The following is a 56,655-nucleotide window of genomic DNA, read 5'->3' on the forward strand; positions in this document are numbered from 1 at the left end:
GAATTAAATTCAGATTTTTAACGTGTCTATAGCTTTTTATTCTGATGAGTGGGGCCCGATGGCTATCGGGCCGATACCCTCAGGTTAGTGAGCGTACTGCAGAATGTCGCCCTGCCACCCTTTTTGCGCATAGTTGTTCAGATCGTCGATCCTTGTTACCGGCTGACCTGCGCTAAAATTAATCGCTTTCAGATTCACCTGGACCTGAGAGGCGGCGAAGGTGGATTTAAAGTGATATTCACCATGGCTCAGATCGGCAACCGTGGTCCAGTAAGTTCCGATCCCCTTATTGTACTGCGGCTGTTTACTGTATTTCTGATACATATCCGATACTTTCTGTTCGTCGGGCTCTGCCGGTATACCGACAGGATAAGCCACGCTGTTAACCACTGAGAGCGCAAACCCCTGGGCCTGATTTTTATTATCCGGTTGAGGCAGGTTTTTCAGGTTATAGCTGGCGCGAACCAGACGCTGATCGGCATCCAGACCACCGGGAATCTGACTGCGATCGGCATTTTTATATTTCGCCAGATTCGCCAGCTGTTTTTGATAAGAGGGGGGGTTAGTCATTACCCGATAAGATTTATCGTGATAAACATGGACCTGACCATTATCGATTTCAATAATGGCGGAATCACCGCTGAGATCCTCAATGGCGATATGTTTGGTATCGGTAGCGTAATCCACCGGCAATTTTTTGGCTACCAGCCGTACGTTGTGTTGAATCCCTTTCACGGCCTCATCCACCGTCGCGTAGTTATCCAGGATATAGCTCAGCCATGCGCGGCTTTCGAGTACCGACTTGTCCTGATTGTCCTGCTGTTGCTGGCTGCCGTTCATATAAAACAGGGTATGACCGGCCAGCCCTTTTTCATTCATCCCGTCCATAGGGAAAACGTTATCGGCATAGATGGCTACGCTGCCATAGCGGCTGGTCCAGTGGGCCACATTGTCGCCATCGCCACCGTCGCGTTTCACGCCTCGTGGGGTGATGACCAGCGAAGGATCCACGGGGCCAAAGAAATCCAGATTACGGGCGCTGACCATATAGCCCGGAAACATATTCACAAAGGCGCGGGTACAGGCATCGGCGCTGGCGCTGAGTGCAACGGTCAGTATGGCGCCAGCGGCCACGGCGGTGAGGGGATGTTTTGACATTTTGATCTTCTCCTTGATGAGTTTGAGAGATCATTATTAAAGCGGATTCCCCTCGGAAAGAGTCGGTTTATGTGGGAAAATCCCCCATATAAAAAGGAGGGACGATGACGCCACTCAACTTTACCCTGGCCCAGATCGAAGCCTTTGCCTGCGTCTGCGAAACCGGTACTCTGACCCATGCCGCCAGAAAACTGCGCAAGGATCGCACCACCGTTAGCGAGCTGGTGGCCTATCTGGAAGTCGATCTCGGCTACCCGCTGTTTGAGCGTGCCGGGCGTTCGCTGACGCTGACGGAGGCCGGTGAGCGACTGTGGCGCCAGAGCCGTCTGTTTTTGCATGAAGCGCAGTCATTTGCTCAACTGGCGCGCCAGATCCCGCAGCAGATCGGCACCCGCCTGACGCTCTGTTACGATGCCTTCACGCCTCGGGATTTCCTGCTGCGCCTGCGCTGTAGTCTGGATGCGAGCCAGATTCAGCTGGAGCCGATTCTTGGCGAGCGGATTGAGGCAGAGAGCTGGCTGGAGCAGGGCCGTGCTGATGTCGGTCTCTTTCAGGCGATGAACCGTTCGATTAACGATCGCCTGCACTGGCGGGCGATCGGCAATATTTCGCTGGCGGTCTATGCCCGGGAGGATTTTTTCCCCGCCGGACAGGTATCGCAGTTTCATCTGGCATCTCGCACCCAGCTAATGCCGTTTCTGGATCTTCCCGAATGGCTGATGCGGCGTTTGCAGATTGCTGACGATATTCTGCGGGTCAATCAGCAGGATATATTGCAGGCTCTGCTGTGTACGGGGGAAGGCTGGGCCTGGTTACCCGAGCATATGAATGCCGATAGCTGGCCCGGCGTGGTACGGGTGAATACCGATATGGGGGATGGCACCATTTCCCAACTGATGGTGGCACTGTGGAAACCGGGACAGCTGGCGCCGCCCGTGCTGGCTAAACTGCTGGCCGCCTTTAACGAGGCATGGCCAGCGGCGGATTAGCGGTGGTGGCGATAGTCGCGGTCGCCTCTGTCGCCCCGATCGTAGTCGCCGTGGTGAGGCGGTGGCGGACGATGGCCGTCGCGGCGGTGATGGTCGTGATCGTGATAAACGCAGCCGCTGAGCGCCCCAAGCGCAACCAGCACAACTAAGCTGTAAAGCTTCTTCATTGGTAACTCCATGATAGCGCCGGAAAAATAATCGGCCAGGGCGCTATCATCCGCGAAAAGTCACCTACGGGAACATAAGTTTATTCCGAGTTAGCCGGTGGCGGCCTGTGCGCCAGGGTATCGATACGGGCCGGTGACAGCGGCTCCTGGGGGGTGGGTAATGGCCATCCCCACAGCCAGCGCGCAGCGGCGCCACAGGTACGTCCCTGGCAGGCGCCCATACCGCAGCGCTGCGCCATTTTGGCGCAGCGCCAGTCCGGGGCTCCTGCCACCGCGCCGGTGGTGACATCCTCACAGCGGCACAGCAGGCTTTCCGGCGTACAGATTTCGCCCAATTGCGGCTGAAGGGCAAAGGCGCCTTCTGCGGCCCGGGCGAAGCCTTGCCAGCGCTCGCGCCGGGCAAAACCGGTTCGCGCCCGGGCGACGTCTCCGGCGGCGGCGTAACCGGCAATCGCACCTTCCGCCAGCGCCAGTTCGCTGCCGCCCACGCCGGTACACTCGCCGGCAGCGAAGATATCCGGGATGCCGGTCTGCTGGTAATCATCCACGGCGATGGCCGTACCCGCCAGCGGGCAGCCAAACAGCAGGCCAGGTTCGATATTGGGAATCAGTCCATAGCCTGTTGCCAGGCGATCGCAGGCCAGCTCCCGTTCCCGTCCTCCATGGCGGATGCGTACCGCCGTCAGGCGATCGTCGCCCAGCGCCGCACTGACCTGACTGGCGGGCCGCCAGTGGTGATCCGCCAGCTCCGGCAGTTGACGGGCCTTTTCCGGCCAGCGCCATAGCCCGGCGGCGAATCTCAGGGCGCTGCGCAGCGGCGTCTGTTCGATGATGGCAACAACCTGGCCGCCCGCCTGACGCACGCTGGCGGCCACCGCCAGCAGCAGTGGGCCGCTACCGGCAATAACGATTCGCTCATCCGTTACGGAAAGTCCCTGTTTTAACAGCGCCTGTAGCCCGCCCGCGCCGGTAACGCCAGGCAGCGTCCAGCCGGGGAAGGGGAGCTGAAGTTCCCGGGCGCCGCAGCACAGTATCAGCCGCTGCCAGTGAAGAAGGCCGCAGTCATGCGCACGCTCGAACAGCAGGGCGCGGGGCTGCGGGCGGCCGATAAGCCGGGCTCCGCTCAGCACGCGGATGTTCGGGTGTCCGGCCACTGCGGCGCGCAGTTGACGGGCCGCCTCCGGCAGTCTGGCGCCCGGTCCGTCACGCCAGATCTGGCCGCCGGGAACAGGATTATCGTCGAGAATGGTGACCTGCCTGCCGCTGTCAGCCGCGCCGAGCGCCGCCGCCAGACCGGCCGGACCGGCGCCGAGTATGGCGATATCGCAGTGTAAATCAGTCATGTTGGTCACTCCTGAATTTCGCATCCCGCTCCACCCGCATTCCGGCGCGGCACGGCGTCTGACAGGCCAGACGACGTTTACCGTCGATGGTGATGCGGCACTCCTGGCAGACGCCCATACCGCAGAACGGCGGGCGCAGCTGGCCGCTTACGGAGAGCCGCGCCGCCGGTAGCGGGCTGCGGGCCAGCGCGGCAGCGACGCTGGTACCCTCAACGACCGTTATCGCTACGCCGTCGATAGTCAGGTTAATGGTCTGCGTCATGCGTTTACCTCTTGTCGATTCAGCCGCGAGGCCAGCCAGGGCGCGGCATCAATGGCGGGTTTGTTGTCGGTTATCTGATCGGCCAGCAGCCAGGCGGTGCCCGGCGCGGTGGTGACCCCCAGCCCTTCATGGCCCAGCGCCAGCCAGACCCCGGGACGATGTGGATGGGGCCCCAGCAGCGGCTGACCGTCCGGTGAGGCGCTGCGAAAGCCGCTCCAGCAGCGAATCAGGTTGAGATCCGCGAGCCAGGGCAGAAAGTCGCAGGCGCGGTGCAGCATGGCGGCCAGCAGGACGGGATCGGGGCGCGAGTCGGGGTTGTCATATTCCCGGGAAGAGCCGATTAATAGCTGCCCGGTTGGGCGCGGTTGAAGGTTAAAGGCTACCGATTTACCGTCCGGCGCGTGGGCGCTGACGGCGTAGCCCAGCTCCACCAGTTGATGGCTAAGGCGCGCCGGGTAGCGATCGGTAATCGCGAGCTGCCCTTTCTTGATACGTAGCCACTGCTCTGCCAGCAGTTTGTTGGCGCCGCTGGCGCAGGCGAGCAGAATGGCCGGTGCCTGCAGGCGACGGCCGTCACGTAGCTGGAGCCAGGGCTCTTCCAGCGCGATGACTTCGCCGGTGATATGGGTCAGACGCTCCCCGGCCTGTTCGATAAACCAGCGCGCCACGTTTGGCGCATAGACGATGCCGTCTCCCGGCACCCACAGTCCGCCAGCCAGCCCGGCGCCCAGTGTCGGCTCCCGGGCGGTAAGGGCAGAAGCGCAGAGCGGTTCGCTGGCTACCTGAACATCCGCCAGTCGCTGGCGCTTGCGTTCAGCCTCTTCCAGCTCGTCAGGCTGCTGCGCCAGCCACAGGGTGCCGCAGTCGCGCCAGGCGCAGTTGTCAGGGAGCCGGGGGAGGATATCGCGCCACAACGCCAGCGACCAGGCCGTCAGCGCCAGCTCGGCGGGGTTATCGTCCATGCAGACCAGGTGCCCCATTCCGGCGGCGGTGGCGCCGGGGCGACCGTCGTCGACCAGCGTCACGCGCAGTCCCCGTTGAGTCAGACGCCAGGCGCAGGCTGCGCCAACAATACCCGCACCGACGACGATAACGTCCGGGGCATTCATAGCCGGATGCCCCAGCGGAAGGGGTCGCGCTCGTCAAACAGCAGCCGGGTGTCGGCGCAGACCCATGCCGTGCCGCGAACGGTTGGCACAATATGCTGCCCCTGGCGGCGGTAGCTGGCGCTGAATTGGCTGCCGATGACGCTGGCCTGGCGCCAGATCTGGCCCGGAGCCAGCAGGCCATCTTCGGCCAGGCAGGCCAGCTTGGCGCTGGTGCCGGTGCCACAGGGGGAGCGATCCCAGGCCAGGCCCGGGCAGAGCACAAAGCTGCGGCTGTCGGCTTCGGGGTCCGGCCCGAACAGTTCAATATGGTCGATGATGCCGCCGTCAGCGCCGCGGATTTGCGCCTGATCCAACCCCTGACGTACGGCGGTGGCGAAGTCGGTCAGCGCCGCCAGACTGGCGGTATCGATGCAGAGCGGATGATCATTAATCAGGAAAAACCAGTTGCCGCCCCAGGCAATATCGCCGCTGATATCGCCATAGCGGGTCGCGACCCGCACCCCCTGACGCCAGCGCCAGGCGGGCACATTTTCCACCGAAACGCTGCCATCGTCGTGAAGCGTGGCGCGAACGTCGCCAACTGGCGTTTCAATCAGATGCTGGCCGGGGGATATCCGCCCCAGCCAGGCCAGCGAAGCGACCAGCCCGATGGTGCCGTGGCCGCACATCCCCAGAAAACCGCTGTTATTAAAAAAGATCACCCCCGCTGTGGCGGCAGGATTGGCCGGGCGACACAGCAGGGCGCCCACCATCACATCGCTGCCGCGCGGCTCCAGGATCGTGGCCTGGCGCAGGTGATCGAACTGTTCAGCGAAGCGATCGCGCAACTGTGCCATGGTTCCCGGGCCCGGATCGGGGAAGCCTTCCACAATCAACCGGGTGGGTTCGCCGCCGGTATGGGAATCGATAATACGCAGGGAAGCAGGGGAGTTATTCATCAGGCGATTCCTGAATTGTTAATCACATGTTGATTTATGCTGAATGAGGAAGAGTCCCCCAGGCTTGATGGTTTTCATAACGCGCCATAGCGAAATCAGCACAGTCGGCATTGTTTATGTCTTGCACATTCATATTAATTTGTTATTTATCATTAAATTATGATTGTGATACATCATGGAAATTTGGAGTCGGGTAAACAGATTGCGTCACGGTAAAGTTTTGCCGCGATCCCATTTCTCTCCTCGGTTGCTTGTATTGTTAAACGTAAGTTAATAAATATGCGCAAAATCCATCTGGAGGTGCCGCCATGAATTCCGCGATCCCGAACCCGGTAGTGAGTGAAGAGTTTGCCCCGGCTGAATTAAGCCGGTTTTGCGAAGGACTGGCGCGTCAGCGCCCGGAGAATATCCAGGCGCTGCTCAATGCCCTGGCGCTGATTGCGCCCCTGCTGAATGCCATTCCTGGGGTGGTGTTTTTCGTCAAGGACTGCTCTGCGCGCTATCTGCTGGCTAATCTGACCCTGGCCCGGCGCTGCGGGTTGCAAAGCGTAGCGCCGCTGCTGGGCAAAACTTCGGCGGATGTTTTCCCACGCCGTCTGGGGCAGGGATACACCGAACAGGATCTGAAAGTGCTGAATGAGGGCATTACGCTGCGCGATCAACTGGAGCTGCACTTCTACAGCGGTCGCCGTACCGGCTGGTGTCTGACCCAGAAGCTGGCGCTGCGCAACGCCTGCGGGCAGGTGATCGGCATGGCGGGAATTTCCCATGATTTGCAGGAGGCCAGCGCCCGCCATCCGGCCTGGCAGCAACTGGCGGCCATCGATGACTATATCCGCACTCACTACGGGCGGTCGATCGCCATGGAGGAACTCACCGCGTTGAGCGGTCTGTCGGTGGCGCAGATCGAGCGCTACTGCAAGCGCATCTTCCACCTGACGCCGCGCCAGATGATTCACAAAGTGCGGCTGGAAAAAGCCACCGAACTGCTGGCCAGCGATATGCCGATTACCGATATCGCTCTGCAATGCGGATACACCGATCACAGCGCTTTCAGCCGCCAGTTTAAGGCCATGACTGGCTCAACGCCCCGGGATTTCCGGCTGACGTTGGGCAGCGAACTGAGCGCACATTTTTAGTTTACTGTGCCAATTTCGTCGCAGTGCAGGGGGAAAACCGTCAAGCAGTTCAGGTTCGGAGTCGTCAATCTGTTACGTGAAATCACTAAAAATTCACCAAACATTAACAAACAGACGACAAGGAGAACGACCATGAGCCAACAGGCGATTAGCTGGAGCGGAGTATTCCCGGCGGTCACAACCCAGTTCCGTAGCGACTACAGCCTGGATCTGGATGCCACCCACGCGGTGATGAAAAACCTGGTACAGGACGGCGTTTCCGGGCTGGTGGTGTGCGGCAGCGTCGGGGAGAACACCTCCCTGACCACCGAAGAAAAGGTGCAGATTATTGAAGTGGCTAAAGATGCCGCCGGGGGAAAGGTGCCGGTTATCGCCGGGGTGGCGGAATTTACCACCGCTTTCGCCAGCAAGATGGCGCGCGAAGCGCAGCGGGTGGGTGTCGATGGCGTGATGGTGATGCCTGCGCTGGTCTATTCATCGAAGCCGCACGAAACGGCGGCCCATTTCCGCAGCGTGGCGCAGTCCGTGGATCTGCCCATCATGGTTTACAACAACCCGCCAATCTATAAAAACGACGTCACCCCGGAAATTCTGGCGACCCTGGCCGACTGTGACAACATCGTCTGCTTTAAGGACTCTTCCGGCGATACCCGCCGCTTTACCGATCTGCGCAACGCGGTAGGCGACCGCTTCGTGCTGTTTGCCGGGCTGGATGATGTGGTGGTCGAAAGCGTCGCCATGGGGGCTCAGGGCTGGATCTCCGGCATGTCCAACGCCTTCCCGCGTGAGGGCGAAACCCTGTTCCGCCTGGCGAAGGAGCAGCGCTTCGAAGAGGCGATGGCGCTGTATCGCTGGTTTATGCCGCTGCTGCACCTTGATGCGCGTCCGGATCTGGTGCAGTGCATCAAGCTGTGCGAAGCGCTGCTGGGGCGTGGCAGTGAAATTACCCGTCCGCCGCGCCTGGCGCTGGAAGGGGACGATCGCCGCCACGTGGAGCAGATAGTTCAGCAGGCGCTGGACAACCGCCCGGCGCTGCCGGATGTCGGTCTGTAACGGGAGGTGACCATGGTTAATCTGACCGGACAGCAGTTTATCGGCGCGGAACGTACCGGCAGCGGTGAGGCGACGCTGCTCAGTCTGCGGGCGGCGGACGGTCAGCCCACCAGCTGGCGCTTCTATGCCGCAAGCCCGCGCGAGGCGGACGCCGCCGCCAGCGCCGCGCAGGCGGCATCCGCCGATTACGGGCAGACCTCGCCACAGGCGCGGGCCGGGTTTCTGGAGGCGATAGCCGATGAGCTGGACGCTTTCGGCGAGGATTTCTTCGATGTCGTGCATCAGGAAACGGCGCTGCCGCTGGCACGGCTAAAAGGAGAGCGGGCGCGTACCAGCGGTCAGATGCGCCTGTTCGCTCAGGTACTGCGGCGCGGCGATGCCTTCGCACCGCGCATCGATACGGCGCAGGCCGACAGAACGCCGCTGCCGCGCCCGGATCTGCGCCAGTATCGGGTGGCTCTGGGGTCGGTGGCGGTCTTTGGCGCCAGCAACTTTCCGCTGGCGTTCTCCACCGCCGGGGGCGATACCGCCGCGGCGCTGGCGGCCGGTTGTCCGGTGGTGTTTAAGGCTCATGAAGGGCATATGGCGACGGCGGAGCTGACCGCTGGCGCCATAGTGCGCGCGGCGGCAGGTAGCGGTATGCCGCCGGGCGTGTTTAACCTGATTTTTGGCGGCCATATCGGTGCGCGCCTGGTGCAGCATCCGGCCATTCAGGCGGTGGGGTTCACCGGCTCGCTGCGCGGTGGTAAGGCGCTGATTGAACTGGCACAACAGCGCGCACAGCCTATTCCGGTGTTCGCCGAAATGTCCGCCGTGAACCCGCTGGTGATTCTGCCGCAGGCCCTGGCAGCGCGCGGCGAAAAAATCGCCAGGGAGCTGGTGGCCTCCTTTACCCTGGGCTGTGGCCAGTTCTGCACCAAACCCGGGCTGATTGTGGTGATGCGCGGTAGCGAAACCCCGAACTTTGTGAGCCACCTGGCAGAGGCGGTCAGCCGGAGCGCGCCCCAGACCATGCTGAACCCCGCTGCGCTGGAGCACTACCGTCAGGGCGTGACCCGGCGTGAGAGCCATCCCGCTCTGACGCCGCTGGCTCAAGGCCCATCCGCAGATCGTCAGGCCAGCGCCCGGCTGTGGCGCGCCGATCCCAACGCCTGGCTGGCGGGGGATGCGTTGTTGCACGAAGAGCTGTTTGGCCCGTCGGCGCTGGTGCTGGAAGCCGATGACGAGCGCCATCTGAAGACGCTGCTTGCCGCGCTTCAGGGGCAGCTTACCGCCACGCTGCACGCCGACGAGGCCGATGCGCCTCTGGCTCAATGCCTGATGCCGCTCCTTGGCGACAGGTCTGGTCGGCTGCTGTTTAACGGCTATCCCACCGGGGTAGAGGTGTGCGATGCCATGGTGCACGGCGGCCCCTGGCCCGCGACCTCGGATGTCCGCACGACCTCGGTGGGCACTCTGGCTATCGATCGTTTCCTGCGACCGGTCTGTCTGCAGAACGTACCGGCGGCGCTGCTACCGCCTGCGTTGCAGGACGGCAATCCCCTCAACCTGCTGCGGTTGGTTAACGGCGCGCTAACGCGCGATCCCGTGCAGCCTTAATCACAGGGCGAAACCTTATGACCCTTCACACGACGGATGCCCGCGCCGCCGCCCCCGCGGCGGCGCAGGGGAAATTTAAAAAACAACTGACTCTGACCGATCTGACCTTTATTGGCCTGGGGGCGATTTTTGGCTCCGGCTGGCTGTTCGCCGCCAGCCATGTGGCTTCTATCGCCGGCCCGGCCGGGATCGCCTCCTGGCTGATTGGCGGTTTCGCGGTGCTGCTACTTGGCATTGTTTACTGTGAACTGGGGGCGGCGCTGCCCCGGGCCGGTGGGATTATTCGCTATCCGGTCTTTTCCCACGGTGAACTGTTGGGCTATCTGCTGGGCTTTATCACCCTGATCGCCTTCTCCAGCCTGATTTCGATCGAGATTGTCGCTGCCCGCCAGTATGCTGCGGCCTGGTTTCCTTCCCTGAGTCAGCCCGGCTCCGGTGACCCTACGCTGTTGGGGTGGGGCGTGCAGTTTATTTTGCTGTGCATCTTCTTCGCCCTGAACTACTACAGCGTGAAAACCTTTGCCCGTTCCAACAACATCATTAGCGTGCTGAAGTTTCTGGTGCCGCTGGCGGTAGTCGTGACGCTGTTCGCCTTTTTTCGGCCCGAAAACCTTACGGCTCAGGGCGTGGCGCCGTTCGGCGCGGCCGGGGTGGAAGCGGCAATCAGCGCCGGTGGCATTATCTTTGCCTACCTGGGGCTGACGCCGATTATCTCGGTGGCAAGCGAAGTTCAGCGGCCCCAGCGCACCATTCCGGTGGCGCTGATCCTGTCGGTGGTGCTCTCCACCATCATCTATGTACTGTTACAACTGGCGTTTATCGGCAGTATTCCGGGCGAGCTGCTGAGCGGTGGTTGGGGGGATATCAGTCGCCAGTTTTCGCTGCCGTATCGCGATATCGCCATGACGCTGGGTCTGGGCTGGCTGGCCTTTATGGTGGTATGCGATGCCGTGGTATCGCCGGGCGGCACCGGTAACATTTATATGAACGCCACGCCGCGGGTGATTTACGGCTGGGCGAAGGCAGGGACCTTCTACAAAGTTTTTACCCGTATCGACAGTCAGTCCGGTATTCCTCGCCCGGCGCTGTGGCTGACTTTCGGGCTCTCTGTGTTCTGGACCCTGCCGTTTCCCTCCTGGGAGCAGTTGATTAGCGTGGTATCGGCGGCGCTGGTGTTGAGCTATGCGATAGCGCCGGTGACCGCTGGCGGGCTGCGGCGTAATGCCCCGGATCTGGAACGGCCCTTTCGGGTGCGCGGTTTTGCCATTATCGGGCCGCTGTCATTTATGATTTCGGCGCTGATTGTTTACTGGTCGGGGTGGACCACGCTTTCCTGGCTGCTGGGATTGCAGATCCTGATGTTTGTTATCTATGTGCTGTGCCGCAAGCGGGTGCCGACCGGTATCGTTAGCCTGCGTCAGCAGGTGTGGTCATCGCTGTGGCTGATCGCCTTTTATGCCCTGATCATGCTGGCTTCCTGGCTGGGTAGCTTTGGCGGTATTGGGGTGTTGCCCCACCCGTGGGATACGATTGCCGTGGCGCTGATGTCGCTGGCTATTTACTATTGGGGCGTACATACCTGCCTGCCCCGTGCCAACTTTAGCGGGGACGAAGAAGAGTAATAAAGGAGCAAGATGAAACAGATAACCCTGACCCTTGATGAAGCCTATGACCTGGCGTACCGGGTACTGCGCCACAGCGGTTTTAGCGAACTGCACGCCGCGGCGGTGGCCCGCAATACCGTGAACGGTGAGCGTGACGGCTGCGCTTCTCACGGCCTGTACCGGATTCCGGGGTGCGTACGGACGCTGCGTGCGGGCAAGGTGTCGCCCGATGCGCTGCCGACGTTACAGGATTCGGCACCGGCGGTGGTGAAGGTCGATGCGGCGGGGGCTTTTTCGCTGCTGGCGTGGGAAAAGGCGCTGCCGCTGCTGGTAGAAAAGACTCAGCAGGGTGGGATTGCGGCACTGGCGATTAATCGCTGCGTGCACTTTTCCGCGCTGTGGGCCGATATTGAACCGCTGACAGAGCAGGGGCTGGTGGCGCTGGCCTGTACCCCAAGCCACGCTTGGGTGGCGCCCGCCGGCGGCACCACGCCGCTGTTTGGCACCAACCCGCTGGCTTTTGGCTGGCCGCGACCGGGTAAAGCGCCCTTTATCTTTGATATGGCGACCAGCGCGGCGGCCCGTGGCGAGATCGATCTGCATCGCCGTGCCGGAAAATCGGTTCCACCGGGATGGGGGCTGGATAGCGAAGGGCGGGAAACCACCGATCCGGCCCGGATTCTGGAAGGGGCCATGCTGCCGTTCGGCGGCCATAAAGGGTCAGCGCTGGCGGCGATGGTAGAGCTGATTGCCGGGCCGCTGATTGGCGATATGACCAGCCAGGAGTCGCTGGACTTTGACGCTGGCGCCGGGGGGCTGCCCTACGGCGGTGAACTGATTATCGCCATGGATCCGCGACGTTTTCTGGGAGATGAAGCGGACACCCATCTGGCCCGAAGTGAAACGCTGTTCAGCGCCATGACTGCCCAGGGGGCGCGCATTCCCGGCGAACGCCGCCACCGGGAGCGGGCCCGCAGCGAAGTGGAAGGGGTGACGATACCCGCTGCGCTTTATCAGGAGATTGTGGCGCTGGGGTAACGAGGTCGCCGGATATCATTACCGGTATTGACGCTGGGAGTGTGCGCCCTTATCTTTGTATGAATAGTTAACACAGGGGGCATTATGGCCAGGACAACCAGCGTCACTATTGGCGATCAGCTAGACGCTTTTATCAGCCGGTTAATCGACAGTGGTCGCTACGGCTCTGTGAGCGAAGTTATGCGCTCGGCTTTGCGTTTGCTGCAACAGCAGGAAGATCGTGATGAAGCCGTCCGCCAGGCTGTGGTTTCCGGCCTGGAAAGCGGAGAAAGTCCGTTATCGCTAAAGGAGATCGCAGCGCAAAGAAAGCGGAAGCATCGTGTATAGGCTTACTGAGATCGCGGCTCAAGATTTTGGCGCGATCTATGATTACACGCTGAAGGAGTTCGGTGAAGAGCAGGCCGATCGCTACACTGACGCGCTGGAGGCATTCTTTGATACGCTGTCCGGGATGCCTGAAATTGGGCGGAATTACGCGGCTGTTCCTGATGTCATGCGCGTTGAGTTTCAGCAGCATACTATTTTTTATCGCGTGCGTGATGCAGATATTCTGATAGCGCGCATCCTGCATCAGCAGATGAATCATTTACAGCATTTACGGTAAGAAGAAGGGAGAGCAAACGCTCTCCCTTATGCTATCAGAACTGAGTATTAATACTCATATACCAGGTTCGGCCGGACTCGTTAAAAGTCGCGGCGCCTGCGCCTGACATATAGCCTTTATCGCCGCCGGTGGTCTGGGCATTGCCTTCGCGCCAGTGGCGTTTGTCGAACAGGTTATCAACCCCCGCCGTCAGGCTGACGTTTTTGGTGGCGTCCCAGGTGGCGCTCAGGCCCATAATGCTGTACGGACTGACCTTGTCGGACTCGCTGCCGCTAACGTGCTCACCCTTATAGTTGTATTTCTTCGGCGTCTGGCTGCCGTACCAGGTGAAGGTGCTCTGCAGTGAGAGATCCTCGCGCACCTGCCAGCTCAGAGTCGAGTTCAGAGTGTATTCCGGAATGATCGACAGACGATCGCCGGTCTCTTTGTTCTTACTTTGCAGCATCCAGGTCAGGTTGTTGCTCCAGGTGACGGTATCGCTTACCGGAATATTGAGGGTACCTTCCAGCCCTTCCACCACCGCTTTGGGAACGTTCTCCCACTTGTAGATATTGGTACCAGCAGAGTTGGTGTACTCAGGGGAGTAACCCGCCTCGATTTTGTTGCGATAGTCGTTACGGAACCAGGTCACCCCGGCCTGCCAGCCGTCGCGTTTGAATTCCAGACCAATCTCTTTATTGATGCTGGTCTCAGCCTTCAGGTCGCTGTTGCCCTGCAGATAGCAGGGGGTGCCGCTGGCAAAGCAGCCCTGGCCTTTACTGTAGAGCAGGTAGTTGGGGTTGGTCTGGTACAGGCTCGGCGCTTTGTAAGCCCGGCCAATGCCCATCTTCAGGGTCAGGGAGTCGGTCAGCCCCTGGGTCAGGTTAAGCGACGGGCTCCAGTTATTGCCGACGATACTGTGATGATCGAAGCGCAGCGCCGGGGTGAGCATCGTGGAGTCGGTCAGCTCAATGTTATCTTCGGCGAACAGCGAGAAGATCTGGGCCTGGGTGTAGGGACTGCGGTTATCGCTGATGCCATCAACCCCTCCACCCGCCAGGTTCTGGGTATTAGAGGCGTTATCCTTCATCTTCTGCTGGTTCCATTCGCTACCCAGCGTCAGAGTCTGATTAAACAGATAGTCGAACGGAATATTCACTTCGCTGTGCAGCATAATATCGCTGAGGTCGATATTCACGAAGTCGTCGCTGGCGAAGATCCCTTCAGTGCCCCCGGCCAGCCCTTCATCCATGCGCGAGTTACGGGTGCGCTCATACTGGGCCCAGGTGTTGGTGCTGACGCCGTTATCCCAGGCGCCGGTCCAGGTGACCGAGTAAGTCTGACGATAGAGGCGGTTGGTTTCCGAACCGTACTTCTCTTTCACCAGATCGTTGGTGTTGGTGTTCTGGGTATCTCCGGCATAGAGGTTGCCCTGGCGGCTGTAGCCGGCTTCGAATTCCAGCGACTGCATGGGAGCGAACTCCCAGCGTAGCTGGCCGTTAATGGCTTTATTTTCCACCCCTTCACGCCCGGCGGGTACGGTATCGGCATAGATACCGGTACGCTCTGACTGGTGCCCTTCGTTGATCAGGCGGGCATCGGCCTGGGTTTTATCAAGGTTACCCCACAGCCGGAAGCTGACATCGTCGCCCATTGGGCCGGTCAGACTGAAGTTAGTACGTTTTGTTGAACCTTCGTCTTTGTGTTCGGGGGCGTTGAAGTAGGTGTTCCAGCTGCCGTGCCACTCTTTATCGCTGCGTTTGGTGATGATGTTCACCACGCCGCCTGCCGCGCCGTTGCCGTAGCGTACCGCGGCCGGACCGCGAATCACTTCAATGCGATCGATCATCTCTGGCGGAACCCAGTTGCTGTCGCCGCGGGTGTCGCGCTCGCCGCGCCAGCCCAGGCGTACCGAGTTGCGGCTGGTGACCGGCTTGCCGTCCACCAGAATCAGGGTGTTTTCCGGACCCATACCGCGAATATCTATCTGACGGTTGTTGCCGCGCTGGCCGCTGGTGGAGTTACCGGTCAGGTTCACCCCCGGCATGGTGCGAATGATTTCAGAGACGTCGCGCGCCGGTGGGCGCTTTTTGATTTCGTCGGCGGTGATGGTGGAAACCCCCGGCGCCTGCAGATTCTGTTCGGCGGCGGTGACCACCATGGTGTCTTCATCATTAACAGAGGCGCTGTCCTGATTGACGTCGTCAGGCGCGTCGGTGCTGCTTTCTTCAGCCGCGGCGGGCTCTGCCGCCTGTGCGGATACCGTGCCGCTGTAGATTCCTAAGTTAATCAGCATGGCCAGTGAATACTGAATCTTTTTGTTCATTGATCTGGAGTCCTGCTTTTCTCCGCCTCCCTTCCATGCTGCCGGGTCCCGGGCGGGAAGGGGGCTAATGCCCTGATACAGCCAAAATCCACCCCCCTGAAAACAGGAAGGCGGTAAGGCGCTTATTTATTGTTTTTCCTGCATGCGGGCTCTTCCGGCCGCTGCGCCGAAATACGCTATTGCAAATGAAAATAATTATCAATAATATTATCTATTATTTTCGATCTCGGTCTCTTTTTACCTTGATTAACATAAGGTTAAGCTTTTGTGGACGCACTGGTAACCGGAAGTGAAGCCTGGTGGCAGGCAAGACAGGCGCAGGGAATCCCCACGGTGGAACCGTTGGGAGACACCCAATGCGTGGTCAGTTTTTTCTGGCGTGACCCGGCAGGAGATGAACAGCGTTCCAGGGTGCGCCACGTCTGGCTTTATATTACCGGCGTTACCGATCACCATCAGCGCTCTCAGCCCGTGAGTCTGAGCCGGATACCCGGTACGGACGTCTGGCGCTGGAGCACCCGGCTCCCCGCCACCTGGCGTGGCAGCTACTGTATGATTCCCTCCACCCGGGAACAGGATTTTTCGCCAGAGGCGCTCTCTGCGGTGCCCGACCGCCAGGCGCTGCGCGAAGGGTGGCGCAAACTGCTGTCACAGGCGATTGCCGATCCCTTTAACCCCCATAGCTGGCGCGGCGGGCGCGGTCATCCGGTATCAGCGCTGCATCTGCCCCTGGCGCCCGCTCAACCGGGGTGGGAGGAAGCGCACCCCGCCGCCGCGTCAGCTCGCTGTATTCAGTGGCGCAGCCGTCGTCTGGGCAATCAGCGTCGGGTCTGGATTTTCGCCACCGGGGAACAGCAGCCGCAACAGCGCCCCCTGGCGATTCTGCTCGACGGTCAGTTCTGGGCGCAGAGCATGCCGGTCTGGCCAGCGCTGCAGGCGCAGACCCGGGCGGGCGAGCTGCCGCCAGCGCTCTATGTGCTGATAGATGCTATCGATAATGTGCATCGCGGGCGTGAACTGCCCTGTAATCCCGATTTCTGGCTGGCGGTGCAGGAAGAGCTGTTACCGCTGGTGCGGCGTTTTGAGACGTGGCATGAAGCGCCGGAGACCACCGTGGTGGCGGGGCAGAGCTTTGGCGGGTTATCGGCGCTGTATGCCGCGCTGCACTGGCCGGAGCGTTTCGGCTGCGCCCTGAGTCAGTCTGGCTCGTTCTGGTGGCCGCATCGTGGCGGTGGCGATACCCCCGGCTGGCTGGTTGAAAGCCTGCGTAAAGGGGCGATTGGTCAGTCACCCATCAAAATTTTTCTGGAAGCTGGCCTGCGTGAACCCGTGATTCACCAGGCGCACCAACAACTGGTGCCATTACTACAAAAAACACAGCGGCAGCTTTTCTGGCGCGAGGTTGACGGCGGACATGATGCGCTCTGCTGGCGCGGCGGTCTGATTGATGGACTACGCACCCTGTGGCGTGACGCGCCATCTCCATAGCGCCGGGACGGTCTGGCCGTCTGGCGCGCCAGCGCTTTTTTTGACAGGAGTAAGGCATGGAACATAGTAATCCCTTCGACGACCGCTCAGGTCAATTTCTTATCCTCGCAAACGATCTGATGCAGTACAGCCTGTGGCCGTCGCACTGTGCGCTGCCGATGGGCTGGCACGCAGTGACCGGTCCCCAGAGCCAGCAGCAGTGCTATCAGTGGCTCGACAGCCACTGGCAGGATTTGCAGCCCACCCATTTTGTCTCACGTCGGCTTCAGTAGAGGTAACGCATGACAGACTCAGAGGTCATTACGCCCGTGATTACCCAAAATGAAATGCCGTTGGTGGCAGCCCAGCCTGGAATCTGGATGGCGGATCAGCTTTCGCCCCAGGCCAATGCCTGGAGTGTGGCTCACTATGTAGAACTGAACGGTGACGTGAACAGCGCGCTGCTGTCCCGGGCGATTCTGGAAGGTATGGCGGAGGCGGATACCCTGCGCATGCGCTTTGGCGAGCGCGACGGCGAGGCGATTCAGTGGATTGATGACGATTTCCGTTTCGATGCGCCGGAAGTTGTGGATCTCCGCGGCTGTGACGATCCCATCGCCGCGGCCAGAGAGCGGATGCATCAGGATCTCTCTGCGGATTTACGGCTCGCCAGCGGCAAGCCGCTCTATCATCACCAACTGCTGCGTATTGGCGACCAGCGCTGGTACTGGTATCAGCGCTATCACCATATGGTGGTGGACGGCTTTAGCTTTACCGCCATCACCCGGCGCATCGCCAATATCTATAGCGCGCTGTGCCGTCAGGAGGCGCCGGAACCCTCACCGTTTATACCGTTCCGTGAAGTGGTGGAGGAGTATCAGCGTTACCGTCAGGCTCCCGCCTGGCAGCGCGATGCGGCATTCTGGGCGGAACAGACAAGCCAGTTGCCGCCACCGGCCTCGCTGTCTGAATTGCCCCTGAGCGGTCAGGGCTCTACCACCCAACTGATTCGCCACAAGATAGCCTTCGATCATGAGGATTTCCGCCATCTGACGACCCAGGGCCAGGACCAGCAGCTTTCCGGCGCCGATATAGCGCTGGCGCTGGTTTCCCTGTGGCTGGGGCGTCTTAGCAACCGGGCCGAATTCGCCGCCGGTTTTATCTTTATGCGCCGCATTGGTTCAGCGGCGCTGTGCGCCACCGGACCGGTGCTGAACGTGCTGCCTTATGCGGTGCGTATCGCCCCCGATGCCACGCTGACCTCCCTTGCCGCCGACCTGGCGCAGCAGATGAAGAAACTGCGTCGCCACCAGCGCTACGACGCCGAACAGGTACAGCGCGATACAGGAAGGGTGGCGGATGGCGAACCGCTCTACGGTCCGGTGATTAACCTGAAAATGTTCGACTACCGTCTGGATTTCGACGGTATTGAAGGGATTACCCATCAGCTTGCGTCCGGCCCGGTACGGGATCTGGAGATCGCGCTGTATCTGGGGGAGCAGGGTGAACTGTCGATGGAAGTCCTGGCCAATAACCAGCGCTATGACGCCGACGTTCTGGCGCGCCATATTGCGCGTCTGCCGCTGTTGATAAAGCAACTGGCCCGGGACCCGCAGCTACCCTGTCGTCAGGCTGGGGTGATGCACGACGATGAAAAAGCGCTGATTGAGCGGGTGAACGCCACCGAACAGACGCTGGAACCCGGCACCCTGAGTCAGTTTATCGCCCGTCAGGCGCAGTTAACGCCGGATGCACCGGCGCTGGCGGATGATGACTGGCAGTTTAGCTATCGTGAAATGCGTCAGCAGGTGTTGCTGCTGGCCCACCAGTTGATTGAGCAGGGGGTTCAGCCTGGCGATATCGTGGCGGTGGCACAGCCGCGCTCGGTCTTTCTGTCGCTGGCTTTGCAGGCCATTGTTGAAGTGGGGGCCGCGTGGCTGCCGCTGGATACTGGCTATCCGGATGAGCGGCTGCGCATGATGCTGGAAGATGCCGCGCCGCGTTTGATCATTACCGATGATTTGCAGGCTGAGCGCTTCGCCGATCTGCCTGGGCTGACGGCGCTGCGCCTGACCCAGCCGCTCGGAGGCGAAGTCAGTCAGGACCGGCTTGAACTGTCACGTCCGGAACACACGGCCTATGTGATCTTCACCTCCGGCTCTACTGGTCGCCCGAAAGGGGTGATGGTGGGGCAGCAGGCTATCGTGAATCGCCTGCTGTGGATGCAGAATCACTACCCGATGGGTTCCGATGACGTGGTGCTGCAGAAAACGCCGTGCAGCTTTGATGTCTCGGTCTGGGAATTTTTCTGGCCGCTGATGGTGGGGGCCCGGCTGGTGATGGCGCCGCCGGAAGCGCACCGCGATCCCCAGGCGTTGCAGCAGCTGTTCGCCCGCTGGCAGGTCACCACGACCCACTTCGTACCGTCGATGCTGTCGGCCTTTGTGGCGGCGCTGGGTGATGAGCAGGCCATTGCCTGCTGTGCCAGCCTGCGGCGGGTCTTCTGTAGCGGCGAAGCGCTGCCTGCCGACCTTTGCCGCGAATGGGAGCGACTGACCGGGGCGCCGCTGCATAACCTCTACGGTCCGACCGAAGCGGCGGTGGATGTGAGCTGGTATCCCGCTTACGGCGAACATCTTGCCGCGGTAAGCGGCAGCAGCGTGCCGATTGGCTGGCCGGTCTGGAATACCGGGCTGCGCATCCTGGATGGCGATATGCAGCCCGTGGCGCCGGGTATTGCCGGGGATCTCTACCTGACCGGCATTCAACTGGCGCAGGGCTATCTGTCGCGCCCGGACCTGACGGCCAGCCGTTTTATCGCCGATCCCTTTGCTCCTGGCGAGCGGATGTACCGAACCGGCGATGTGGCGCGCTGGTTGCCGAATGGCGCCGTGGAGTATCTGGGGCGTAGCGACGATCAGCTTAAGCTGCGCGGTCAGCGTATTGAGCTGGGCGAGATCGATCGGGTGATGCAGGGACTGCCGGACGTCGCCCGGGCCGTGACCCACGCCTGCGTGCTGAACCCGGGGGCGGCCAGCGGCGGCGATGCCCGACAGCTGGTGGGATACCTGGTGTCGGCTTCTGGCGCGACGCTCGATGTCGGGCCGCTGCGCGAACAGCTACAGCAGCAACTGCCGCCCCATATGGTGCCGGTGGCGCTGGTGCAGTTAGATGCCTTCCCGCTCAGCGCTAACGGTAAGCTGGACAGGAAAGCGCTGCCGCTGCCTCAACTGGCCCAAAGCAGTGGCGGTCGGGCGCCAGCGCCCGGTCTGGAGCGCACGGTGGCGGATGCCTTCGCCCGTCTGCTGGAATGCGAGGTCAATTCGGCCCGGGACGATTTCTTTGCCCTGGGGGGGCATTCACTGCTGGCGATGCGGCTGGCGGCGCAGCTTAAGCGCGAGCTGGGTCGTCCGGTGACCGTGGGGCAGGTGATGGTGGCGTCGACGGTGGAAGGGCTGGCCGCGTTGCTTACAGAACAGGATGAAGAGCAGGCCAGTCGCGCCGGTTTCGAGACTCTGTTACCGCTGCGCAAGGCAGATGGCCCGACTCTGTGGTGCTTCCATCCGGCTTCCGGCTTTGCCTGGCAGTTCAGCGTGCTGACGCGCTGGCTGGATCCGTGCTGGTCGATTATGGGTATTCAGTCGCCGCGCCCGGAAGGGCCGATGCAGCAGGCGGCGAATCTGGATCGGGTCTGCGAGCAGCATTTACAGACCCTGCGCGCCAGTCAGCCCCAGGGGCCTTATTACCTGATGGGCTACTCGCTGGGGGGAACCCTGGCGCAGGGCATTGCCGCACGCCTGCGCCAGGCGGGGGAAGAGGTGGCCTTCCTGGGGCTGCTTGATACCTGGCCGCCGGAGACTCAGAACTGGGAAGAGAAAGGGGCAAACGAACTGGATCCCGCCGTACTGGCGGAGATTGAGCGCGAGCGTGAAGCCTTTATCGCCGCCCAGCAGGGGCAGGGATCTGATGCGCTGTTTGCGGCCATAGAAGGCAACTACGGCGATGCGGTGCGTCTGCTGACCAGCGCCCACAGCGCGCACTTCGACGGTAAAGCGACGCTGTTTGTCGCCGAACGAACCCTGACGCCGGGCCTTGAGCCCCAGGCAGCCTGGGCGCCGTGGGTGAGTGAGCTGGACGTCTTCCCGGTGGACTGCGCCCATGTGGATATTATCGCCCCGGACGCCTTTAGCCATATCGGCCCGGTACTGCAAAAGGTACTGGCGCTGGATTAACCCGGCAGCACTGGCAAAAGTAAAACGGGCGGCTCAGGCCGCCCGTTTTTTATCGGTTACTTTTTCTTGTGCCATTTATCATCATCGCCCTTTTGATAATCGTTTTTGACCGCAGCCCAGGCGACGCGATGCGCCGTCTCTTCCCGGCTGGCATCGTCGCGACGATCCTCCGGGTCTTTGTACTGATCCCAGGCGCTGTTAAAAGCCTCTTTGTAGATCTCCTGCGCGTGTGCGGGCAGCACGTTCTGAACGCTGTCCGGTAAGTCGCTTTTGGTCTGGTATGGCATGGCTGACCCCTCTTTATTTAGACATGGGCTAAGTGTGGTTGAAGCGAGGGCTTGTTTCCATCTCTTCCTGAATCTTGCTTATTCGTGATTTTTGTCACTTAAATTACTTTAAATTACAAATATCATTCGTTAATGTAATAAATATTACACACGCTGCCAGCGCAGGTGTGAGCTCAACGGGTGGTGTGCTATGGCCAGGATCCTTTGTCTGGGAAATGCCGTCTGGGATCGCTACTTCGAAGTGGAGAGTATCCCCAGTCAGGCCACGAAATATTTTGCACGCGGTTATTTTGAAGAAGGGGGGGGTGTAGCGGCGACGGCGGCCGTGGCGGCCCGACGCCTGGAGGCCGACGTCAGTCTGGTCAGTCGCCTGGGGAAGGATAACAACGGCGCCTGTATTGCGCGCGAGCTGGAATCATGGGGGGTCGATACCGGCTATCTCCGGCGCTTCCCGGGTGCAGCTTCCTCACATGCCGTCGTTCATGTCGACGGGGCGGGAGAGCGACAAATTACTGTCTTTCGGGATGCCTGCTTGCCGACCGGTAGCGACTGGCTGCGGCCGGAAATGCTGGACGGCGTTGACTGCCTGCTGTGCGACACGTCCTGGCCGGAAGGCGCCCTGTTTCTGCTGCAACAGGCCAGAGCGCGCGGTATTCCCGGTGTTCTCGATCTCGACCTTGGGGCATCGCGGATGAATGAGCTGGTTGCACTGGGCGACTATCTGGCCTTTTCGTGGCCGGGGTTGCAGCAGTTCACGGGGGAAGAGACGCCGGAAAAGGCGCTGCGCGTGGCCCAAAAGTCGACGGCGGCTGTGGTCTGCGTGACCCGCGGCGAAGAGGGCTGTTACTGGCTGGATAACGGCGAACTGCGCCATATTCCGGCATTTTCCGTTGCCTGCGTTAGCACCAGCGGCGCCGGTGACGTTTTTCATGGGGCGCTGGCGGTGGCCATCGGAGAAGGGCAAGGCGTGGCCCGGGCATTAAGGTTCGCCAGCGCGGCGGCGGCCCTGAAGTGCACTTCCCGGGGCGGGCGAGAAGGTATTCCAGGTAGAGAGCAGCTCGAGCGCTTTCTGCAATAAACTCTCCATATCTGAAAAGGTGGAACTATGTTAGTGACGTTGCGCGAAGTTCTGGATGATGCATCTGCGAAGGGATATGCGGTCGGGGCGTTTAATGTTGTCGATATCAATATGGCCAGGGGGGTGATTCTGGCGGCTGAGCAGCAGCGCTCGCCGGTGATCCTTAGCCAGGGACAGGGGCAGTTTCGGTTTACGCCGCCGGAGATTATGGGAGTAGCGCTACGGTATCTGGCGCAGGAGGCGACGGTGCCGGTGGTCATTCACCTCGATCACGGAAAATCGCTGGAGGTTTGCCAGCGCGCCATCGCGGCGGGCTACAGTTCCATTATGTTCGACGGCTCGGTGCTGTCCCTTGATGATAATATTCACCAGACTCGCGAAGCCGTTGCGCTGGCCCGCCAGCACGGCGTATCGATAGAGGGGGAGGTAGGCCATGTCGCTAATGCTGAGACCGGCGATGAGCCGGAACAGGCCGTGGCGGCACCGGTGCTTGAAGAGTGCCATCTGACTACGCCGGAGGCCGCGCGCCACTTCTGGCGTGAAACCGGGGTGGATGCCCTGGCGGTGGCGTTTGGCACCGGCCACGGCATCTATCGCGAAGCGCCGCGACTGGAGTTTGACCGGCTACGGGCGATTCGCGACGCCGTGGATGCGCCGCTGGTGATGCACGGCGGTTCGGGATTGTGCGATGAGGCGTATCAGGAAGCCATCGCCTGCGGTATCCGCAAACTGAACTACTTTACCCTGTTGTCGCAGTCGCTGGCGGAGCTGATAAAGCAGCAGGTCAATGCCAGCGATGAGCCCTGGTATCACGAGGTTCCGCTGCTGGTGGTGGAAGAGACGCGCCAGCACGTTGCGCGGCTGATGACCCTGTTTGGCTCCGCCCGGCGCGTGTAACGCTCTGTTACTCATTGTCGGCTGTGGCGATCACGGCCGATGCCTGCTGCTGTAACAGCAGTGCCTCAATGGCTTCCGGAGGAGGCTGGTCGGTAAAGAGCGTCATGCGGGTATTGATTGTGCCAAGCTTAACCGCTGCGGCGCTGCGAAATTTCGAGGCGTCCGCGGCAAGGAAAATATGCCGGGCATTGGCCATCATCGCCCGGGTAATGGTGGCTTCGTTAACGTCGAACTCCATCAGACTGCCATCCTGTTCAATAGCCCCTACGCTGGTTATCAGATAATCCGCCCGGAAGTTTTCAATAAAGGCGAGCGTGGCGGGACCAACGATACCGCCATTGGCCGGACGTAGCGTGCCGCCTGGCACCATGACCTCAAAACTGCTGTTCTGATACAGCACATTCGCCACCCGCAGGCTGTTGGTAATAATCCGCAGATGGCTGCGTACTTCCAGCGCTTTCGCGACATACTCCACGCTGGTGCCGGTGGTGATAAACAGAGTGCAGCCGTCCGGAATCTGGCTGGCGATGCTCCTGGCTATCATCACTTTCTCTTTCATCGCGCTAAATTCGCGATCTTTAAAGGCGATATTGCTGACGCTGGAAGGGCGACCTGCGCCGCCGTGGTGGCGTGAGATAAGCCCCAGTTCGCTCAGTTTGCGGATGTCCCGGCGCACGGTCTGTACCGAGACCTCCAGAATCTTCGCCAGATCGTCATGATTCATATAGCCCCGCTCAAGAACCAGGGTAACCAGTCTGTCGTGCCGGGGGTTGCCCGTGAGCTCCTGCAACTGCATGCCTCTCTCCTCCTGTTCATCTGTGAACTATTTTATACAAAAAATGACGTCTCTTATTGCGATCCTGTCATCAGATTAGCTGCCTGCCTGGCACTTTGCTTTCCGAAAATTGGGTTAAATCTTCCTGTTACATGCCGGATTGTCTGGCTTTGCCGGTAGGATCACAGAATAAAAAAGCAGCGATTGTTAATTGTCTGCTATCGTGAGTGATGTCACTAAAATTCCATAATATTACAAATAATATCACTTCACATCGCCAGATTGTCCGCCAGTGGTGACGAACTGTGACAGTTTGCTGAATTCCGGGAGCCGGTGGCGGTTCCCTCAACCCTACACCGATGGAGTACATCGCTATGCATTCAGTAACCCGCGTTTTTCTGCCTGATGTCAACAGGGTGATGACGGAAGAAAAAGAGCAGCCGGATGAGCCGCTTCAGCCCGATGAGGTCAGGATCGTCACGCGCTTTCTGGGGATCTGCGGTTCCGATCTCCATGTGCTGAAGGGGCACCACCCGGTGGGAAAACCGCCTATCGTGCCGGGCCATGAGATTGCCGCCGTGGTCAGCGAAACCGGCGCCGACGTGACCCACCTGCGCCCCGGGGACAATGTGGTTGTCGACCCGATCATGCCTTGCCTCGACTGCCCGGCATGTCGGAGTGGACGTTTTAACCTCTGCTTTCCCCCAAGGGTCGCGGGTTTTCGGATTCCGGGGTTCGCCCGTTCCAGCATGGTGGTGCCCGCCCGAAACCTGCATAAAGCGCCGCCGGAGCTGCCCATGAAGGTGCTGGCCTTTGCCGAACCGGTGGCCTGTGCTCACCACTGCGTGACCCGGCTACCGGAAAGTCAGCGTGACAGGGTGCTGGTCATTGGTGCGGGCACTATCGGTCTGTCGATCATCCAGGCCCTGAGAATCGTTGGGGCCAGGGAGATCGCGGTGGTGGAGCCGGATGAACGAAAACGGGCGCTGGCATTGAAACTCGGAGCCCAACGGGTGGTGGCCCCCGGGAAACTGGCAGAAGACGAGAGTTTCAGCGGCGTTATCGACGTGGTGGCGGCGCCCGCCACCATTATGGAGGCCTGTTTGAAGGTTGAGCCGGGCGGCACCGTCGTCTGCATGGGGGTGCCACGCGGCAACTGCGAAATCCCGCTGGCCCATATGCAGCGCTTTGAACGCAGCCTGGTCAGTTCCGGTATGTACGTGCCGGAAGATTTCGAGGCCGCCATCAGCTGGCTCTCTCAGGGGCTGTTCGATACCCGGGATCTGATCACCGATATTTTTCCGGTATCCCAGGCTCCGCAGGCGTTTGAACGGGCGCAGACGCCAACGTCGATCAAAGTGCTTATCGAATTCGGACGCTAACGGAAACGCGGTGGTGAGTGGGGCGTTTGCCCCTTTGTTCATAAGGTTATGTGCGCTCTCATCATGCGATGTTTCACGGTGATGGCTGAAAAGGAACCCATTATGTCAGTTAAAGAGAAAGCCTTCGGCACAGGGGTGCCGGAGCATGTCGCACGCAGAAGGGTGGTGATTGCCAGTTTTATGGGAGCACTGCTGGAATGGTATGACTTCTTTATTTTTGGCACCGCCGCCGGTCTGGTGTTTAATTCGCTGTTTTTCCCGGCGGAAAACGCCATGGTCGGGACCATAGCCGCCTTTGCCGCCTTTGGCGTCGGCTTTGTTTCCCGCCCGCTGGGCGGATTAATATTCGGCCATTTTGGCGATCTGATTGGCCGAAAGGTGACCCTGATCTGGACGCTGTCTATCGTGGGGGTCTCGACCTTCCTGATTGGTCTGCTGCCCACCTGGCAGCAGGTGGGGATCTGGGCGCCGATCATGCTGATGGTTATTCGGCTGATTCAGGGGGTCGGTCTGGGCGGAGAGTACGGCGGTGCGGCGCTGATGACCTTTGAATCGGTACCGGAAAAGCGGCGCGGCTTCTTTTGCTCGATACCGCAGACGGCTTCCTGCGCCGGTATCATGCTGGCCACTGGCGTGTTCGCACTCTGTAATTATCTGCTGACGGCAGAGCAGTTTATGGCATGGGGCTGGCGTATTCCGTTCCTGCTCTCGGCCGTGATGCTGCTGGTGGGCATGTATATCCGGGTCAATATCGAAGAGACCGCCGATTTTAAACAGGTCAAAAAAGTGAAGCGCCACGACCGGCAGAAGATTCTGGAGACGCCGATGGCGCAGCGTGAACCGTCGGCGAGCAAGCCTAAAGAGAGCATTCCGCTGGTCCTGTTACTTCGCCAGCACCTTAAAGGGGTGATGCTGGCATTCGGCGCCCGGCTGGTGGAGGCGGTCTCCTCCAACATCATTAATGCCTTTGGGATCGCCTATCTGGCGAGCCAGCTGGCGATGGATCGCAGTATTCCCCTGAACAGCATGCTGTTGGCTTCCGCCATAGGGCTTATCGTCTGCCCGCTGTCGGGTTGGATCTCCGATCAGGTGGGGCTGCGCCGGGTCTATCTGTTTGGCGCTGCTTTCTGCGCGCTGTTTGCCTTCCCTTTCTTTATGTTGCTTAACACCGGCGATCCGCTGCTGATCGCGCTGGCGATGATTATTGGCTATAACCTGGGGCCGACGGCGATGTTCGCCGTGCAGCCCACCATGTACGCCAATATGTTCTCTACCCAGGTGCGTTATACCGGACTTTCCGTGGCCTATCAGTTCTCTGCGATCCCCGGCGGCATGACGCCGCTGATCGCCGCGCTGCTGCTGGCGGCGGGTGACGGGGCGCCCTGGTATGTGGCCAGCTATTTTGTAGCGGTGTCGCTGCTGTCGCTGCTGTGCGTCTGGATGATTAAAAACAAAGGAGAGGAGGCTGTGGCTGACGCCAGCTCGCTGCCCGGAAACCGGGCTATGACCGGGTAACCGATTATCCGGACAGGGCAACCCTTGCGGCTGCCCTGCTGGGGGAATTAGTGGGGAAGCTGGCGCTGCAGCTGTTCTATATCCGGCGTGATACCAATACCCGGCGCGTCGCCCAGTTGAGCGTGGCCCGCCTGGAGTCTGGCAAGGGGACCGCATAGCCATTCACGTAATGGATTGGGATTGGCGTCGATCTCCAGCATACCGTCGCCGCCGCTGGCGGCCAGCAGGTGAGCCGAGACCAGCAGGCCGATCCCGGCGCCCAGATAGTGAGGGCAGTAGCGCAGGCCGCGGCGCTGAATGTCGGGAATCAATTGCATAACGCCGCTGACGCCGCCCCATTTTGCTGTATCGGGCTGGACAATCTTCAGCCAGCAGTCCATGGCGTTGTTAAATGCCTCTGTACCAGTCAGGTTTTCACCGCCCGCCAGCGGAATTGGGCTGTGTTCAGCCAGCTGTCGCCAGCGGGCGAGGGGGGTATCGGCCCTCATCGGCTCTTCAAGCCATTCCGGGCGCCAGGTGGCCAGCTGTTCCGCCATCGTCAGGGCGTCGTCGAACGTCCAGGCCTGGTTGGCGTCCAGCATCAGCAGGCTCTGTTCTCCGATCAGGCTGCGGATATGGGAGACCGTCTGAAGATCCTGGTCGTGGCCGAAACCGACCTTCAGCTTAAAGGCCTGGTATCCTGCCTGGCGCTTCTCTTCCACCAGGGCGTCGCTGCCGGTGGGGTTCAGACCGCTGGCGTAAACCGGGATGCGATCCCGGTGGCCGTTCAGATAACGCCACAAGGGCTGGTGGCTGCGGCGGGCGCACATATCCCAGACCGCCATATCGATAGCGGCCAGCGCCTGGGACATCGGGCCCGGTTCGCCGGACTGAATGGCAAGGACCGTGGTCTGACGGCTGGCCTGTTCAAAGAGCATGGCCGGATGCTCAAAGGCACGATGGCGCAGCAGCGGGGCGTAAACATCATCGATGAGCCGCTGGCGATGTTCGGCGCCGCAGGCCGGAAAGTTACACCAGGCCTCGCCCCAGCCGGTGGCGCCATGGTGATCGGTCACCCGAACCAGCAGCGCCGGGCGGCTGTGCATTACCCCGAAAGAGGTGCGGACCGGCTCACGGAGTGGGTAGCGCAGAATAAAGGTTTCGATGCGATCCAGGGTAAAGGCGGCATCGCGTTGGGTGAACAGGGGGGCGTGTTCGGGCATAGAAAGTACCTCGTTAAGCAGGATGATGTGGTTACCCGTCAACCTATATCCTGGTGATTAATAGTTGTAAAGTATGGTTTATAGTACTTTATGGTTTTTAGCGCGTTTTCCGCGAACAATTCGCAGTGACAGGAGAGGCTATGAGCGACTATCGCTATGTTTTCCATAATTTTACCGCAGGTCAGCGCCAGTCAGCGGCGGGCCAGCTGTGGCACACCCATAATCCTGCGCATCCAGGCCGGGCGGTGGGGGAGTATCGTTTTACGGCGCCGGAACAGCTGGATGAAGTGGTGGCGCTGGCCCGCCAGGCGCAGCGTCAGTGGCGGGAAGTACCGCAGATTCAGCGTGTCGGGCAGGTTCAGCGCTTTATCGACGCCATTGCACTGCGCAGAGAGGAGATTGCCCGGGCCATTGTGCTGGAGCAGGGGAAGCCCTGGGACGAGGCGCTGGGAGAGGTGGATAAATCCTGTGCCGAAGCGCGCATGATGGCGGCGTTTGCCTGTTCGGAGCAGGGGCGCGTGATGCCGACGGCCCGTCCGGGATTCACCAATAGCATCCGCTGGCGCCCGCTGGGGGTGGTTGCTGCCATTACCCCCTGGAACTTCCCGATACTGACGCCCATGCGCAAGCTGGCGCCGGCCTTGCTGTTCGGCAATGCCATTATCCTGAAACCGTCGGAATATACCCCGGCCGCGGCCTGCCTGGTGGCGGAGTGCGCCCGGGATATCCTGCCGGACGGACTGCTTCAGTTGATTGCAGGTCAGGGGGAAGTGGGGGCGGCGCTGGTGGGTCATCCGGGGGTGGACGGCGTCACCTTTACCGGCTCCGTAGCGGTGGGACGCCAGATTTACCAGGGGGCGGCGCAGCATCTGGCCCGGGTTTCGCTGGAACTGGGGGGGAAAAACGCTGCCATTATTCATGATACCGATGATATGGACCAGACGCTGGATGCCATTAGCGGCGCTGCACTGGCCTGTAGCGGTCAGCGTTGTACCAGCATCAGTCGGGTTCTGGTGCCTGCGGAACGGGAAAACGAGGTTGTGGCCGGGCTAAAGGCGCGGCTACAGACTCTGGTGGCGGGGGATGGGTTACAGCAGGGGGTGACGCTGGGGCCGCTAATCCACGACGCCCATCTGCAAAAGGTGAGCGCGATGGTGCGGCAGGCGCTTGACGATGGCGCTACCCTGATCTGCGGCGCGGAGGCGCTGAGCCCGCCTCAGGCGCCGGAAGGCTTCTTCTATGCTCCGACCCTGCTGACCGGGGTGACGCCGCACATGGTTATTGCCAGAGAGGAGATCTTTGGCCCGGTTATCACCGTGCAGCGCTACAGCACTTTCGATGAGGCGCTGGCGATCGTCAATGATGTGGAGTATGGCCTGACCGCGGCGCTGTTTAGCCAGGATAACCAACTGATCGAACGTTTCGCCCGAGAATGTGAGACCGGCATGCTGCATATCAACCACGGCAGCGTTCCCGATAACCATATGCCGTTTGGTGGCGTGAAACACTCCGGCGTTGGCGAGCATTCGGTGGGGCCAGACGCGTTTCGCTTCTATATGACTGAACACGCGGTCTATAACCGCTTCCAGTCATCAGGGCGTTAGCGTCATTTCCAGCCGCAGCGCATCGCCGCGGTAGGTGACATCGGCAAAATAGACCACCACTCCCGCCGCGTCGGTAAAGATGCGGCGGATATAAGCCACCGGGGCGTGCAGCGGCATGTGCAGCAGGTGGCTGGTTTCACTGTCGCTTTCGCCCAGGGTCAGAATCTGGCGCGCGTGGTGAATACGATCGCGGTGCTGTTCCAGCAGTAGCGGAATGACGGTCTGCTGGCGAAAGCGTTGGGGAGCGGTATGAAATATCTGGGTATCCAGATAGAGGGAGATAATGCAGTAGGGGGCGTTATCCCGGACGTGGAGACGCTTCATATAGACATAGCTTTCCGCCAGGTTACCGTCCCCCTCCTGAAGTCCCGGTCTCTGAGTACCTTCTTCGATCTGCAGCAGTTCGGGCGTGGTGGCGCGGAAGCTGGCGCTCAGTTGGTCCAGCGAGGTGACGACGCTTACCGGCAGCGGCTGCGGTAGTTCACCGCTAACCCGGGTTCCCTTACCGCGCTGGGGATGCAGTAGTCCTTCGCCAGTAAGCATTTGCACTGCCTGACGTACCGTCACCCGTGAGGCCTGGAACTCCTGCGCCAGCTGTTCCAGCGAAGGAATGAGCGCGCCGCCAGACCAGATCCCCTGCGCGATGCGGCGACGCATGGCGTCGGCAATCTGAATATAGAGAGGAATCGGGCTGGTGCGGGAACCTGTCATTAGCGTCGTTCGTTCTGTTGTGTGGGAAGTCCCGGTAAAAATACACTATTTACCCCGGAGAGGTAAGCGGCCAGGGTGTTACCCCCGCCCCAGCGGCACCACCAAAGGGGTACCGGCCACCGGATCCTCAATAATCATGCAGCGTAGCCCATAGATGCGCTCGATAAGTTCTGCGGTGACGATCTCTTTCGGCGCTCCTTCGGCGATGATGGCCCCTTCGCGCAGGGCGATAAGGTGCGTGGCGTAGCGGCAGGCCTGGTTCAGGTCGTGCAGTACCGCCGCCAGGGTGTAGCCCTGATTGCGGTTAAGCTCGCTCAGAAGTTCCATCAGATCGATCTGGTGGCTGATATCGAGCCAGGTGGTGGGTTCGTCCAGCAGCATGATTTCGGTCTGCTGGGCCAGTACCATGGCTATCCAGGCACGCTGGCGCTGGCCGCCGGACAGGGTATCCACCGGCTGGTCGGCCAGTGACTCTATGGCAGTGGCCTGCATGGCCTGAACCACGGCCTCTTCATCCTTCTGGCTCCAGCGTGAAAACAGCGGCTGGTGGGGGTAGCGCCCGCGGGCGACCAGTTCGCGTACGCTGATATCGCCCGGCGCGCTGGCATTCTGGGCCAGCAGGCCGATACGCCGGGCCACCTCTTTGGTATTGAAGTTCTGGATCTGCTCGCCGTCGAGCCAGACATGGCCGTGCATCGGCTTCATCAGGCGGCTCAGGGTGCGCAGCAGCGTCGATTTACCGCAGCCGTTAGGACCGATAATGGCGGTAAACTTCCCTTCCGGAATGGTGACGCTAAGGTTATCCACCACAATCTGTTTACCGTAGCCCAGCCGAAGCTGTTCGCCGCGCAGTCGGGTTGCTGTGGTCATCTTTTGCGGGACTCCTGAATCAACAAGGCAATAAGGTAGAGGCCGCCGATACTGACGGTGACCACACCTACAGGAAGCTGGTAGGGCATAAACAGGCGCTGGGCGCACAGATCCGCCGCCAGTAGCAGCACGCCGCCACAGGCCCCGGCCTGCAGTAATCCCCAGCGCGCGGTGCCGCTCAGTCGATGGGCGATATGGGGGGCCACCAGCGCCACAAAGGAGACTGGCCCGGCCAGCGCTACGGAACTGGCGGTAAGCAGAACCGCCACCAGCATCAGCAGTACACGTGAACGTTCAACACAAATCCCCAGCGCGTTGGCGGTATCGTCGCCCATCTCCATAATTCGCATCCGGCGTACCAGCAGGGCGCCTGCTACCAGCATCAGAACAATCAGCGGCGCTGCGGGCAGGGTTTTGCCCCATGTCAGGCCGTTCAGGGAACCGGCGTTCCAGAGGCCGGCGGAAAGGGCGGTTTCCAGCGAAGCCTGAAGCAGCAGCCAGGTATTAAAGGCCACCAGCATGGCGCGCACGCCGATGCCGATAATAATCAGGCGGAAGGTTTCGATGCCGTTGCGCCAGGCGAACAGCCAGACCACCAGCGAGGTCAGAATACCGCCCGCCATGGCGGCAAAGGCAATGGCGGTGTAGTGATTGCCGAACAGCACCATCGCCACCAGTACGCCGCTCCAGGCGCCGGTATTAAAGCCCATGACGTCCGGGCTGCCGAGCGGGTTGCGCAGCAGCGACTGGAAGATAGCGCCGCTCACGCCAAGCGCCGCGCCGACCAGCAGTGCCATCAGCACGCGCGGCAGACGCCATTCCACCACTACCAGCGACACATTACGCGCCCCCTGGCCGAGCAGGGCGTCCAGCACCTGGCGGGCGCTAAGCGGAACCGCGCCGCTGGCGAGACTCCAGATCCCCATGCCCAGACTCAGGGCGGCCAGCAGGGCCAGTATGGCGATAAGACGAGGAGAAAGACGATTCACATGGCCGCTCCCGACCGCCTGCGGCGGACCAGCCAGATCAATACCGGCGCCCCGATAAAGGCGCTGACCACCGATACCCGAAGCTCACCGGGCACCAGCAGGCGCCCCAGAATATCGGCGCCCAACAACAGCGACGGGGTGGCAAGCAGGGTCACTGGCAGCGACCATCGGTGATCGGGGCCGATCAGCCAGCGCGCCATATGGGGCATCATCAGACCAATAAAGGCAATCGGGCCGACAAGGGCGGTGGCGCTGCCGCACAGCAGGGCGATGGTTAACAGTCCGAAGATTTGAGTACGCGCCACCCGGCTGCCAAGGGCGGTGGCGGTATCACTGCCCATACTCAGGCTGTTAAGCGCACGGGCCAGCAGCATCGCCATGACCAGCCCCAGGGCCACCATTGGGGCAATAATCCTGAGAGTGGAAAAGGTACGAATATCCAGTGAACCGGCCTGCCAGTAGCGTAACTGGTCGTAAACTACCGGATTGAGCAGCGCGATACCGCTGCTTAAGCCTTCCAGCACGGCGGCGAGGGCCACGCCCGCCAGGGTCAGACGTACCGGGCTTAGCTGACCGCCGCCCTGGCTGCCGGTCAGGGCTACCACAGCAGAGGCCAGCAGTGCACCGCCGAAAGCAAGGCCCAGTAACGACATGGGTGAGGACATCCCCCCAATGGCGGCGCCCAGCACGATGGCGAAGCTGGCGCCGGCGTTGACCCCCAGCAGGCCAGGGTCGGCCAGCGGGTTGCGGGTAAGCGTCTGCATTAAGGCGCCAGCGACGCCCAGCGCAGCGCCTGCCAGCAGACCGGCAAGGGTACGGGGAAGACGGGCGTCCAGCACCACAACGCAATCGGCGCTGCGGCACTGACCGCCCAGTGCCTGTAATACCACATCAGGGGAGAGGGGACGGGCGCCAATCAGCAGACTCAGGGCCGCCATCAACACCAGTACTATTACCAGGCTCAACAGCACAACGCCGCGTGCTGACAAGCGAGAAGCCGACATAAACGCAAATCCTGAAAATTCGATAATGATAGTTATTATCGTTATCACTCTTGTTCGTTTATGTTAGCATGAGCAGCCCTGGAGCGGGTAAGGAAAATTATATAAGGCCATGTAATGAAGCAAAATTCTAAACATTCTCTATGGCTGAATCTCAGCCTGTTGAAAAGCCATCCCGCCTTCCGCGCGGTATTCCTGGCGCGTTTTATCTCTATTCTCTCTCTCGGACTGCTCGGCGTGGCCGTGCCGGTGCAGATCCAACAGCTTACGGGCTCCACTTTGCAGGTGGGGCTGGCTGTCACCCTTACCGGCAGCGCGATGTTTGTGGGGCTGATGACGGGCGGCGTTCTGGCGGATCGCTATGAGCGTAAGCGGTTAATTCTGCTGGCCCGCAGCACCTGCGGCATCGGTTTTATTGGATTGTGCCTGAATGCCATGTTGCCGGAGCCCTCGCTGGTCGCCATCTACCTGCTGGGGATCTGGGACGGGCTGTTCGCCTCGATTGGCGTGACGGCGCTGCTGGCGGCGACGCCTGGCCTGGTGGGGCGCGAAAACCTGATGCAGGCCGGGGCCATCACCATGCTGACGGTGCGCCTGGGTTCAGTGATCTCGCCGATGTTCGGCGGTCTGCTGCTCGCCTGGGGCGGCGTGGCCTGGAACTATGGTCTGGCGGCGGCGGGCACCTTTATCACGCTATTGCCGCTGCTGAGCCTGCCACGCCAGCCGCCGCCGGAACAGCCGCGTCAGCATCCGCTGCGGTCGCTGGTGGAAGGGCTACGTTTTCTGTTAAGCCACCCGCTGGTCGGGGGCGTAGCGCTGATTGGCGCGCTGCTGACCATGGCCAGCGCGGTGCGGGTGCTCTATCCGGCGCTGGCCGGACACTGGTCGATGAGCGAATCGCAGATTGGTCTGCTGTATGCGGCGGTGCCGCTCGGCGCGGCTATCGGGGCGCTGACCAGCGGGTCTATTGCCCACTGTGCGCGACCGGGGCTGGTGATGATGGGGGCGACCATCGCCTCCTTTGTGGCCGTCGGGCTGTTCAGCCTGATGCCGGTCTGGGCGGGCGGCGCTTTCTGTCTGGCGCTGTTCGGTTATCTGAGCGCCATCAGTTCGCTGTTGCAGTACACCCTGATTCAGACCCAGACGCCGGACCAGATGCTGGGCCGTATTAACGGTCTGTGGACGGCGCAAAACGTGACTGGCGATGCGATTGGCGCTGCGCTGTTAGGGGGCATGGGCGTGGCGCTGACGCCGGTCAGTTCCGCCAGCGTAAGCGGTTTTGCGTTAGCGCTGGCGGGGATACTGGTGCTGGTGCTGTTCAGCCAGTTGCGGCGTTTCTACCAGGCGCCTGCGCAGACGCCGGTAGAAGAAGCATCATGATTTGAACTGCTGCGCCAGTCGCTCAAGCAGGTGGCTGGCGCTGTAGTAGTCGAGGCGGAAGGTTTCGGTGCCAAGCGGCCATACCCGATGGTGCTGCACCGCTGGCAGATGCGCCAGTAGCGGATCCTTCATCAGCGCTGCGGCGTCCTGTTCGTCGTTGGCGAACAGCAGCAGGCTCTGGCCGTTCAGGCCATTTGCCAGGTTTTCACCACCCAGTTGCAGGATATCGCTGCGTTTGCCCTGGCTCTGGCTGGTATGCAGGCTGGCTGGCGGCGTGGCGAGGGTAAATCCCAACTGGCTGAGCAGTTGTCCCTGGGCCGAAGCGGGGGTCCACAGATTGGCGTTATGGGCTGCCGGGTTGAAGACCAGCGCGCTCACTGGCTGGGGTGGCAGTGTTATCTGCTGTTTAAGCTGCGCCACCCGCTGGTTGAAGCTGTCGATGCGCGCTTTGGCCTGCTGCTCGTGACCGGTTATCTGTCCCAGTTCGGTCAGCAGCGCCTGCCAGCTCTTATCGTCATAGTTAACGATAAGCGTGGGGGCGATGGTGGAAAGCTGATCGTAGAGCGCCAGGGCGGAGTCGCCGCCGGTGGCGCTAATCAGGATCAGGTCCGGCATCTGGGCCGCTACCGCTTCGGCGCTGGGCTCGCCGATATACAGACGCTGGATCTGGCGGGCTTTCGCAACGCTGCTCCACTGACGCAGGAAACCCTGGGCATCGGCGAAGCGGTTGCCGGGCGTGGTGGCGCCGCTGGCGACCACGGGAGCATCAATGGCCAGCAGCGAGCCGGTCAGGGTCACGCTGGTCGAGACGATGCGCTGCGGCGCCTGGGACAGGGTGTGAGTACCGCGGATATCGGTCACTTCACGCGGCCAGACAGCGGCGCTGGCGCTTGAGGTGACAGCGAAAAGGCCAATCGTTATCTGCAAGACCGCAAGCATAGCGGCAAGGGTGTATTTCACGGTAAGGGCATCCTGTGGCTGTTGTTAATAATGTTTCTCATTTTCATGCTAAGCGCGACGGCGTGCAAGGGATGGGAATGTTAAAAATTTTTTACCTTTGTTGACAGACGGAGTTTCAGAACGTAGCTTACGCATCAAAATACAAATGATAATAATTATCAAATTCCTTATCATTTCTACGGAGGATTGAATGGAAACTATCGTGGCTGAGGAGAGGCAGCAGGTGGTTGCAGTGCCAGCAACCGATGGATTTTTCTTTATGTCGCCCTGGAAAAGCCTGGCGACATCCGGCCATTTCGCCTCTCTCGAGCTTCCCGCCGCCGACGGTGCGGATCCGCGAGGCGCGTTCCAGCGTCGCCTGGCCCAGGCCTTTGCCTCGGCGCGGGCTGCCGGTATTGCCAGACCCATCGCGGTTGGCGCCATTCCCTTTGATACCCGTAAGCCGTCATCGCTGTTTATTCCGGAGCAGGTGACGACGTTCTCTCGCGCGAATTACCAGAAAAGGGATCCGGCGGCTTTTTGTGCACCGGCGGTGACGGGGCGCAAGGAGATCCCGGAACAACCGGTCTTTGAAGAGATGGTGGCGCGCGCCGCTTATGCCACCAGCCAGCCCGGTATCGATAAAGTGGTGCTGTCGCGGCTGATCGACATTACTACCGAAAGCGCCGTCGATCGGGAAGCGCTGATGCAGCGCCTGATTGCGCTGAACCCTGCCAGTTATAACTTCCACGTGCCGCTGGCCGACGGCGGGGCGCTGATGGGCGCCAGCCCGGAACTGCTGTTGCGGATGAACGGCAATGCTTTTAGCTCGCTGCCGCTGGCGGGATCGGCGAAGCGGGTCGCAGACCCGGAACAGGATAAAGCGGTGGGTCAGACTCTGATGAACTCCCGCAAGGATCGCCATGAGCATCAACTGGTGACCGATGCCATGCGTGACGTGCTGGCGCCGCGAGTCTCTTATCTGGCGCTGCCGGACCGGCCGGAACTGATAACCACGCCGCAGCTGTGGCATCTGTCGACCCCCATCGAGGGGCAGGTGCGCGATGGTCGCGAGAATGCGCTGTCGCTGGCCTGCCTGCTGCATCCAACCCCGGCCCTGAGCGGTTTCCCGAACGATGTGGCCCAGCGTCTGATAGGCGAACTGGAGCCCTTCGATCGCGAACTTTTTGGCGGCATTGTCGGCTGGTGCGACGACGCCGGTAACGGCGAGTGGGTGGTGACTATTCGCTGCGCGCGCCTGTATGAACAGCAGATTCGGCTGTTCGCGGGGGCAGGCATCGTGCCTGATTCATCCCCGACTTCGGAGTGGAATGAGACCGGCACCAAGCTATCGACAATGCTCAACGTATTTGGACTGAACTGAGGAAAGGGTATGACGATTCCTTTTAATCGCTGGCCGGAAGAGCTGGCCGCAGGTTACCGCGAAAAGGGCTACTGGATTGATGTTCCGCTGACCGACATCCTGAGCCGTCACGCTAAGAGCGATCGCTGCGCGGTGATTGAGGGCGAGCGCCATTTCAGCTATCGCGAACTGGAACAGGCGGCGACTCGTCTGGCGGGGGCGCTACAGCGTCAGGGACTGACCACCGGCGATACCGCGCTGGTGCAGTTGGGTAACGTGGCCGAGCTCTATATCGTCTTCTTCGCGCTGCTGAAGATTGGCGTTGCGCCGGTGAATGCGCTGTTCAGTCATCAGAAAACCGAGCTGGAAGCCTACGCCAGCCAGATTACGCCGAAGTTGCTGATTGCCGATCGCGAACATGCCCTGTTTCGCGACGACGACTATCTGATGACGCTGGTGGCGCGCTTTCCGTCGCTGAACACCGCCATCCTGCGTGGCGACAGCGGTGAACGTTCTCTGGAAGGGTTGATCGCAGCCCCGGAAGATAACTTTGTCGCGACCCCCTCGGCCGCCGATGAAGTGGCCTTTTTCCAGCTTTCCGGCGGCAGTACCGGCACCCCGAAACTGATACCCCGCACCCACAACGACTACTACTACAGTATTCGCCGCAGCGTGGAAATCTGCCGCTTCGATGAAAATACTCGCTTCCTGTGCGCCATTCCGGCCGCCCATAACTACGCCATGAGTTCGCCGGGCTCGCTGGGGGTCTTTTACGGCGAGGGCTGTGTGGTACTGGCGGCGGATCCGAGCGCCAATCTGTGCTTCCCGCTTATCGAGCGCCACCAGGTAGACGTCGCTGCGCTGGTGCCGCCAGCGGTCAGCCTGTGGTTACAGGCGATTCGTGAGTGGGGTAACAACGGGCAGCTCGCTTCGCTGCGCCTGTTACAGGTGGGCGGGGCCCGCCTGCCGGAAGCCCTGGCGCGCCGTATCCCGGCGGAGATTGGCTGCCAGCTACAGCAGGTGTTCGGTATGGCGGAAGGGTTGGTGAACTACACGGCGCTCGACGACGATGACGAGCACATCTTCACCACTCAGGGACGCCCGATGTGCCCGGACGATGAAGTCTGGGCTGCCGACGAAGAAGGCAACCCGGTGGCGGCCGGTGAAGTGGGGCGCCTGATGACCCGCGGCCCGTACACCTTCCGCGGTTACTACCTGAGCCCGGAAGCCAATGCGAAAGCCTTCGACGCCAACGGCTTTTACTGCTCCGGCGATCTGATCGTCATTGACGAGCAGGGCTACATCAAGGTGGTGGGGCGAGAAAAAGATCAGATCAACCGCGGAGGCGAGAAGATCGCCGCCGAAGAGATCGAAAACCTGCTGCATCGCCATGAAGCCGTGCTCCATGCCGCCCTGGTTTCAATGGAAGACGAGCTGATGGGCGAAAAGAGCTGCGCCTTTATCGTGGCCCGCAGCCCGGTACGCCCGGTGGCGCTACGCCGCTGGCTGCGTGAGCTGGGCGTGGCGGACTATAAGCTGCCTGACAAGGTGGAGATCGTCGACGAATTACCCCTGACCCACGTCGGAAAACCCGATAAAAAGCGGCTGCGCCAGTTGATTGCCGAACGTCGGCTGACCACAAAATAAAAGGAGAACGAAAATGGCCATTCCAAAACTGAACGCCTATGCGCTGCCGACTGCGGCGGATATCCCGGAAAATAAGGTGAGCTGGGCCTTTGAGCCGGAGCGCGCCGCGCTGCTGATCCACGATATGCAGGATTACTTCATCAATTTCTGGGGCGACAACTGCCCGATGATCGACCAGGTGATCGCCAATATTGCGGCGCTGCGCGACTACTGCAAGCAGAACAATATTCCGGTTTACTACACAGCCCAGCCGAAAGAGCAGAGCGACGAGGATCGCGCGCTGCTTAACGATATGTGGGGACCGGGGATCAATAATCATCCCGAACAACAGGGCGTGGTGGCGCAGCTGGCGCCGGATGATCAGGATACCGTGTTGGTGAAGTGGCGTTACAGCGCCTTTATCCGTTCGCCGCTGGAGCAGGCGCTGAAAGAGACCGGGCGCGATCAGCTGATCATCTGCGGCGTCTATGCCCATATTGGCTGTATGACCACCGCTACCGACGCTTTTATGCGTGATATCAAACCTTTTATGGTGGCGGATGCGCTGGCTGATTTCAGCCGTGAAGAACATCTGATGGCGCTGAAATACACCGCCGGGCGCAGTGGGCGCGTGGTGATGACCGAGGATCTGCTGCCGGTTCCCCAGAGCAAGGGGCAACTGCGCGCCCTGATCCTGCCGCTGCTGGATGAATCCGACGAGCCGGAAGATGACGAAAACCTGATCGACTACGGTCTGGATTCGGTGCGCATGATGGCGTTGGCGGCGCGCTGGCGTAAGGTGCACGGCGATATCGATTTTGTGATGCTCGCCAAAGAGCCGACTCTGGACGCCTGGTGGGCGCTGTTGAGCCGGGAGCCGAAGTCATGAAGGCAGATTTTCACGGCCAGACGGTGTGGGTGACCGGCGCGGGTCGGGGTATTGGCTACAGCACCGCGCTGGCGTTTCATGAAGCCGGTGCCCGGGTAGTGGGCTTCGATCGCGCCTTTGAGCAGGCGGATTACCCTTTTTCCACCGAGCAGGTGGATGTGGCTGACGCCGCACAGGTAGAGCAGGTCTGTCAGCGGCTGTTAAAAGATACCGATCGACTGGATGTTCTGGTGAACGCCGCAGGGATTCTGCGGATGGGCGCTACCGACGCGCTGCCGCTGAATGACTGGCAGGACACCTTTGCGGTAAACGTCGGCGGCGCCTTTAACTTCTTCCGCGCCACTATGGCGCAGTTCCGTGCCCAGCAGGGTGGAGCGCTGGTCACGGTAGCTTCTGACGCGGCCCATACTCCGCGTATCGGCATGTCGGCCTATGGCGCGTCGAAAGCGGCGCTGAAAAGCCTGGCGCTGACCGTGGCGCTGGAGCTGGCTGAATACGGCGTGCGCGGTAACCTGGTGTCGCCGGGTTCGACCGATACCGATATGCAGCGCGGGATGTGGACCACGCCGGACGCCGAACAGAAGCGTATTCAGGGCTATCCCCAGCAGTTTAAGCTGGGCGTACCGCTTGGCAAGATAGCCCGCCCGCAGGAGATAGCCGACACCATCCTGTTCCTTGCCTCTAAGCAGGCCAGCCATATCACGCTACAGGATATTGTGGTGGATGGCGGCTCAACCCTGGGGGCCTGAGATGATCTGGAAACGGGAGATAACGCTGGACGCGCTGAACCAGATGGCCGAACAGACCATGGTGGGGCATCTTGGGATTATTTTTACCCACATCGGTGACGACGAACTGGAGGCGGAGATGGAAGTCGATCACCGCACCGTTCAGCCGTTTGGGTTGTTACACGGCGGGGCGTCGGCAGCGCTGGCTGAAACCATGGGCTCGATGGCCGGGTTTCTAACCAGCAAAGAGGGACAGTGCGTGGTTGGCACAGAACTGAGCGCCACTCATCACCGCGCCGTCTCTTCCGGTAAGGTGCGGGGCGTTTGTCGCCCGCTGCATCTCAGCAACAGCAGTCAGAGCTGGGAGATAGCCATCTTCGATGCGCGCGGCAAGCGTAGCTGCACCTGCCGCCTTTCTACGGCGGTTATCGGTTAATTTCACCAGATACGTCTGCTCTCAGGGATGAGGGCGGGCGTTATTTCCCCACGACAACCCGTTGCATTTTTTCTCTGCCTGAATCGCAAAGCGGCATATTACGGCAACCAGACGGCGTTTTATTGGGTATTATTTGCGCGGCGCTTGAGGCTTTTTGCCTCATGGCGATCTGGTCGTTTGTCGTGTGGTAGAAAGAAGAAAGCCCCGAGTCATTTTTCAATTAACCCGAGGCTTACCCTATGCCAGACAACATCAGAGTAGCCTCTTACCCGCCGAAAGGCAAGGAGAAGAAGGCTATGAAGCTGCTACGCGGCACCCTTATCTGGTGCGTTGTTATCCTGTGTTTCACGCTGTTGGTATTTACGTACCTGACCCGGAAATCGCTATGCGAAATTCGTTACCGGGATGGATACCGTGAAGTGGCGGCTTTGATAGCCTGTCAATCCGGTAAGTAGCATCTGGAGGCAGGGGCAACCCTGCCTTTTCAGGATGTTGGCCGACATAGCCACAAGCGCCTTTATAAAGGTCCTTCTGTCTGGTTTACCGGGAGGCCCTTTTCCCCTAACGTTTCGTGCGCAAAATTTCCTCTCTCCTTCTTCAGCTTAGTGATCCCGCTAGCAATGTCATGTAAATGCCGGGTAGCCAGGCTGTTTTATCTGGTTTCAACATTGTTAAATCACGCTGCGTGTTATAGATACAAATTGACATACATCTTCCTCTTTTTTGACCAACACAACGGATAACACAATGAATAATCCAGGGAAATACCTTCTGTGGGGAGGGCTTTCACTGCTGGGGGCTTTTGCGCTCGGCTATATCGCCCTGAATCGCGGGGAGCAGATTAACGCGCTATGGATAGTGGTGGCGGCGGTCTGCGTCTATCTGATCGCTTATCGTTTTTATGGCATCTGGATAGCCAGGCGCGTGCTGTCGGTGGATGCCACCCGAATGACGCCTGCGGTGCGCCATAACGATGGCCTTGACTATGTACCGACCGATAAGAAGGTGCTGTTCGGCCACCATTTTGCCGCTATCGCCGGTGCCGGGCCGCTGGTGGGGCCGGTGCTGGCCGCTCAGATGGGCTACCTGCCGGGGATGATATGGATTCTGGCGGGGGTGGTACTGGCCGGTGCGGTGCAGGACTTTATGGTGCTGTTTGTCTCCACTCGCCGCGATGGTCGCTCCCTGGGAGAGCTGGTGAAAGAAGAGATGGGCAACGTCGCGGGGGTTATCGCGCTGGTCTCCTGCTTTATGATCATGGTAATCATTCTGGCGGTGCTGGCAATGATTGTGGTGAAGGCGCTGACCCACAGTCCCTGGGGGACATATACTGTGGCCTTTACCATTCCGCTGGCGATCTTTATGGGGATCTATACCCGCTATCTGCGCCCCGGTCGCATTGGCGAGGTGTCGATTATCGGTCTGGTGCTGCTGATTTTCGCCATTATCTCTGGCGGTTGGGTAGCCGAGAGCGAATATGCCTCCTGGTTTGACTTTACCGGCGTTCAGTTGACCTGGATTCTGGTGGGATACGGCTTTGTGGCGGCGGTACTGCCGGTGTGGCTGCTGCTGGCGCCGCGTGACTACCTTTCGACCTTTCTGAAGATTGGCACCATCGTTGGTCTGGCGATCGGCATTCTGATTATGCGCCCGACCCTGACCATGCCGTCGATCACCAAATTTGTTGACGGTACCGGACCGGTGTGGGCCGGGGATCTGTTCCCGTTCCTGTTTATTACCATTGCCTGCGGCGCGGTTTCCGGCTTCCATGCCCTGATCTCTTCCGGCACCACGCCGAAGATGCTGGCTAACGAAAATCAGGCCTGCCTGATTGGCTATGGCGGTATGCTGATGGAGTCCTTCGTAGCGATTATGGCGCTGGTGGCGGCCTGTATTATCGATCCCGGCGTTTACTTTGCCATGAATAGCCCGATGGCGATGCTGGCACCGGCGGGAACCGTCGATGTAGTGGCTTCTGCGGCTCAGGTGGTGAGTGGTTGGGGCTTTTCGGTGACGCCGGATATTCTGCATCGTATTGCCGAAGAAGTGGGGGAACAGAGCATTATTTCCCGCGCTGGCGGGGCGCCTACCCTGGCGGTAGGCATGGCCTATATTCTGCACGGGGCGCTGGGTGGCCTGATGGATGTCTCCTTCTGGTATCACTTCGCGATTCTGTTTGAGGCGCTGTTTATTCTGACCGCGGTGGATGCCGGTACCCGTGCCGCCCGCTTTATGCTGCAGGATCTGCTGGGAACAATCTCCCCGTCGTTGAAGCGTACCGAATCGCTGCCTGCCAACCTGCTGGCGACCGCGCTGTGCGTGCTGGCCTGGGGTTACTTCCTGCATCAGGGGGTGGTGGATCCGCTGGGCGGCATCAATACCCTGTGGCCGCTGTTTGGTATCGCCAACCAGATGCTGGCGGCGATGGCTCTGCTGCTGTGCGCGGTGGTGCTGTTTAAGATGAAGCGTCAGCGTTATGCCTGGGTGGCGCTGCTACCCACCGCCTGGCTGCTGGTCTGTACCCTGACCGCGGGCTGGCAGAAAGTGTTCAGTACCGATGCCCGGGTCGGTTTCCTGGCGGTGGCCAATAAGTTTCAGGCGATGATCGACAGCGGTAATATCCCGGCCCAGTACACCCAGTCGCAGCTGAGCCAACTGGTGTTTAATAACCGTCTGGACGCCGGTCTGACCCTGTACTTTATGGTGGTGGTCGTGGTGCTGGCGCTATTTTCGCTGAATTGCGCGCGTCAGGCGTTGAAGAGTGAAAGCCCGACGGCGCGTGAAACGCCGTACCAGCCAATGTCGGAAAATGTCGACCAGATCGTGGCCCAGGCGAAAAACGCGCACTAAATATTGTCAAAGCCTCTCCTTCGTGGGAGGCTGGTTCGTTAGGGTGAGAGCACTTCAGAGCGCTCTGGTGAATCTCCTCACCCCGTCCCTCTCCCCAAAGGGGAGAGGGGGCAGTTAGTCACTCGTTTTTCTCCTCTCCCAAAGGGATGAGGGCAAAGGTCCCCGGTTTTTCCCTTTCCCAAAGGGATGAGGGCAAAGGTCACCGGTTTTTTCCCCTCTCCCAAAGGGATGAGGGCAAAGGTCCCCAGTTTTTTCCCCTCTCCCTCTGGGAGAGGGTTAGGGTGAGGGTGGAATATGGAGGTAACAACAGATGTTTGATTCTCTGGCAAAAGCGGGTAAATACCTCGGTCAGGCGGCAAAGCTGATGGTAGGCGTACCCGACTACGATAATTACGTACAGCATATGCGTCTGAACCACCCGGAGCAGACGCCGATGACCTATGAAGAGTTTTTCCGCGATCGCCAGGACGCGCGATACGGCGGTAAAGGCGGCGCGCGCTGCTGCTGATGTGTCGTTTCTGAAGGACCCTGATATGAATGATGTGGTATCGGTCACCATACTGACCGGCTTTCTCGGCGCAGGTAAAACAACCCTGCTCAACTATTTTCTGACCCACCACGGCGACGCCCCCGTCGCGATACTGGAAAACGAATTCGGCGCCGTCAATATCGACGGCGCGCTACTGCGCGGCGGCGACAGCGTGAATGTGGTGGAACTCTCCAACGGCTGCGTTTGCTGTAGCGTGCGCGGTGAATTCAGCGCCGCCCTGAACGAATTGCTGGATAAACGCGCCTGGGGCGATATTCAGTTTGATCGGCTGATTGTCGAAACCACCGGGCTTGCCGATCCCGGGCCGGTGATTCAGACCTTCTTTGTCGATGAGCGACTGCGTGAAGCCATGCGGCTGGATGCGGTGATTGCGCTGACCGATTGCCAGCATGTCCAGCGCCAGCTGGATGAGCATCCGGTGGCGGCGGCCCAGATTGGTTTCGCCGACCGTATTCTGCTGACCAAAGCGGACCTGTGTGACGAGGCGCAGGTCGAGGCGGCGCTGGCGCGTATCCATCGCATTAACAGCAAGGCGGAGATTCTCCACATTACCAACGGCGAATGTCCGGCGGAGCTGTGGCTGGATATCGGCGCTTTTGAACTGAGCGATGCAAATCTGGTCAGCGAAGGGTTTCACATTATTCGCGCCGGTGCCGAACAGCCTCAGCGCTTTATGCCGTTCCGTCAGGCGCCTCAGGGGCAGCGCTCCTGGGATGACGCTATTCAGGCCCATGTGTTCGAAGCCGGAAGGCTGGATCTGAAAAAGATTGGCGCCTTTATGGAGCAGTGCATCGAAACGTACGGCAACGATATGCTGCGTTATAAAGGGGTGCTGGCTATCGCGGATAATTCGCAGCGCCTGGTGGTGCAGGGGGTTCACAAGGTGGTGGGCTTCGACTATGGCGCAGAGTGGGAATCGCCAGACGGCGCCTTTTCCCGGTTGGTGATTATCGGCCGCTATCTGCCGGTTGATGAACTGCGCGCCGGGTTTGCGGCGACAGCGGCGTAATAATAATGCGGTCCCGAAGTCAGTCGGGGCCGCGCTCGTCATTAACTGTACTGGCGGATTCGGGCAATCAGTTCGTCCACGTTGTCCAGCCTGTCGGCCAGCACAATCAGCGTCCGTCCCAGCGTTATCGCGTGGCTGATACAGGCCAGTCGCATCCGCTCATCCTGAATCTCTTCCAGATCCGCCACGTGAGAAAGCCCCACGCTGCGGCGAATAAGTTCGGTACCGCAAAAACCGATGCTGTCGAACCAGACCTTTTGCAGGAAGGCTTCGGCGTAGCCGGGGCTGGCCAGCGTTGCGTCCCGGCTCTTGTCATGGGCCAGAGCCAGAAAGCGCTGGTGGAAGCCGAGCCATAGCGCGCGCAGGTCCAGGAGTCGCTGCTCGCGAACGTCCGCCGCTTCACGGATGCCCAACAGCCCCGGCGCACCGCAGTAGTTCAGCAGCAGGTTGCCCATGGCGGTACCCAAATCAAAGCCTATGGGGCCGAAATAACCGAATTCGGCATCGATGGCTTTCAGGCTGCCGTCGGCCACAAACAGCGAACCGCTGTGAATATCGCCGTGGAGCAGGGCCTCTGCGTGGGTCAGAAAGCGATGCTTAAGGCCCGCGACGGCCACTTTCAGCGCCCGGTCTTCACGCAGTTGTACTACCTCTGATTCCAGCTGTTCAGGGTAGTTATTGCGCGGATGTTCCTGATAGGGATCGTTAAAGAACAGATCCTCGGTGATCTCACACATCGCCGGATTGATAAAATTGGCCACCTGGCGCTTTTTATCGTGGGGCGGCAGCCAGAAATCGCTGGTGTGAAACAGGGTTTGCGCCAGATATTCCGCCAGTTGATCGATGGCCTGAGGGTAGTGACGGCCCTGAATCAGTTCACCACGCCAGATTTGGTGGTCAGAGAGATCTTCCATCACGATGGTGGCAAGTTCAGGATCGTGGTACAGCACTTTCACGGTGTGCCGGGGAGCGTGGCGATAGTGTTCAATTAGGGTCTGGGCTTCAAGCCGCGCCCGATCTGGCGTCAGCGGCCAGGATTCTCCCACGCAGCGCACCCAGGGCAGAGCCTGTTTCACAATAACGCGGCTGATGCCATCACTGTCGAGGATTTTAAATACCAGATTGAGGTTACCGTCGCCGACTTCGCTGGCAGAAACCAGGACCGAAGGATCCGCCAGTCCAGCGTGCTCCCGGGCATAAGCCAGCGCATCTGTGGGGGTAAAGGTGTGATAGTGCGACATGCTTCCAGTCCTCATTCTGTTACCGATACAAAGCCGTTCAGACGTCTATACTTCTGGATTGCATCCTGCCACAATGTGACACATCAACGCAACACGGATTTAACTTTATGCAGACATTACAGACGACCAGCCTGCGGGTAGTGGATAACCGGTTATGGATTCTCGATCAGCAGGCGTTACCTGCCCGCAGCGACTGGCTGGCGGTGGACAGCGTCGATGAGCTGGTGGCCTGTATTCAGGCCCTGAAAGTACGCGGCGCACCGCTGATTGGCCTTTCTGCCAGCCTGCTGCTGGCGCTACTGGCACAGCGTGAGACGCAGCGGGAAGAGCTGGAGAAAGGGCTGGAAACCCTGCGGGCATCAAGACCCACGGCGGTGAATCTGATGAATAATCTGGATCGCATGCGCCTTGCGCTGGCGGCAGATAACTATCGCGATGCGCTGATGCGTGAAGCCCTGGCGCTGGTGGACGAAGACCGTCAGCTGTGCGATCGCATCGCCAGCGCGGGCAGCGAACTGGTGACGCCGGGCAGTCGGTTGCTGACCCACTGCAATACCGGCGGATTAGCCACTGCCGGTGTGGGGACCGCCCTTGGGGTTATCACCCACGCCTGGCGCCAGGGCAAGGTTCAGCAGGTGTGGGTGGATGAAACCCGGCCGCTGCTGCAGGGCGGGCGTCTGACCGCCTGGGAGCTGGGAGAGTTGGGGGTTCCTTACCGGCTGATTTGCGACTCCATGGCGGCGAGCCTGATGGCGAAAGGGGAGGTGGATGCGGTCTGGGTCGGCGCCGATCGTATTGCCGCTAACGGTGATGTCGCCAATAAGATTGGCACTTACGGACTGGCGGTGCTGGCGCGCTGGCACAAAATCCCTTTCTATGTCGCAGCGCCGCGCACCACGCTCGACCCTGACTGCCCGGACGGCGCCGCCATTCCGGTGGAACAGCGTGCAGCGGCAGAAGTCACCGGCGTGGCGGGCAGTTTTGGTTCGGTTCGTTGGGCGCCGGAGCAGGCTGCCGTCTACAACCCGGCCTTTGATGTCACACCGGCGGCGTTGATTAGCGGTTGGGTGCTGGACAGCGGCGTCATTACGCCTCAGGACGTGGCTAACGGCGCGTTGCGCTGAGGCGGAGAGCACGCGACGTTCAGGGCCGAACGTCGCGTTAATGGATTATCCCAGGCGCGGAAAGCGATCGGCGATGTCGTTGCCGGTAAATTTCGCTATCCAGCCTTCGGGATTATCGAAGATACGAATAGCGGTGAAGTTCGGTTCTGGTCCCATATCAAACCAGTGCGGGGTTCCGGCCGGAACCGAGATCAGATCGCCTTTCTCGCACAGTACCTGGTAAATGCGTTGGTCCAGATGCAGGCAGAACAGGCCGCGCCCTTCTACAAAAAAACGCACCTCATCTTCGCCGTGGGTGTGCTCCTGAAGGAACTTTTCGCGCATTTCCGCTTTTTGAGGATGGTCTGCGCGCATGCTGATGACGTCCCAGCTCTGGTAGCCTTTTTCATCCACCAGCCGGTCAATGGCGTGCTGGTAAGCCGCAAGGGTGCTTTCCGGCGTCGGGGCATCGCCCAGGTCGCGGTCGGCACGCCAGCGTTCGAAGCGCACGCCCTGCTGCGCGAGCTGTCCGGCGATGGCCTGGCCTTCGGTACTGTGCCATTCGGGCGTGGTGGCGTTGTGGCTGGCATAGATAGTCAGTGCGCTCATGGCATGTTCTCCGGGGAAATCTGGTCGAATCGCTGGACCTGTGGGTGACGGCTTAAGGGATCCTGTTCGCCGCGAATAAGCTGGATGGTACGCCAGCCGGCCTCCTGTGCGGCATCCAGCTCCTGGTGGATATCGGACAGAAACAGAATTTCATCCGGCGCCAGACCAAGCTGTCCGGCGATGGTGCGGTAGGCGTCGGCTTCCCGTTTGGCGCCCACGTGGGTATCGAACCAGGCGCTGAAGTGTGGGCTGAGATCCCCGGCGCTGCTGTAACCGAACAGTAGCTTCTGGGCCTCTACCGACCCTGAAGAGTAAACCCCCAGAGCGATCCCCTGTGCCTGCCAGCGCATAAGCGCCGGCGGAACATCTTCATAAACGTGGCCCTTAAAATCGCCGTTCAGGTAGCCATCGCGCCAGATCATGCCCTGTAGCGCCTTTAAGACCGTGGATTTGCGATCCTGCGCCATAAAGTCTTCCAGAGTGGCGACAAGCTGGTCGGCGCTGGCTTCGGGCTGATTGATTTCCTGCCGCAGGTCGTCGAGCAGCGAACGCACCGGCTCCCGGGACTGCTGCTGGCTAACGAACTCCGCCATACGCTGGTGGGCCATAGGAAACAGGACATCGTGGACGAAACGAATGTCGCTGGTGGTGCCTTCAATATCGGTCACAATGGCGCGAATCATACTCTCTCCAGCAGTCGGCGCTGCATTTCACAGTGGAACAGAAACTCCAGCCCTTCCAGGTGGCGGCGGGCTTCGTCGACGTTGCGGCCCCAGCAGGTAAGACCGTGACCGCGCAGCAGAAACCCATAGTGCAGGGGATGCTGTTCGCCGTAGCGGCCTATCTGCCCGGCCAGGGCGTCGATATCCTGGTCATTGTCGAACACAGGAATCGCCACGCGCTGCTGGTGACTCTGCTGGCCGCGCAGTGATTTTTGCATTTCATAGCCGGTGAGTTCCAGAACCGGTTCACGGATCACCCGCGACAGCACGGTGGCATTGACGGTATGCACGTGGAGTACCGCGCCCGCTTCGGGCCACAGTCGATAGAGCAGGGTGTGCAGGCCGGTTTCCGCCGAGGGGCGGCCGCCGCAGGGGGCGCGATTGGTGGCGATTTCCACCCGCAGGAAGTCGTCGGCGGTCAGGTTGCCTTTGTCCTTACCGGACTGGCTAATCCAGCAGTGGTCGCTGTCTTCACGCAGTGACATATTACCGCCGGTGGCGGGGGCCCAACCCCGGGCGCCTATCCAGCGGCAGGCATCGACCAGGGCGTTGAGTGGCTGATAAGGCATCGTGGACTCCGTCTCTGTCTGGACGTCTAAGCGTCTTGATTGCCAAATATTAACACCGTGCTATAGTGGCAGCAACATACCTGTTACAAACAGGCCCGTCGAATTGAGCGAAAGGGCAGTATAATGAACAGTATTACCCCTCTTAAACCCCAGAGTCGCCTGCCGGCGCTGGGCACCACAATTTTTACTCAGATGAGCGCGCTGGCGGCTCAGCATCAGGCCATTAATCTTTCTCAGGGATTTCCGGATTTTGACGGACCGCGTTTATTACAGGAACGCCTGGCGCACCACGTAGCGCGTGGCGCCAATCAGTATGCTCCTATGACTGGCGTTCCCGCGCTGCGCGAAGCGATTGCCGATAAGACCCGGGAGCTTTATGGCTGGCAGCCGGATTCCGACGCCGAAGTCACGGTGACCGCGGGCGCTACTGAAGCGCTATTTGCTTCAATTACCGCGCTGGTGCGCCCCGGAGATGAGGTTATCTGCTTTGATCCCAGTTACGACAGCTACGCGCCAGCAGTCCAGTTAGCCGGAGGCGTTCTGAAACGTCTGCCGCTGGTTCCGCCGCATTTCCGGGTAGACTGGCAGGCGTTTCGTGAACTGGTATCGGAACGTACCCGGTTGGTGATTATCAATACCCCACATAACCCGACTGCCACGGTCTGGCACGAGGAGGATTTCGCGGCGCTGTGGCAGGCTATCGCGCCTTATGAGATCTATGTGCTGAGCGACGAAGTCTATGAGCATATCTGCTTCGATCCCCAGGGCCATACCAGCGTGCTGGGACATGCCTCGCTGCGTCAGCGATCTATCGCCGTTTCGTCGTTTGGTAAAACCTTCCATATGACCGGCTGGAAGGTGGGTTACTGCGTGGCGCCGGAAGCACTGAGCGCGGAGGTGCGCAAGGTACATCAGTATCTGACCTTTTCGGTGAATACCCCGGCACAGTTTGCCCTGGCCGATATGCTGCGCGCCGAGCCGGAGCACTATCGCGAACTGCCTGATTTCTATCGCCAGCGGCGCGATGCCTTTGTCCAGGCGCTCGCGCCCGGGCGGCTGGAATTATTACCCTGCGAAGGGACTTACTTCCTGCTGGCGGACTACAGCGCGATTTCAGACAGCGATGACGTGAGCTTCTGCCGCTGGCTGACGACGGAAGTGGGCGTTGCCGCCATTCCGCTTTCGGTATTCTGTGCCGATCCCTTCCCTCACACCCTGATTCGCCTGTGCTTTGCCAAAGGGCCGGAAACCCTGAGTGCCGCCGCGGAGCGTCTGGTGAAGCTCTAGCCTGCCCGATAGTGACGCCGTTGACCAAATTGTCAGCGGTTCACAAATTCGAATGAAATGTCATTTCATCTTTTATCGATCGCAGTTTTGTTGTGCTAATGGTTATTGAGTCACCGACCAATAAGTGGGAGCGACAATGAAAATTAAATCTGCGATCGAAAGGATCCCTGGCGGCATGATGCTGGTGCCGTTACTGCTTGGCGCGCTGCTTAACACCATGGCGCCGGGAACCGGAGAGTATTTTGGTTCCTTCACCAAAGGGATGATCGGCGGTACGGTACCGATACTGGCGGTCTGGTTTTTCTGTATTGGCGCTTCCATTGAACTGCGGGCCACCGGCGTGGTGCTGCGTAAATCCGGAACTCTGGTGATCACCAAGATTGCGACGGCCTGGGGCGTGGCGATGCTCGCCGCCATGGTGATACCGGAGCACGGTATCACCAGCGGTGTCTTTGCCGGGCTGTCGGTGCTGGCGATTGTTTCAGCGATGGACATGACCAACGGCGGCCTGTATGCCAGCCTGATGAACCAGTACGGCACCAAAGAGGAGGCTGGCGCTTTCGTGCTGATGTCGCTGGAGTCCGGCCCGCTGATGACCATGGTCATTCTGGGCTCTGCCGGGTTGGCCACCTTTGAGCCTCAGCACTTTATCGGCGCGGTACTGCCGTTCCTGGTGGGCTTTGTGCTGGGTAATCTGGATAGCGATCTACGAGAATTCTTTGGTAAAGCTACCACGACGCTGATTCCGTTTTTCGGCTTTGCGCTGGGGAATACCATCAATCTGGGTGTGATTCTGGATACCGGTCTGCTCGGTGTGTTTCTGGGGGCTGCGGTGATTGTGATTACCGGAATTCCGCTGATACTGGCGGATCGCTTTATCGGTGGCGGAAACGGTACCGCGGGCATTGCCGCTTCGTCGTCGGCGGGGGCGGCAGTGGCGAACCCGGTGATAATCGCCCAGATGAACCCGGCCTTTGCCCCGATGGCCCAGTCCGCCACGGCGCTGGTGGCGACCAGCGTGATTGTCACATCGGTGCTGGTGCCGGTGATTACCGCGCTCTATGCGCGCCATATGGGGAGCGGGGCCGTGGCAAAGGGTGGGGTGAAGGTTCATTAACCGAAAAAGACGGCATAACGCCGTCTTTTCCTGTCGATGCCGGGAAGCGTTAGCTCCCTATATCGCGCAGCTTCTTGCCGGACATCAGGTTCTTCTCGATGTGCTCCAGGGTGACGTTTTTGGTCTCCGGAATCAGCCAGAAGGTGATGGCGACGAACGCCAGGTTCAGGGCGGTATAGAGCCAGAAAGTACCGGCAGCGCCAATGCTGTCCAGCAGCGTCAGGAAGGTGGCGCCGATAATCATATTGGAGATCCAGTTGGTGGTGGTGGAGCAGGTGACGCCAAAGTCGCGGCACTTCAGGGGCTGGATTTCGGAACAGAGGATCCAAACCACCGGCGCGGCGCTCATGGCATAACCGGCAATGCACATCATGGTCATGCCGACAGAGAGCCAGGATATGCCGGTAGAGAGGTTGCCGTTATCCACCTGCATCAGGCAGTAGCCCAGAATCAGAGTGCCGAGCGCCATCACGGTAAAGCCTATTTTCAGGGCCGGCTTACGACCAGATTGATCGACGGTGAAGACGGCAATAAAGGTGGCCAGCATAAAGGTCAGCCCCACCACGACGGTGGCGATCATCTGTTCCTGATGGCTACTGAAACCCGCCATTTCGAAAATCTTCGGCGCGTAATACATGATGATGTTCATTCCGGTGAACTGCTGCATGGCCTGTAGCAGCATGCCCAGAAACACCGCGCGGCGCACGTTGCGGTTCGATCGGAACAGCGCCCAGCCTCCCTGTTTTACCTTCAGGCTGTCGCGAATCTCTTCCAGCTCTTCGCGGGCCTTTTCCGAGGTGTCGCGCAGCATTCTGAGTACCCGCTCCGCCTGGGCATATTGGCCGTTAGCGGCCAGCCAGCGCGGGCTGTTGGGCAGGAAAATCACCATGGCCAGCAGAACCACCGCCGGCAGAGCCAGCACGCCGAGCATGGCGCGCCAGTTGCCGCTGTAGCTGAGGGCAGTGTCGGACAGGAAGGCGAGCAGGATCCCAAAGGTGACCATCAACTGGTACATACTGATCATCTTGCCGCGGACGTTTTCCGAGGCCATCTCCGACAGATAGAGCGGGGCGGTATAAGAGGCGATACCTACAGCGATACCGAGAACCACACGGGCTATCAGCAGCACTTCAAGATTATGGGCGAAAGCCGAGCCCAGAGAGCCGACAATAAACAGAATGGCCCCTGCCAGCAGACTAAGTTTGCGGCCCAGACGGGCGGAGAGCCAGCCGTTAAACAGAGCCCCGATGGCGGCGCCGAGCATCATGCTGCTGACCACCCACTCCTGCTGATGGCTGTTAAGGGTAAAGTGGTCGGTAATGAAGGGCAGGGCGCCAGCGATAACGCCGATGTCCAGGCCGAACAACAGACCGGCGACAGCGGCCGAAATAGCAACGAACAGGTTCATTCGCCTGGCGCGCCGCTCCTGAGGGGTCTCGATCCTGGGGGTATCACTCACATACGACATACTTCATCTCCGGGGGATTAGGAAAATCTGTTACCCGTTACGGTAAGAGATTGCCTGCGTTAGCCGGGAGGGGGAAAACGGCGTAGAGATGGATGATTCTGCTGTCCAATATGATTTTGTGACCCAGGTTTCACTTCTGTATTCGTGTATGCAAAAGGTGATGTCAGGTATTGTGGGGTATAGCGGCCTGGTATTCATAAAACCTTTTCAATGAGGTGGTTTATTTGATATGGATGATCGAATAACGGGCAGGTGCTGCATGTTTTGGGGGGAAGGGGGGCTGTCGGGAAAAGTCGTTATTCAGAATCTGGCGAGCATTAAAAGCAGGAAAATGGCTATTTATGTAGGCTAACTGGCTTATATTGCGCAATTTTTGCGATATAAAATATGAAAGTCCTTATTCGCCGTCCGGTTATAGTGCTCTCCTATCAGATCTATAGACAATACCTTACGGTTTTCACATTGACCCGTAGCTCCGAGCGGTGGTTAAATCCGGAGGCTGTACTCTGTTTCGCGCCGGGTCAGTAATACACCTGTTGTCGAAGATTCAGACAGGACGGGTGCCAGGGCCACCGCGGGTGGCCCTTTTGCTTTACGCTGGATGGTAAGGCTGCGCGAGCATTCCCTGTTGTTGCCAATGAATTACTGGCTGGCTGATAGATATCGCTTATCAATTCAATAACACAAACGGATTGGATGAAGCGGCAGAGATTCGATACCTTATACCCCATCGAAACCACGGAGGAAGTAATAGATGTCCTTAATTAATACCAAAATCAAACCTTTTAAAGCACAGGCTTTCAAAAACGGTGAATTCGTAGAAGTTACCGAGAAAGACGTTGAAGGTCGCTGGAGCGTCTTCTTCTTCTACCCGGCTGACTTTACCTTTGTTTGCCCGACCGAGCTGGGTGACCTGGCGGATCACTACGATGAATTCCAGAAGCTGGGCGTGGATATCTACTCCGTATCTACCGACACCCACTTCACCCACAAAGCGTGGCACGAGACTTCCGACACCATCGGTAAGATCAAGTACGCAATGCTGGGCGACCAGACCATGGCGCTGTCCCGTAACTTCGAAATCCTGCGTGAAGACGAAGGTCTGGCCAACCGTGGTACCTTCCTGGTTGACCCGAACGGCATCATCCAGGCTGTTGAAGTGACTGCTGAAGGCATCGGCCGTGACGCTACTGACCTGCTGCGTAAAGTGAAAGCGGCTCAGTATGTTGCTTCCCACCCGGGTGAAGTGTGCCCGGCTAAGTGGAAAGAAGGCGAAGCGACTCTGGCTCCGTCTCTGGACCTGGTGGGTAAAATCTAAACCCCCTTTGTCTCTTAGGCCGCGGGTGCGTCCCGCGGTATAAGCGACCCGCGTCTCTTTCATACCGCAGGCGCCCTGAATATCGCTACTGGATTATTCACTACGGTGTGAAACGCGCGTACCTATTCTCGCGGGTGCATTTGCACCCGTTTTTCTTGCCAGCACCAGGGAGATACCATGCTCGACACTACGATGAAAACACAGCTCAAGGCCTATCTTGAGAAACTGACAAAGCCTGTTGAGTTGATTGCCACGCTGGATGACAGCGCACGGTCATCGGAAATCAGGGAACTTCTGGCAGAAATCGCTGAGCTGTCAGACAAAGTCTCTTTTACGGAGCGCAACGATCTGCCGGTTCGTAAACCCTCTTTTCTGATTACCAACCCCGGATCGGAGCAGGGACCGCGTTTTGCGGGTTCGCCGCTCGGCCATGAATTTACCTCACTGGTTCTGGCGCTGCTGTGGACCGGTGGGCATCCGTCTAAAGAGGCGAAAGAGCTGCTGGAGCAGATAGCCGACCTCGACGGTGATTTTGAATTTGAGACTTATTATTCGCTCTCCTGCCACAACTGCCCGGACGTGGTCCAGGCGCTGAACCTGATGGCGGTGCTCAACCCGCGCATCAAACATACGGCCATTGACGGCGGCGCTTATCAGAATGAGATCAGCGAGCGCAACGTGATGGGCGTACCGGCGGTGTTCCTGAACGGTAAAGAGTTCGGTCAGGGGCGTATGACGCTTTCGGAGATCGTCAGCAAGGTGGATACCGGCGCGGAAAAACGCGCGGCGGAGGCCCTGAACCAGCGTGAGGCCTACGATGTGCTGATTGTCGGCTCCGGCCCTGCGGGTGCCGCTGCGGCGATCTATGCGGCCCGTAAAGGGATTCGCACCGGCTTGATGGGCGAGCGTTTCGGCGGTCAGGTTCTGGATACCGTGGACATCGAAAACTACATCTCGGTGCCGAAGACCGAAGGTCAGAAGCTGGCGGGCGCCCTGAAGGCGCACGTTGACGACTACGACGTGGATGTTATCGATACCCAGAGCGCTTCCCGCCTGGTGCCTGCCGCCAACGAAGACGGACTGCACCAGATTGAAACCGCCTCAGGCGCGACGCTGAAGGCGCGCAGCATCATCATCGCCACTGGGGCGAAATGGCGCAATATGAATGTGCCGGGCGAAGATGAGTACCGTACCCGCGGCGTCACCTACTGCCCGCACTGCGACGGCCCGCTGTTTAAAGGCAAACGCGTGGCGGTGATCGGCGGCGGTAACTCCGGCGTGGAAGCGGCAATCGATCTGGCGGGCGTGGTGGATCACGTCACCCTGCTGGAGTTCGCACCGGAAATGAAAGCGGACCAGGTCCTGCAGGATAAAGTTCGCAGCCTGAGCAATGTCGATATTATTCTGAATGCCCAGACCACCGAGGTGAAGGGCGACGGCACTCGCGTGGCGGGTCTTGAATATCAGGATCGCGTCTCCGGTGCCACTCATAGCCTTGAACTGGCCGGGATCTTCGTTCAGATTGGCCTGCTGCCGAATACCAACTGGCTGGAAGGCGCCGTAGAGCGCAACCGTATGGGCGAAATCATCGTTGATGCCCGCGGTGAAACCAGCGTGAAGGGGATCTTCGCTGCAGGGGACTGCACCACCGTGCCGTACAAGCAGATCATTATCGCCACCGGCGAAGGGGCGAAAGCGTCACTCAGCGCCTTTGACTACCTGATCCGCACCAAAACGGCATAATAAAAAAGGCCCTCCCATTGGGAGAGGTTCAAAGACACACACAGCAAAAACACCAGAGGCTACCTGCGGGTAGCCTCTTTTTTTTTACCTGCATCAAAAGGCTAACGCACCACCAGCACAGGAATACGGGCATAGCGGATAATGCTGGCCGCGTTGGAGCCCAGCAGATGAGTAGTGATAGAGGGATTACGGGAGCCAACGACGATGACATCGGCCTGAAGCTCTTTGGCGGCGGCGTTGACCTCGTCGCGCACGTTACCGAAACGGGTTTCGGTAATGACGCGCTCCGGCGCAATATGGAAGTGGCTGGCCAGGGTTTTAAGCTTATCTTCCGCCTCCTGACGCAGGTGATCCTCAAAGCGGCGCATCTCGGAGGCAAAACCGCGGAAC

52 protein-coding genes and 1 pseudogene (1 of these 53 cut by a window edge) are annotated in these 56,655 nt (G+C 59.9%); 32 read left to right on the forward strand and 21 right to left on the reverse strand.

Translation table 11 applies throughout. From position 1 onward, the window contains the following. Window positions 1–84 precede the first annotated feature (84 nt). On the reverse strand, window positions 85–1,158 hold the full coding sequence (locus tag FEM41_RS12785) for a linear amide C-N hydrolase (RefSeq protein WP_138096336.1): 1,074 nt from the start codon (window positions 1,156–1,158) through the stop codon (window positions 85–87). Window positions 1,159–1,262: 104 nt separating this feature from the next. On the opposite strand from FEM41_RS12785, the gene FEM41_RS12790 reads away from it, so the two are divergent. Then, on the forward strand, window positions 1,263–2,147 hold the full coding sequence (locus tag FEM41_RS12790) for a LysR family transcriptional regulator (RefSeq protein ID WP_138096337.1): 885 nt from the start codon (window positions 1,263–1,265) through the stop codon (window positions 2,145–2,147). Here the strand turns inward: FEM41_RS12790 and FEM41_RS24535 are convergent. The 5 genes from FEM41_RS24535 to FEM41_RS12810 all read right to left on the reverse strand — a co-directional run bounded on the left by FEM41_RS24535 (window position 2,144) and on the right by FEM41_RS12810 (window position 5,966). Next, window positions 2,144–2,314 (reverse strand): hypothetical protein, encoded by a 171-nt coding sequence (locus FEM41_RS24535; RefSeq protein WP_168198797.1) that lies wholly within the window; start codon window positions 2,312–2,314, stop codon window positions 2,144–2,146. The genes FEM41_RS12790 and FEM41_RS24535 overlap by 4 nt on opposite strands. A gap of 80 nt (window positions 2,315–2,394) precedes the next feature. Continuing rightward, window positions 2,395–3,657: an FAD-dependent oxidoreductase gene (locus FEM41_RS12795; protein ID WP_138096338.1), complete on the reverse strand. Its 1,263-nt coding sequence runs from the start codon at window positions 3,655–3,657 to the stop codon at window positions 2,395–2,397. Next, window positions 3,650–3,919, reverse strand: coding sequence for a (2Fe-2S)-binding protein (locus FEM41_RS12800; protein ID WP_138096339.1), 270 nt, complete (start codon window positions 3,917–3,919; stop codon window positions 3,650–3,652). Before FEM41_RS12800 ends, FEM41_RS12795 begins: the two co-directional genes overlap by 8 nt. After that, a complete protein-coding gene (locus FEM41_RS12805) occupies window positions 3,916–5,028 on the reverse strand; it encodes an NAD(P)/FAD-dependent oxidoreductase (RefSeq protein WP_138096340.1) in 1,113 nt (370 codons plus the stop codon). Before FEM41_RS12805 ends, FEM41_RS12800 begins: the two co-directional genes overlap by 4 nt. Next, the gene (locus tag FEM41_RS12810; protein WP_138096341.1) at window positions 5,025–5,966 is read right to left on the reverse strand and encodes a 4-hydroxyproline epimerase; all 942 of its coding nucleotides are present in this window, start codon (window positions 5,964–5,966) and stop codon (window positions 5,025–5,027) included. The genes FEM41_RS12805 and FEM41_RS12810 overlap by 4 nt, the downstream gene beginning before the upstream one ends. Before the next feature lie 308 nt (window positions 5,967–6,274). On the opposite strand from FEM41_RS12810, the gene FEM41_RS12815 reads away from it, so the two are divergent. The 7 genes from FEM41_RS12815 to FEM41_RS12845 all read left to right on the forward strand — a co-directional run bounded on the left by FEM41_RS12815 (window position 6,275) and on the right by FEM41_RS12845 (window position 13,003). Beyond that, complete coding sequence (locus FEM41_RS12815; RefSeq protein WP_138096342.1) at window positions 6,275–7,105, forward strand: AraC family transcriptional regulator; 831 nt, start codon at window positions 6,275–6,277, stop codon at window positions 7,103–7,105. 132 nt (window positions 7,106–7,237) lie between these two features. Next, window positions 7,238–8,158, forward strand: coding sequence for a dihydrodipicolinate synthase family protein (locus FEM41_RS12820; protein WP_138096343.1), 921 nt, complete (start codon window positions 7,238–7,240; stop codon window positions 8,156–8,158). A 12-nt stretch (window positions 8,159–8,170) separates the two neighbouring features. After that, on the forward strand, window positions 8,171–9,757 hold the full coding sequence (locus FEM41_RS12825; RefSeq protein ID WP_138096344.1) for an aldehyde dehydrogenase (NADP(+)): 1,587 nt from the start codon (window positions 8,171–8,173) through the stop codon (window positions 9,755–9,757). A gap of 17 nt (window positions 9,758–9,774) precedes the next feature. Next, entirely contained in the window at window positions 9,775–11,379 is a 1,605-nt protein-coding gene (locus FEM41_RS12830; RefSeq protein WP_138096345.1) for an APC family permease, read from the forward strand. A gap of 12 nt (window positions 11,380–11,391) precedes the next feature. Continuing rightward, on the forward strand, window positions 11,392–12,399 hold the full coding sequence (locus FEM41_RS12835) for an Ldh family oxidoreductase (protein ID WP_138096346.1): 1,008 nt from the start codon (window positions 11,392–11,394) through the stop codon (window positions 12,397–12,399). 84 nt (window positions 12,400–12,483) lie between these two features. Then, complete coding sequence (locus FEM41_RS12840; RefSeq protein ID WP_138096347.1) at window positions 12,484–12,726, forward strand: type II toxin-antitoxin system ParD family antitoxin; 243 nt, start codon at window positions 12,484–12,486, stop codon at window positions 12,724–12,726. Next, window positions 12,719–13,003 (forward strand): type II toxin-antitoxin system RelE/ParE family toxin, encoded by a 285-nt coding sequence (locus tag FEM41_RS12845; RefSeq protein ID WP_138096348.1) that lies wholly within the window; start codon window positions 12,719–12,721, stop codon window positions 13,001–13,003. The genes FEM41_RS12840 and FEM41_RS12845 overlap by 8 nt, the downstream gene beginning before the upstream one ends. A 34-nt stretch (window positions 13,004–13,037) precedes the next feature. Here FEM41_RS12845 and FEM41_RS12850 read toward each other — a convergent pair whose 3' ends face one another. Continuing rightward, entirely contained in the window at window positions 13,038–15,308 is a 2,271-nt protein-coding gene (locus FEM41_RS12850) for a TonB-dependent siderophore receptor (protein WP_138096349.1), read from the reverse strand. 267 nt (window positions 15,309–15,575) lie between these two features. Here FEM41_RS12850 and fes point away from each other — a divergent pair, with 267 nt between their 5' ends. From fes to FEM41_RS12865, 3 genes are read left to right on the forward strand one after another with little or no spacing between them, the layout of a single operon-like run. Continuing rightward, window positions 15,576–16,796, forward strand: coding sequence for an enterochelin esterase (gene fes, locus FEM41_RS12855; RefSeq protein WP_138096350.1), 1,221 nt, complete (start codon window positions 15,576–15,578; stop codon window positions 16,794–16,796). A gap of 56 nt (window positions 16,797–16,852) precedes the next feature. Then, entirely contained in the window at window positions 16,853–17,068 is a 216-nt protein-coding gene (locus tag FEM41_RS12860) for an MbtH family protein (protein WP_138096351.1), read from the forward strand. A gap of 9 nt (window positions 17,069–17,077) precedes the next feature. After that, on the forward strand, window positions 17,078–21,007 hold the full coding sequence (locus FEM41_RS12865; RefSeq protein WP_138096352.1) for an enterobactin synthase subunit F: 3,930 nt from the start codon (window positions 17,078–17,080) through the stop codon (window positions 21,005–21,007). 56 nt (window positions 21,008–21,063) lie between these two features. On the opposite strand, the gene chaB is transcribed toward FEM41_RS12865, so the two are convergent. Then, window positions 21,064–21,294 carry a putative cation transport regulator ChaB gene (gene chaB, locus FEM41_RS12870; protein WP_138096353.1) on the reverse strand — a complete coding sequence of 77 codons (231 nt, stop codon included), beginning with the start codon at window positions 21,292–21,294 and terminating at the stop codon, window positions 21,064–21,066. 190 nt (window positions 21,295–21,484) lie between these two features. On the opposite strand from chaB, the gene FEM41_RS12875 reads away from it, so the two are divergent. Continuing rightward, a complete protein-coding gene (locus FEM41_RS12875; protein WP_138096354.1) occupies window positions 21,485–22,372 on the forward strand; it encodes a PfkB family carbohydrate kinase in 888 nt (295 codons plus the stop codon). A gap of 27 nt (window positions 22,373–22,399) precedes the next feature. Then, on the forward strand, window positions 22,400–23,269 hold the full coding sequence (locus tag FEM41_RS12880; RefSeq protein ID WP_138096355.1) for a class II fructose-bisphosphate aldolase: 870 nt from the start codon (window positions 22,400–22,402) through the stop codon (window positions 23,267–23,269). 7 nt (window positions 23,270–23,276) lie between these two features. Here FEM41_RS12880 and FEM41_RS12885 read toward each other — a convergent pair whose 3' ends face one another. After that, window positions 23,277–24,065 (reverse strand): DeoR/GlpR family DNA-binding transcription regulator, encoded by a 789-nt coding sequence (locus FEM41_RS12885; RefSeq protein ID WP_138096356.1) that lies wholly within the window; start codon window positions 24,063–24,065, stop codon window positions 23,277–23,279. Window positions 24,066–24,418: 353 nt separating this feature from the next. Here FEM41_RS12885 and FEM41_RS12890 point away from each other — a divergent pair, with 353 nt between their 5' ends. Then, a complete protein-coding gene (locus FEM41_RS12890) occupies window positions 24,419–25,426 on the forward strand; it encodes a zinc-dependent alcohol dehydrogenase (RefSeq protein ID WP_138096357.1) in 1,008 nt (335 codons plus the stop codon). A 102-nt stretch (window positions 25,427–25,528) separates the two neighbouring features. Next, entirely contained in the window at window positions 25,529–26,941 is a 1,413-nt protein-coding gene (locus FEM41_RS12895; RefSeq protein WP_421804271.1) for an MFS transporter, read from the forward strand. A 47-nt stretch (window positions 26,942–26,988) separates the two neighbouring features. On the opposite strand, the gene FEM41_RS12900 is transcribed toward FEM41_RS12895, so the two are convergent. Next, entirely contained in the window at window positions 26,989–28,185 is a 1,197-nt protein-coding gene (locus FEM41_RS12900; protein ID WP_206665528.1) for a mandelate racemase/muconate lactonizing enzyme family protein, read from the reverse strand. 98 nt (window positions 28,186–28,283) lie between these two features. Between FEM41_RS12900 and FEM41_RS12905 the strand changes: the two genes are divergently transcribed. After that, a complete protein-coding gene (locus FEM41_RS12905) occupies window positions 28,284–29,747 on the forward strand; it encodes an aldehyde dehydrogenase family protein (RefSeq protein ID WP_138096359.1) in 1,464 nt (487 codons plus the stop codon). Here the strand turns inward: FEM41_RS12905 and FEM41_RS12910 are convergent. The 4 genes from FEM41_RS12910 to fepD form a co-directional block, all read right to left on the reverse strand. After that, window positions 29,736–30,458 carry a GntR family transcriptional regulator gene (locus FEM41_RS12910; protein ID WP_138096360.1) on the reverse strand — a complete coding sequence of 241 codons (723 nt, stop codon included), beginning with the start codon at window positions 30,456–30,458 and terminating at the stop codon, window positions 29,736–29,738. The genes FEM41_RS12905 and FEM41_RS12910 overlap by 12 nt on opposite strands. A gap of 78 nt (window positions 30,459–30,536) precedes the next feature. Further along, a complete protein-coding gene (gene fepC / locus FEM41_RS12915; RefSeq protein ID WP_138096361.1) occupies window positions 30,537–31,328 on the reverse strand; it encodes an iron-enterobactin ABC transporter ATP-binding protein in 792 nt (263 codons plus the stop codon). After that, window positions 31,325–32,254, reverse strand: coding sequence for an iron-enterobactin ABC transporter permease (gene fepG / locus FEM41_RS12920; protein ID WP_241666640.1), 930 nt, complete (start codon window positions 32,252–32,254; stop codon window positions 31,325–31,327). Before fepG ends, fepC begins: the two co-directional genes overlap by 4 nt. A gap of 59 nt (window positions 32,255–32,313) precedes the next feature. After that, window positions 32,314–33,321: a Fe(3+)-siderophore ABC transporter permease gene (gene fepD / locus FEM41_RS12925; protein WP_138096363.1), complete on the reverse strand. Its 1,008-nt coding sequence runs from the start codon at window positions 33,319–33,321 to the stop codon at window positions 32,314–32,316. 114 nt (window positions 33,322–33,435) lie between these two features. Between fepD and entS the strand changes: the two genes are divergently transcribed. Further along, a complete protein-coding gene (gene entS, locus FEM41_RS12930; protein ID WP_138096364.1) occupies window positions 33,436–34,698 on the forward strand; it encodes an enterobactin transporter EntS in 1,263 nt (420 codons plus the stop codon). Here entS and fepB read toward each other — a convergent pair. Beyond that, window positions 34,693–35,637, reverse strand: a complete 945-nt coding sequence (fepB, locus tag FEM41_RS12935) for a Fe2+-enterobactin ABC transporter substrate-binding protein (protein WP_138099192.1) — start codon at window positions 35,635–35,637, stop codon at window positions 34,693–34,695. The two genes, entS and fepB, sit on opposite strands and share 6 nt — an antisense overlap. A 211-nt stretch (window positions 35,638–35,848) precedes the next feature. On the opposite strand from fepB, the gene FEM41_RS12940 reads away from it, so the two are divergent. The 10 genes and pseudogenes from FEM41_RS12940 to FEM41_RS12980 all read left to right on the forward strand — a co-directional run bounded on the left by FEM41_RS12940 (window position 35,849) and on the right by FEM41_RS12980 (window position 45,088). Beyond that, window positions 35,849–37,021: an isochorismate synthase gene (locus FEM41_RS12940; protein ID WP_138096365.1), complete on the forward strand. Its 1,173-nt coding sequence runs from the start codon at window positions 35,849–35,851 to the stop codon at window positions 37,019–37,021. Between the two features lie 9 nt (window positions 37,022–37,030). Then, window positions 37,031–38,647 (forward strand): (2,3-dihydroxybenzoyl)adenylate synthase, encoded by a 1,617-nt coding sequence (locus FEM41_RS12945; protein WP_138096366.1) that lies wholly within the window; start codon window positions 37,031–37,033, stop codon window positions 38,645–38,647. A gap of 13 nt (window positions 38,648–38,660) precedes the next feature. After that, on the forward strand, window positions 38,661–39,515 hold the full coding sequence (locus tag FEM41_RS12950) for an isochorismatase (RefSeq protein WP_138096367.1): 855 nt from the start codon (window positions 38,661–38,663) through the stop codon (window positions 39,513–39,515). Beyond that, window positions 39,512–40,264, forward strand: a complete 753-nt coding sequence (gene dhbA / locus FEM41_RS12955; RefSeq protein WP_138096368.1) for a 2,3-dihydro-2,3-dihydroxybenzoate dehydrogenase — start codon at window positions 39,512–39,514, stop codon at window positions 40,262–40,264. Before FEM41_RS12950 ends, dhbA begins: the two co-directional genes overlap by 4 nt. A 1-nt stretch (window position 40,265) precedes the next feature. After that, complete coding sequence (gene entH, locus FEM41_RS12960) at window positions 40,266–40,679, forward strand: proofreading thioesterase EntH (RefSeq protein WP_138096369.1); 414 nt, start codon at window positions 40,266–40,268, stop codon at window positions 40,677–40,679. 184 nt (window positions 40,680–40,863) lie between these two features. After that, window positions 40,864–41,022 (forward strand): annotated as a pseudogene (locus FEM41_RS24900) (DUF5431 family protein); the annotation flags it as partial. Then, entirely contained in the window at window positions 40,976–41,134 is a 159-nt protein-coding gene (locus FEM41_RS12965) for a type I toxin-antitoxin system Hok/Gef family toxin (RefSeq protein ID WP_168198871.1), read from the forward strand. The pseudogene FEM41_RS24900 and the gene FEM41_RS12965, both read left to right, overlap by 47 nt. Window positions 41,135–41,426: 292 nt before the next feature. Continuing rightward, window positions 41,427–43,529 (forward strand): pyruvate/proton symporter CstA, encoded by a 2,103-nt coding sequence (gene cstA, locus FEM41_RS12970; RefSeq protein WP_138096371.1) that lies wholly within the window; start codon window positions 41,427–41,429, stop codon window positions 43,527–43,529. A 310-nt stretch (window positions 43,530–43,839) separates the two neighbouring features. Continuing rightward, entirely contained in the window at window positions 43,840–44,037 is a 198-nt protein-coding gene (locus FEM41_RS12975) for a YbdD/YjiX family protein (RefSeq protein ID WP_138096372.1), read from the forward strand. Window positions 44,038–44,062: 25 nt separating this feature from the next. After that, on the forward strand, window positions 44,063–45,088 hold the full coding sequence (locus tag FEM41_RS12980; RefSeq protein WP_138096373.1) for a CobW family GTP-binding protein: 1,026 nt from the start codon (window positions 44,063–44,065) through the stop codon (window positions 45,086–45,088). 41 nt (window positions 45,089–45,129) lie between these two features. On the opposite strand, the gene mtnK is transcribed toward FEM41_RS12980, so the two are convergent. Then, a complete protein-coding gene (gene mtnK, locus FEM41_RS12985) occupies window positions 45,130–46,329 on the reverse strand; it encodes an S-methyl-5-thioribose kinase (RefSeq protein WP_138096374.1) in 1,200 nt (399 codons plus the stop codon). A gap of 107 nt (window positions 46,330–46,436) precedes the next feature. Between mtnK and mtnA the strand changes: the two genes are divergently transcribed. Beyond that, entirely contained in the window at window positions 46,437–47,453 is a 1,017-nt protein-coding gene (gene mtnA / locus FEM41_RS12990; protein WP_138096375.1) for an S-methyl-5-thioribose-1-phosphate isomerase, read from the forward strand. A gap of 45 nt (window positions 47,454–47,498) precedes the next feature. Here the strand turns inward: mtnA and FEM41_RS12995 are convergent, their stop codons facing one another. The 3 genes from FEM41_RS12995 to FEM41_RS13005 are packed head-to-tail and all read right to left on the reverse strand — an operon-like array spanning window position 47,499 to window position 49,332. Beyond that, window positions 47,499–48,041 (reverse strand): 1,2-dihydroxy-3-keto-5-methylthiopentene dioxygenase, encoded by a 543-nt coding sequence (locus FEM41_RS12995; protein WP_138096376.1) that lies wholly within the window; start codon window positions 48,039–48,041, stop codon window positions 47,499–47,501. Beyond that, a complete protein-coding gene (gene mtnC, locus FEM41_RS13000) occupies window positions 48,038–48,724 on the reverse strand; it encodes an acireductone synthase (protein WP_138096377.1) in 687 nt (228 codons plus the stop codon). Before mtnC ends, FEM41_RS12995 begins: the two co-directional genes overlap by 4 nt. After that, window positions 48,721–49,332, reverse strand: a complete 612-nt coding sequence (locus tag FEM41_RS13005; protein WP_138096378.1) for a methylthioribulose 1-phosphate dehydratase — start codon at window positions 49,330–49,332, stop codon at window positions 48,721–48,723. Before FEM41_RS13005 ends, mtnC begins: the two co-directional genes overlap by 4 nt. 123 nt (window positions 49,333–49,455) lie before the next feature. On the opposite strand from FEM41_RS13005, the gene FEM41_RS13010 reads away from it, so the two are divergent. Both FEM41_RS13010 and kdgT read left to right on the forward strand, forming a co-directional pair. Next, the gene (locus FEM41_RS13010) at window positions 49,456–50,619 is read left to right on the forward strand and encodes a pyridoxal phosphate-dependent aminotransferase (protein WP_138096379.1); all 1,164 of its coding nucleotides are present in this window, start codon (window positions 49,456–49,458) and stop codon (window positions 50,617–50,619) included. A gap of 136 nt (window positions 50,620–50,755) precedes the next feature. After that, window positions 50,756–51,736, forward strand: coding sequence for a 2-keto-3-deoxygluconate transporter (gene kdgT / locus FEM41_RS13015; protein ID WP_138096380.1), 981 nt, complete (start codon window positions 50,756–50,758; stop codon window positions 51,734–51,736). A 49-nt stretch (window positions 51,737–51,785) separates the two neighbouring features. On the opposite strand, the gene FEM41_RS13020 is transcribed toward kdgT, so the two are convergent. Then, window positions 51,786–53,204 carry a sugar porter family MFS transporter gene (locus tag FEM41_RS13020; RefSeq protein WP_138096381.1) on the reverse strand — a complete coding sequence of 473 codons (1,419 nt, stop codon included), beginning with the start codon at window positions 53,202–53,204 and terminating at the stop codon, window positions 51,786–51,788. Between the two features lie 754 nt (window positions 53,205–53,958). On the opposite strand from FEM41_RS13020, the gene ahpC reads away from it, so the two are divergent. Both ahpC and ahpF read left to right on the forward strand, forming a co-directional pair. Then, window positions 53,959–54,522 carry an alkyl hydroperoxide reductase subunit C gene (ahpC, locus tag FEM41_RS13025; protein ID WP_138096382.1) on the forward strand — a complete coding sequence of 188 codons (564 nt, stop codon included), beginning with the start codon at window positions 53,959–53,961 and terminating at the stop codon, window positions 54,520–54,522. Between the two features lie 177 nt (window positions 54,523–54,699). Further along, window positions 54,700–56,265: an alkyl hydroperoxide reductase subunit F gene (gene ahpF / locus FEM41_RS13030; RefSeq protein WP_138096383.1), complete on the forward strand. Its 1,566-nt coding sequence runs from the start codon at window positions 54,700–54,702 to the stop codon at window positions 56,263–56,265. Between the two features lie 101 nt (window positions 56,266–56,366). On the opposite strand, the gene uspG is transcribed toward ahpF, so the two are convergent. Beyond that, window positions 56,367–56,655, reverse strand: the 3' portion of a protein-coding gene (uspG, locus tag FEM41_RS13035) for a universal stress protein UspG (RefSeq protein ID WP_138096384.1). The gene runs 140 nt beyond the window's last position; the window shows 289 of its 429 coding nt (coding positions 141–429); its start codon lies off the right edge, out of view; its stop codon occupies window positions 56,367–56,369.

This window comes from Jejubacter calystegiae (genome assembly GCF_005671395.1).
Classification (GTDB): Bacteria; Pseudomonadota; Gammaproteobacteria; order Enterobacterales; family Enterobacteriaceae; genus Jejubacter; species Jejubacter calystegiae.

Bases quoted from the DNA above. Each gene is read 5' to 3' on its own strand.
- fepG (WP_241666640.1), bottom strand. From the start codon at position 32,254: ATGGGGATCTGGAGTCTCGCCAGCGGCGCGGTTCCGCTTAGCGCCCGC.
- FEM41_RS12790 (WP_138096337.1), top strand. From the start codon at position 1,263: ATGACGCCACTCAACTTTACCCTGGCCCAGATCGAAGCCTTTGCCTGC.
- FEM41_RS12905 (WP_138096359.1), top strand. From the start codon at position 28,284: ATGAGCGACTATCGCTATGTTTTCCATAATTTTACCGCAGGTCAGCGC.
- FEM41_RS12805 (WP_138096340.1), bottom strand. From the start codon at position 5,028: ATGAATGCCCCGGACGTTATCGTCGTCGGTGCGGGTATTGTTGGCGCA.
- FEM41_RS12785 (WP_138096336.1), bottom strand. From the start codon at position 1,158: ATGTCAAAACATCCCCTCACCGCCGTGGCCGCTGGCGCCATACTGACC.
- ahpC (WP_138096382.1), top strand. From the start codon at position 53,959: ATGTCCTTAATTAATACCAAAATCAAACCTTTTAAAGCACAGGCTTTC.
- FEM41_RS12865 (WP_138096352.1), top strand. From the start codon at position 17,078: ATGACAGACTCAGAGGTCATTACGCCCGTGATTACCCAAAATGAAATG.
- FEM41_RS12890 (WP_138096357.1), top strand. From the start codon at position 24,419: ATGCATTCAGTAACCCGCGTTTTTCTGCCTGATGTCAACAGGGTGATG.
- FEM41_RS12860 (WP_138096351.1), top strand. From the start codon at position 16,853: ATGGAACATAGTAATCCCTTCGACGACCGCTCAGGTCAATTTCTTATC.
- FEM41_RS12835 (WP_138096346.1), top strand. From the start codon at position 11,392: ATGAAACAGATAACCCTGACCCTTGATGAAGCCTATGACCTGGCGTAC.
- FEM41_RS12995 (WP_138096376.1), bottom strand. From the start codon at position 48,041: ATGAGCGCACTGACTATCTATGCCAGCCACAACGCCACCACGCCCGAA.
- dhbA (WP_138096368.1), top strand. From the start codon at position 39,512: ATGAAGGCAGATTTTCACGGCCAGACGGTGTGGGTGACCGGCGCGGGT.
- FEM41_RS12820 (WP_138096343.1), top strand. From the start codon at position 7,238: ATGAGCCAACAGGCGATTAGCTGGAGCGGAGTATTCCCGGCGGTCACA.
- FEM41_RS12950 (WP_138096367.1), top strand. From the start codon at position 38,661: ATGGCCATTCCAAAACTGAACGCCTATGCGCTGCCGACTGCGGCGGAT.
- fepD (WP_138096363.1), bottom strand. From the start codon at position 33,321: ATGTCGGCTTCTCGCTTGTCAGCACGCGGCGTTGTGCTGTTGAGCCTG.
- ahpF (WP_138096383.1), top strand. From the start codon at position 54,700: ATGCTCGACACTACGATGAAAACACAGCTCAAGGCCTATCTTGAGAAA.
- FEM41_RS12815 (WP_138096342.1), top strand. From the start codon at position 6,275: ATGAATTCCGCGATCCCGAACCCGGTAGTGAGTGAAGAGTTTGCCCCG.
- FEM41_RS12875 (WP_138096354.1), top strand. From the start codon at position 21,485: ATGGCCAGGATCCTTTGTCTGGGAAATGCCGTCTGGGATCGCTACTTC.
- FEM41_RS12850 (WP_138096349.1), bottom strand. From the start codon at position 15,308: ATGAACAAAAAGATTCAGTATTCACTGGCCATGCTGATTAACTTAGGA.
- entS (WP_138096364.1), top strand. From the start codon at position 33,436: ATGAAGCAAAATTCTAAACATTCTCTATGGCTGAATCTCAGCCTGTTG.
- FEM41_RS12945 (WP_138096366.1), top strand. From the start codon at position 37,031: ATGACGATTCCTTTTAATCGCTGGCCGGAAGAGCTGGCCGCAGGTTAC.
- mtnA (WP_138096375.1), top strand. From the start codon at position 46,437: ATGCAGACATTACAGACGACCAGCCTGCGGGTAGTGGATAACCGGTTA.
- FEM41_RS12975 (WP_138096372.1), top strand. From the start codon at position 43,840: ATGTTTGATTCTCTGGCAAAAGCGGGTAAATACCTCGGTCAGGCGGCA.
- FEM41_RS12885 (WP_138096356.1), bottom strand. From the start codon at position 24,065: ATGCAGTTGCAGGAGCTCACGGGCAACCCCCGGCACGACAGACTGGTT.
- FEM41_RS12965 (WP_168198871.1), top strand. From the start codon at position 40,976: ATGAAGCTGCTACGCGGCACCCTTATCTGGTGCGTTGTTATCCTGTGT.
- kdgT (WP_138096380.1), top strand. From the start codon at position 50,756: ATGAAAATTAAATCTGCGATCGAAAGGATCCCTGGCGGCATGATGCTG.
- FEM41_RS12795 (WP_138096338.1), bottom strand. From the start codon at position 3,657: ATGACTGATTTACACTGCGATATCGCCATACTCGGCGCCGGTCCGGCC.
- mtnC (WP_138096377.1), bottom strand. From the start codon at position 48,724: ATGATTCGCGCCATTGTGACCGATATTGAAGGCACCACCAGCGACATT.
- entH (WP_138096369.1), top strand. From the start codon at position 40,266: ATGATCTGGAAACGGGAGATAACGCTGGACGCGCTGAACCAGATGGCC.
- FEM41_RS12910 (WP_138096360.1), bottom strand. From the start codon at position 30,458: ATGACAGGTTCCCGCACCAGCCCGATTCCTCTCTATATTCAGATTGCC.
- FEM41_RS13010 (WP_138096379.1), top strand. From the start codon at position 49,456: ATGAACAGTATTACCCCTCTTAAACCCCAGAGTCGCCTGCCGGCGCTG.
- FEM41_RS12980 (WP_138096373.1), top strand. From the start codon at position 44,063: ATGAATGATGTGGTATCGGTCACCATACTGACCGGCTTTCTCGGCGCA.
- FEM41_RS12840 (WP_138096347.1), top strand. From the start codon at position 12,484: ATGGCCAGGACAACCAGCGTCACTATTGGCGATCAGCTAGACGCTTTT.
- FEM41_RS12880 (WP_138096355.1), top strand. From the start codon at position 22,400: ATGTTAGTGACGTTGCGCGAAGTTCTGGATGATGCATCTGCGAAGGGA.
- FEM41_RS12810 (WP_138096341.1), bottom strand. From the start codon at position 5,966: ATGAATAACTCCCCTGCTTCCCTGCGTATTATCGATTCCCATACCGGC.
- FEM41_RS24535 (WP_168198797.1), bottom strand. From the start codon at position 2,314: ATGAAGAAGCTTTACAGCTTAGTTGTGCTGGTTGCGCTTGGGGCGCTC.
- fepB (WP_138099192.1), bottom strand. From the start codon at position 35,637: ATGCTTGCGGTCTTGCAGATAACGATTGGCCTTTTCGCTGTCACCTCA.
- FEM41_RS12800 (WP_138096339.1), bottom strand. From the start codon at position 3,919: ATGACGCAGACCATTAACCTGACTATCGACGGCGTAGCGATAACGGTC.
- mtnK (WP_138096374.1), bottom strand. From the start codon at position 46,329: ATGTCGCACTATCACACCTTTACCCCCACAGATGCGCTGGCTTATGCC.
- FEM41_RS12940 (WP_138096365.1), top strand. From the start codon at position 35,849: ATGGAAACTATCGTGGCTGAGGAGAGGCAGCAGGTGGTTGCAGTGCCA.
- cstA (WP_138096371.1), top strand. From the start codon at position 41,427: ATGAATAATCCAGGGAAATACCTTCTGTGGGGAGGGCTTTCACTGCTG.
- FEM41_RS12830 (WP_138096345.1), top strand. From the start codon at position 9,775: ATGACCCTTCACACGACGGATGCCCGCGCCGCCGCCCCCGCGGCGGCG.
- FEM41_RS13020 (WP_138096381.1), bottom strand. From the start codon at position 53,204: ATGTCGTATGTGAGTGATACCCCCAGGATCGAGACCCCTCAGGAGCGG.
- FEM41_RS13005 (WP_138096378.1), bottom strand. From the start codon at position 49,332: ATGCCTTATCAGCCACTCAACGCCCTGGTCGATGCCTGCCGCTGGATA.
- fepC (WP_138096361.1), bottom strand. From the start codon at position 31,328: ATGACCACAGCAACCCGACTGCGCGGCGAACAGCTTCGGCTGGGCTAC.
- FEM41_RS12895 (WP_421804271.1), top strand. From the start codon at position 25,529: ATGTCAGTTAAAGAGAAAGCCTTCGGCACAGGGGTGCCGGAGCATGTC.
- FEM41_RS12825 (WP_138096344.1), top strand. From the start codon at position 8,171: ATGGTTAATCTGACCGGACAGCAGTTTATCGGCGCGGAACGTACCGGC.
- chaB (WP_138096353.1), bottom strand. From the start codon at position 21,294: ATGCCATACCAGACCAAAAGCGACTTACCGGACAGCGTTCAGAACGTG.